47 protein-coding genes and 1 tRNA gene (1 of these 48 running past the window's edge) are annotated in these 57671 nt (G+C 69.7%); 22 read left to right on the top strand and 26 right to left on the bottom strand.

The window, feature by feature from the left end; translation table 11 throughout:
* Window positions 1-72 carry the 5' end (the start) of a thioesterase family protein gene (locus FOF48_RS22625; RefSeq protein ID WP_143904853.1) on the bottom strand. The gene continues 339 nt to the left of window position 1, outside the view, so the window shows 72 of its 411 coding nt (coding positions 1-72); the start codon lies at window positions 70-72; its stop codon lies beyond the left edge, outside the window.
* A gap of 91 nt (window positions 73-163) precedes the next feature.
* On the opposite strand from FOF48_RS22625, the gene FOF48_RS22620 reads away from it, so the two are divergent.
* Window positions 164-1783, top strand: coding sequence for an alkaline phosphatase family protein (locus FOF48_RS22620; RefSeq protein ID WP_143904852.1), 1620 nt, complete (start codon window positions 164-166; stop codon window positions 1781-1783).
* Window positions 1784-1903: 120 nt separating this feature from the next.
* Here FOF48_RS22620 and nadC read toward each other — a convergent pair whose 3' ends face one another.
* From nadC to FOF48_RS22600, 4 genes are all read right to left on the bottom strand, one after another.
* Window positions 1904-2782 carry a carboxylating nicotinate-nucleotide diphosphorylase gene (gene nadC, locus FOF48_RS22615; RefSeq protein WP_186002029.1) on the bottom strand — a complete coding sequence of 293 codons (879 nt, stop codon included), beginning with the start codon at window positions 2780-2782 and terminating at the stop codon, window positions 1904-1906.
* Between the two features lie 9 nt (window positions 2783-2791).
* Window positions 2792-6289: a valine--tRNA ligase gene (locus FOF48_RS22610; RefSeq protein ID WP_143904851.1), complete on the bottom strand. Its 3498-nt coding sequence runs from the start codon at window positions 6287-6289 to the stop codon at window positions 2792-2794.
* Window positions 6290-6342: 53 nt separating this feature from the next.
* Window positions 6343-7593: a PleD family two-component system response regulator gene (locus FOF48_RS22605; RefSeq protein WP_143904850.1), complete on the bottom strand. Its 1251-nt coding sequence runs from the start codon at window positions 7591-7593 to the stop codon at window positions 6343-6345.
* 117 nt (window positions 7594-7710) lie between these two features.
* Window positions 7711-8526, bottom strand: a complete 816-nt coding sequence (locus FOF48_RS22600) for a chemotaxis protein CheW (RefSeq protein ID WP_143904849.1) — start codon at window positions 8524-8526, stop codon at window positions 7711-7713.
* A 52-nt stretch (window positions 8527-8578) separates the two neighbouring features.
* Here FOF48_RS22600 and FOF48_RS22595 point away from each other — a divergent pair, with 52 nt between their 5' ends.
* Window positions 8579-9955, top strand: coding sequence for a diguanylate cyclase (locus FOF48_RS22595; protein ID WP_143904848.1), 1377 nt, complete (start codon window positions 8579-8581; stop codon window positions 9953-9955).
* Window positions 9956-9992: 37 nt separating this feature from the next.
* On the opposite strand, the gene FOF48_RS22590 is transcribed toward FOF48_RS22595, so the two are convergent.
* A complete protein-coding gene (locus tag FOF48_RS22590; protein WP_143904847.1) occupies window positions 9993-10382 on the bottom strand; it encodes a demethoxyubiquinone hydroxylase family protein in 390 nt (129 codons plus the stop codon).
* 167 nt (window positions 10383-10549) lie between these two features.
* On the opposite strand from FOF48_RS22590, the gene sinK reads away from it, so the two are divergent.
* Complete coding sequence (sinK, locus tag FOF48_RS22585) at window positions 10550-12067, top strand: hybrid histidine protein kinase/response regulator SinK (protein ID WP_143904846.1); 1518 nt, start codon at window positions 10550-10552, stop codon at window positions 12065-12067.
* Window positions 12068-12183: 116 nt separating this feature from the next.
* Here sinK and groL read toward each other — a convergent pair whose 3' ends face one another.
* Together groL and FOF48_RS22575 are read right to left on the bottom strand one after the other, a co-directional pair.
* Complete coding sequence (gene groL, locus FOF48_RS22580) at window positions 12184-13830, bottom strand: chaperonin GroEL (protein ID WP_143904845.1); 1647 nt, start codon at window positions 13828-13830, stop codon at window positions 12184-12186.
* A 179-nt stretch (window positions 13831-14009) separates the two neighbouring features.
* Window positions 14010-14366, bottom strand: a complete 357-nt coding sequence (locus FOF48_RS22575) for a response regulator (protein WP_143904844.1) — start codon at window positions 14364-14366, stop codon at window positions 14010-14012.
* An 88-nt stretch (window positions 14367-14454) separates the two neighbouring features.
* Here FOF48_RS22575 and FOF48_RS22570 point away from each other — a divergent pair, with 88 nt between their 5' ends.
* The 3 genes from FOF48_RS22570 to FOF48_RS36540 all read left to right on the top strand — a co-directional run bounded on the left by FOF48_RS22570 (window position 14455) and on the right by FOF48_RS36540 (window position 16235).
* Window positions 14455-15528, top strand: a complete 1074-nt coding sequence (locus tag FOF48_RS22570; RefSeq protein ID WP_143904843.1) for a metallopeptidase family protein — start codon at window positions 14455-14457, stop codon at window positions 15526-15528.
* A gap of 29 nt (window positions 15529-15557) precedes the next feature.
* Window positions 15558-15866 (top strand): hypothetical protein, encoded by a 309-nt coding sequence (locus FOF48_RS22565; RefSeq protein WP_143904842.1) that lies wholly within the window; start codon window positions 15558-15560, stop codon window positions 15864-15866.
* 270 nt (window positions 15867-16136) lie between these two features.
* A tRNA-Sec gene (locus tag FOF48_RS36540) sits at window positions 16137-16235 on the top strand.
* Window positions 16236-16344: 109 nt separating this feature from the next.
* On the opposite strand, the gene FOF48_RS22560 is transcribed toward FOF48_RS36540, so the two are convergent.
* The 5 genes from FOF48_RS22560 to FOF48_RS22540 all read right to left on the bottom strand — a co-directional run bounded on the left by FOF48_RS22560 (window position 16345) and on the right by FOF48_RS22540 (window position 21324).
* Window positions 16345-16761, bottom strand: coding sequence for a hypothetical protein (locus FOF48_RS22560; protein ID WP_143904841.1), 417 nt, complete (start codon window positions 16759-16761; stop codon window positions 16345-16347).
* 116 nt (window positions 16762-16877) lie between these two features.
* Window positions 16878-17912 (bottom strand): hypothetical protein, encoded by a 1035-nt coding sequence (locus FOF48_RS22555; RefSeq protein WP_143904840.1) that lies wholly within the window; start codon window positions 17910-17912, stop codon window positions 16878-16880.
* Window positions 17913-18136: 224 nt separating this feature from the next.
* The gene (locus tag FOF48_RS22550) at window positions 18137-18715 is read right to left on the bottom strand and encodes a superoxide dismutase (protein WP_143904839.1); all 579 of its coding nucleotides are present in this window, start codon (window positions 18713-18715) and stop codon (window positions 18137-18139) included.
* A gap of 45 nt (window positions 18716-18760) precedes the next feature.
* Window positions 18761-19261, bottom strand: a complete 501-nt coding sequence (locus FOF48_RS22545; protein WP_143904838.1) for a flavin reductase family protein — start codon at window positions 19259-19261, stop codon at window positions 18761-18763.
* A gap of 140 nt (window positions 19262-19401) precedes the next feature.
* Entirely contained in the window at window positions 19402-21324 is a 1923-nt protein-coding gene (locus tag FOF48_RS22540) for a hypothetical protein (RefSeq protein WP_143904837.1), read from the bottom strand.
* Between the two features lie 261 nt (window positions 21325-21585).
* Here FOF48_RS22540 and FOF48_RS22535 point away from each other — a divergent pair, with 261 nt between their 5' ends.
* From FOF48_RS22535 to FOF48_RS22515, 5 genes are all read left to right on the top strand, one after another.
* Window positions 21586-21966, top strand: coding sequence for a DUF1622 domain-containing protein (locus FOF48_RS22535; RefSeq protein WP_143904836.1), 381 nt, complete (start codon window positions 21586-21588; stop codon window positions 21964-21966).
* A gap of 242 nt (window positions 21967-22208) precedes the next feature.
* Entirely contained in the window at window positions 22209-24542 is a 2334-nt protein-coding gene (locus FOF48_RS22530; protein ID WP_186002028.1) for a PAS domain-containing protein, read from the top strand.
* Window positions 24543-24750: 208 nt separating this feature from the next.
* A complete protein-coding gene (locus FOF48_RS22525; RefSeq protein WP_143904834.1) occupies window positions 24751-25785 on the top strand; it encodes a hypothetical protein in 1035 nt (344 codons plus the stop codon).
* Entirely contained in the window at window positions 25782-27461 is a 1680-nt protein-coding gene (locus FOF48_RS22520) for an AMP-binding protein (protein ID WP_143904833.1), read from the top strand. Before FOF48_RS22525 ends, FOF48_RS22520 begins: the two co-directional genes overlap by 4 nt.
* A complete protein-coding gene (locus FOF48_RS22515) occupies window positions 27461-27847 on the top strand; it encodes a DUF4280 domain-containing protein (protein WP_143904832.1) in 387 nt (128 codons plus the stop codon). The genes FOF48_RS22520 and FOF48_RS22515 overlap by 1 nt, the downstream gene beginning before the upstream one ends.
* A gap of 10 nt (window positions 27848-27857) precedes the next feature.
* Here FOF48_RS22515 and FOF48_RS22510 read toward each other — a convergent pair whose 3' ends face one another.
* Genes FOF48_RS22510 through FOF48_RS36535 form a run of 5 tightly spaced genes read right to left on the bottom strand, consistent with a single transcriptional unit; the run spans window position 27858 to window position 33482 of the window.
* The gene (locus FOF48_RS22510) at window positions 27858-29525 is read right to left on the bottom strand and encodes a type VI secretion system baseplate subunit TssF (RefSeq protein ID WP_143904831.1); all 1668 of its coding nucleotides are present in this window, start codon (window positions 29523-29525) and stop codon (window positions 27858-27860) included.
* 3 nt (window positions 29526-29528) lie between these two features.
* A complete protein-coding gene (locus FOF48_RS22505) occupies window positions 29529-31163 on the bottom strand; it encodes a hypothetical protein (protein WP_143904830.1) in 1635 nt (544 codons plus the stop codon).
* Window positions 31160-31546 (bottom strand): GPW/gp25 family protein, encoded by a 387-nt coding sequence (locus tag FOF48_RS37575; protein WP_143904829.1) that lies wholly within the window; start codon window positions 31544-31546, stop codon window positions 31160-31162. Before FOF48_RS37575 ends, FOF48_RS22505 begins: the two co-directional genes overlap by 4 nt.
* A 12-nt stretch (window positions 31547-31558) precedes the next feature.
* A complete protein-coding gene (locus tag FOF48_RS22495; RefSeq protein WP_143904828.1) occupies window positions 31559-32503 on the bottom strand; it encodes a type VI secretion system baseplate subunit TssG in 945 nt (314 codons plus the stop codon).
* Between the two features lie 13 nt (window positions 32504-32516).
* A complete protein-coding gene (locus tag FOF48_RS36535; protein WP_186002027.1) occupies window positions 32517-33482 on the bottom strand; it encodes a type VI secretion system protein IglI family protein in 966 nt (321 codons plus the stop codon).
* A 54-nt stretch (window positions 33483-33536) separates the two neighbouring features.
* On the opposite strand from FOF48_RS36535, the gene FOF48_RS22485 reads away from it, so the two are divergent.
* Window positions 33537-34136 (top strand): hypothetical protein, encoded by a 600-nt coding sequence (locus tag FOF48_RS22485; RefSeq protein ID WP_143904827.1) that lies wholly within the window; start codon window positions 33537-33539, stop codon window positions 34134-34136.
* Window positions 34137-34184: 48 nt separating this feature from the next.
* On the opposite strand, the gene FOF48_RS22480 is transcribed toward FOF48_RS22485, so the two are convergent.
* The 3 genes from FOF48_RS22480 to tssB are packed head-to-tail and all read right to left on the bottom strand — an operon-like array spanning window position 34185 to window position 37003.
* The gene (locus tag FOF48_RS22480) at window positions 34185-34832 is read right to left on the bottom strand and encodes a hypothetical protein (protein ID WP_143904826.1); all 648 of its coding nucleotides are present in this window, start codon (window positions 34830-34832) and stop codon (window positions 34185-34187) included.
* Between the two features lie 32 nt (window positions 34833-34864).
* Window positions 34865-36388 (bottom strand): type VI secretion system contractile sheath large subunit, encoded by a 1524-nt coding sequence (tssC, locus tag FOF48_RS22475; RefSeq protein ID WP_143904825.1) that lies wholly within the window; start codon window positions 36386-36388, stop codon window positions 34865-34867.
* Window positions 36389-36439: 51 nt separating this feature from the next.
* A complete protein-coding gene (gene tssB / locus FOF48_RS22470; protein ID WP_143904824.1) occupies window positions 36440-37003 on the bottom strand; it encodes a type VI secretion system contractile sheath small subunit in 564 nt (187 codons plus the stop codon).
* A gap of 306 nt (window positions 37004-37309) precedes the next feature.
* Between tssB and tssK the strand changes: the two genes are divergently transcribed.
* Genes tssK through FOF48_RS22425 form a run of 9 tightly spaced genes read left to right on the top strand, consistent with a single transcriptional unit; the run spans window position 37310 to window position 52651 of the window.
* The gene (tssK, locus tag FOF48_RS22465) at window positions 37310-38563 is read left to right on the top strand and encodes a type VI secretion system baseplate subunit TssK (protein WP_143904823.1); all 1254 of its coding nucleotides are present in this window, start codon (window positions 37310-37312) and stop codon (window positions 38561-38563) included.
* A gap of 25 nt (window positions 38564-38588) precedes the next feature.
* Window positions 38589-39188, top strand: a complete 600-nt coding sequence (locus FOF48_RS22460; RefSeq protein WP_143904822.1) for a hypothetical protein — start codon at window positions 38589-38591, stop codon at window positions 39186-39188.
* Window positions 39189-39197: 9 nt separating this feature from the next.
* Window positions 39198-39836 (top strand): DotU family type IV/VI secretion system protein, encoded by a 639-nt coding sequence (locus FOF48_RS22455; RefSeq protein ID WP_143904821.1) that lies wholly within the window; start codon window positions 39198-39200, stop codon window positions 39834-39836.
* Entirely contained in the window at window positions 39833-40156 is a 324-nt protein-coding gene (locus FOF48_RS22450; protein WP_143904820.1) for a hypothetical protein, read from the top strand. The genes FOF48_RS22455 and FOF48_RS22450 overlap by 4 nt, the downstream gene beginning before the upstream one ends.
* 3 nt (window positions 40157-40159) lie before the next feature.
* Window positions 40160-43858 (top strand): type VI secretion IcmF C-terminal domain-containing protein, encoded by a 3699-nt coding sequence (locus FOF48_RS22445; RefSeq protein WP_143904819.1) that lies wholly within the window; start codon window positions 40160-40162, stop codon window positions 43856-43858.
* Window positions 43855-44373, top strand: coding sequence for a hypothetical protein (locus FOF48_RS22440; protein ID WP_143904818.1), 519 nt, complete (start codon window positions 43855-43857; stop codon window positions 44371-44373). Before FOF48_RS22445 ends, FOF48_RS22440 begins: the two co-directional genes overlap by 4 nt.
* 8 nt (window positions 44374-44381) lie before the next feature.
* Window positions 44382-49739, top strand: coding sequence for a choice-of-anchor D domain-containing protein (locus FOF48_RS22435; protein WP_143904817.1), 5358 nt, complete (start codon window positions 44382-44384; stop codon window positions 49737-49739).
* Between the two features lie 46 nt (window positions 49740-49785).
* Window positions 49786-50772, top strand: coding sequence for a hypothetical protein (locus tag FOF48_RS22430; protein ID WP_143904816.1), 987 nt, complete (start codon window positions 49786-49788; stop codon window positions 50770-50772).
* Window positions 50773-50797: 25 nt separating this feature from the next.
* The gene (locus tag FOF48_RS22425) at window positions 50798-52651 is read left to right on the top strand and encodes a hypothetical protein (protein ID WP_143904815.1); all 1854 of its coding nucleotides are present in this window, start codon (window positions 50798-50800) and stop codon (window positions 52649-52651) included.
* 23 nt (window positions 52652-52674) lie between these two features.
* Here the strand turns inward: FOF48_RS22425 and FOF48_RS22420 are convergent, their stop codons facing one another.
* The 4 genes from FOF48_RS22420 to FOF48_RS37210 all read right to left on the bottom strand — a co-directional run bounded on the left by FOF48_RS22420 (window position 52675) and on the right by FOF48_RS37210 (window position 56254).
* Window positions 52675-53337, bottom strand: a complete 663-nt coding sequence (locus FOF48_RS22420) for a pentapeptide repeat-containing protein (protein WP_186002026.1) — start codon at window positions 53335-53337, stop codon at window positions 52675-52677.
* A 303-nt stretch (window positions 53338-53640) separates the two neighbouring features.
* Complete coding sequence (locus FOF48_RS22415) at window positions 53641-55650, bottom strand: rhomboid family intramembrane serine protease (RefSeq protein ID WP_143904813.1); 2010 nt, start codon at window positions 55648-55650, stop codon at window positions 53641-53643.
* 232 nt (window positions 55651-55882) lie between these two features.
* Entirely contained in the window at window positions 55883-56101 is a 219-nt protein-coding gene (gene tnpB, locus FOF48_RS22410) for an IS66 family insertion sequence element accessory protein TnpB (RefSeq protein WP_143904812.1), read from the bottom strand.
* A gap of 3 nt (window positions 56102-56104) precedes the next feature.
* Window positions 56105-56254 (bottom strand): hypothetical protein, encoded by a 150-nt coding sequence (locus FOF48_RS37210; protein WP_255442551.1) that lies wholly within the window; start codon window positions 56252-56254, stop codon window positions 56105-56107.
* 55 nt (window positions 56255-56309) lie between these two features.
* Between FOF48_RS37210 and FOF48_RS37205 the strand changes: the two genes are divergently transcribed.
* A complete protein-coding gene (locus FOF48_RS37205; RefSeq protein WP_255442550.1) occupies window positions 56310-56828 on the top strand; it encodes a transposase in 519 nt (172 codons plus the stop codon).
* A gap of 136 nt (window positions 56829-56964) precedes the next feature.
* On the opposite strand, the gene FOF48_RS37780 is transcribed toward FOF48_RS37205, so the two are convergent.
* Entirely contained in the window at window positions 56965-57564 is a 600-nt protein-coding gene (locus FOF48_RS37780; RefSeq protein WP_143904809.1) for a transposase, read from the bottom strand.
* Between the last annotated feature and the right edge of the window lie 107 nt (window positions 57565-57671).

The following is a 57671-nucleotide window of genomic DNA, read 5'->3' as shown; positions in this document are numbered from 1 at the left end:
GTAGTTCGCGTAGTAGACGACCCCCATCTGATCCGTGTCGCCGTAGATGACGCGCAGCCGTGCCTCGACCATTGGGCCGCCCATATCAGGGCGGGGTGACGTGTCCAAGCGGTGGGCGCGCATGTTGGTTGCTTCTGACCATCCGGCCGGGGAGGCTGCCCCCATGTCGCGCATCCTCGCCGCCCTCCTGGTCCTGTTCGCCCTGCCCGCTTCCGCCCGAGCGCCGAAGCTCACGCTGTTCATCAGCGTGGACGCGATGGGCAGCGACCTGCTGCTTCGCAGCCGTCCACGCCTCACCGGGGGGCTGGGAAAGCTGCTTTCCACGGGAGCCTATTACCCCTATGCCCGGTACGCCTACGCGGAGGCACGCACCGCGCCGGGCCATGCCACGCTGGCCACCGGGGCCAACCCCTGGCGTCACGGCATCGTGGACAACGACATCTACGACCGCGCGGCCGGACAGGCGGTGCAGGTCTATACGGACCCGACGCATCCAGTGCTGTACGGGGACACGCCCCCTGGGTCCGACACGAGCCCGGAGAACCTGCTCGCGGAGACGCTGGCGGACCGGCTGCGTGTGTCCACGCAGGGCCGGGGCAAGGTGGTGGCGCTGTCGTTCAAGGCGCGGGCGGCGATCCCGCTGGCCGGGCGAACAGGGCAGGCCTGGTGGTTCGACGAGGCGACGGGCCGGATGGTGACGAGCACCTGGTACACGAAGGCGGAGCCCGCCTGGATGCAGGTGTTCAACGCGCGGAAGCTGGCGGACGCGGGGTTCAGCAAGTCCTGGGAGTTGTTGCGTCCGCGTGCGGAGTACGTGGGGGACGACGACCGCCCCATGGAGCCGGAGGCCTATGGCATGGGGCGGGTGTTCCCGCATCCGCTGAAGGGCGGGCTGGAGGCACCGGGCCCGGCGTCATACCGGGCCTTCGCGGTGTCGCCGCTGTCGCATGACCTGCTGGTGCAGGCGGCGAAGGCGGCGCTGGTGGGCGAGGGCCTGGGCAAGGACGACGTGCCGGACATCCTGGCGGTGAGCTTCAGCGGGACGGACGCGGTGTTCCACGCGTTTGGTCCGTACTCGTGGGAGATGCAGGACACGATGCTGCGGTTGGACCAGGCGATGGGCGAGCTCATCGCCGCGGCCGAGCGCGCTGCGGGGGGCCGGGAGAACCTGGTCATCGCGCTGTCGGCGGACCACGGGGGCGCGGAGATTCCGGAGGCGTGGGCCCAGGCGGGGCTGCCCGCGATGCGGCTCAACCCGGTGGAGGCGGCGAAGGGGCTGGCGCAGGAGCTGCGCGCGAAGTTCGGCGTGGACGTGACGGTGAAGCTGCTGGAGCTGGACGTGTACCTGGGCGGCAAGGCGCTGGAGTCAGGACAGGTGGACGGCGTGGCGCTGCGGCGCGCGGCGGCGGCGTGGCTGGCGAAGCAGCCGTACGCGGTGATGGCGGTGGCGAGGGACGACCTGGACACGGTGGCGGACGCGGGAGGGCTCGTGGCGCCGATGCGGCGCGGCTACTACCCGATGCGCAGCGGGGACGTGCTGTTCATGTCGAAGCCGTTCCAGGTGATGAGCGACTACCCGCGCGGCACGAACCACGGCACGCCGTATTCGTATGACACGCAGGTGCCGGTGGTGTTCGCGGGCAAGGGCGTGAAGCCGGGGCTCTACCTGGAGGAGATCAATCCCGTGGACGTCGCGCCCACGCTGTCCGCGCTCCTGGAGATGGGGATGCCCGCGTCAGCGGAGGGCAAGCCTCGCGCGGAGGCGCTTACAGGGGCTCGGTGAGAAAGCCGCCCACCGGGTCGGACCTTCGCACCGATGGATGCCCGCCAAGGACAAAGGGCAGGTCGAGTCGTCTTCACCGACCCGGCCTGCCCACGGAACTCCTTGGAATGAACCTTCGCGTCAGCCCTGCGCGGAGCGGGGCTTTCGCGCGGGCTTCTTCGTCGTCTGGATCTCCAGCGACAGGTCCATGGCCCGCGCCGAGTGCGTCAGCGCGCCCATCGACACGAAGTCCACGCCCAGCTTCGCCAGCCGAGGCAGACGGTCCAGGGTGACGCCTCCGGAGACCTCGATGGGGACCCGGCTGGCCGTCAGCTTCACGGCCTCGCGGATCTGCGCGTCGTCCATGTTGTCCAGCATGATGACGTCCGCGCCGGCCGCGATGGCCTCCTCGAGCTGCTTGAAGTTGGTGACCTCCACCTCGATCTTCACCAGCCGCGGGCCATTCAGCTTCGCGCGGCGGACCGCTTCGGTGATGTCGCCGCCCACGGCCGCGATGTGGTTGTCCTTGATGAGGATGCCGTCGAAGAGGCCGAAGCGGTGGTTGGACGCGCCGCCCATGCGCACCGCGTGCTTCGCCAGCCCTCGCATGCCCGGCGGCGTCTTGCGCGTGTCCAGCACCTTCAGCTTCGAGCCTCGCACGGAGGTCATCGCCTGCTGGGCCAGTGTCGCGATGCCCGCGGCACGCTGCACCAGATTGAGCGCGGTGCGCTCCGCGGCCAGCAGCGCGCGCAGCTTGCCGTGGACGCGCGCGGCGACCACCTTGGGCTTGATCTCCTCGCCGTCCTGCTTGAGGACCTCGACCTCCACCTCCGCGTCCACCATGTGGAAGACGCGGACGAAGGCATCCAGGCCCGCGACGATCATCTGCTCCTTCGCGACCAGCTCACCGCTGCCCTCCGCGTCGGCGGGGACCACCGCCAGCGAGGTGACGTCCCCCGCGGCACCCAGGTCCTCGTCGAGGGACAGCGCGATGAGCCGATCGAGATAATCCTGCTGCACTTCCGCCTCCTACCTGCGCGCCTTGCGTGCCGGCTTGCCCCGGGTGGTCTTCTTCGCGGCGGTCTTCTTCCCCGCCGCCTTCTTCGCGGAAGCCTTCTTGCCCGTGGCCTTCTTCGCCGCGGACTTCTTCCCTGCCGCCTTCTTCGCGGAAGCCTTCTTGGCCGGCGCCTTCTTGCCCGTGGCCCTCTTCGCCGCGGACTTCTTCCCCGCCGCCTTCTTCGCGGAGGCCTTCTTGGCCGGCGCCTTCTTGGCCGCGGCCTTCTTCGCGCCCGACTTCTTGCTCGCGGCCTTCTTCGCGGGCGCCGACTTTCCGGCGGCCTTCTTCGCCGGCGCCTTCTTGCCCGCGGCCTTCTTCACGGGCGCGGAGGTGCCCTCCGGCGCCTCGCGGGAGTCTCCCCCCTCCTTGGCCCGGTCGAACTCGCGCATCGCGTCGTCCACGAGGCCCATGCTCATGTACGCGACGCCCAGGTCGTGGTGGTCCGCGGCGGACAACCCTTCCTTGGTTCCCTCGCGCAGCTTGTTGAGCGCGTCCTCCACCACCGGGTCGGCGGCCTGGGGCGCCTGCCCAGCGGCCTCCGCCTCCATCTCGCCCTTCAACTCCTGCCCCAGGTTCACCTCTTCACCCTTCGGCGACGAAGGCTCGGCGGCCACCTTCACCTGGGCGTTCTCGGGGGCGGGGCTCTCGGACACTTCAGGGGCTTCGGACTCGGTGCTGCCCGGCAACGACGACGGCGTCTCGGACATGGGGGGCTCCGGGGCGATGCGCTGGAGGTGATCCTGCAGCTTGACCGCGCGCTCCTGGAGCTCCGCCACCCGGGCCTTGTCCTTCTCCACCACGTCCGGCGGAGCACGGGCCACGAAGTTGGGGTTGTCCAGCTTGCGCTGCAAACCGGTGAGTTCCTGCTCGGCGCGGGCGATCTCCTTCTTCAGGCGGTCGCGCTCCGCGTCCAGATCCACGAGGCCCGCCAGCGGGACGTAGATCTCCAGATTGCCACTCACGAACGCCGCCGCCTGCGGGGGCTTGGCGCCCGGCGGGCCCACCACGACCTCGGACAGGCCCGCGAGCGGCATCAGGTACGCGCGCCAGCGCTCCAGCAGCTCGCGCGTCGTCGCGTCCGGGCTCTGCACCACCGCCTTCACCTTGGCGGACGGCGGCAGGTTGCTCTCGCCGCGCAGCGTGCGCAGGCCCTCGATGGCCGCGATGACCGGCGCCATCTCCGCTTCCGCGGACGCGTCCACCCGCGCCGCCTCCGGCTCCGGGTACGCCGCGATGCAGATGCTCTCCGTGGACCGGGACATCGGCAGCTTCTGCCAGATCTCCTCGGTGATGAACGGCATGAACGGGTGCATCAGCCGCAGGATGCGGTCCAGGCAGTGCACCAGCACCGCGCGCGTGGTGTCCTTGGCCTGCGCGTCCTCGCCGTAGAGCGAGCCCTTCGCCAGCTCGATGTACCAGTCGCAGAACTCCGCCCACAGGAACTGGTACAGCGTGGACGCGGCCTCGGCGAAGCCGTACGCCTCCAGGGACGCGCGCGTCTCCAGCGTGGCCTTCTGCAACCGGGAGAGGATCCACCGGTCCGCCAGCGTCAGCGCGCGGCCCTCCAGCGGCGTCCGGTCCAGGTTGAAGTCGCCCATGTTCATCAGGGCGAAGCGGCTGGCGTTCCACAGCTTGTTGCAGAACGCCTTGTAGCCACCCAGGCGGTCCATCGACAGCTTGATGTCACGGCCCTGCTGCGTGAGCGACGCGAGCGTGAAGCGCAGCGCGTCCGCGCCGAACGCGGGCATCCCTTGCGGGAAGCGGTTGCGCAGGGACGGCTGGAGCGCGTCCGCCTTGGCGCCCAGGATGACGTCCAGGGGATCGATGACGTTCCCCTTCGTCTTGGACATCTTCTCGCCCTTCTCGTCGCGCACCATCGCGTGCAGGTACACGGTGCGGAAGGGCACGTCGTTCATGAAGTGCAGGCCCATCATCATCATCCGGGCGACCCAGAAGAAGATGATGTCGTGGCCCGTCTCCATCACGGACGTCGGGTAGAAGGTGTTCAGCTCCGGCGTCTGGCGCGGCCACCCCAGCGTGGAGAACGGCCACAGCGCGGACGAGAACCACGTGTCCAGCACGTCCGGGTCCTGCACCAGCTGCGTGCCGCCGCACTTCGGGCAGGACTCCGGCGTCGTGCGCGACACGATGACGTCCGCCGTGTCCAGCGACCGCGCCTCGCCCGCCGGGCTGCACGCCGCGCAGTACCACGCGGGAATCTGATGGCCCCACCACAGCTGGCGGCTCACGCACCAGTCGTGGATGTTGCGCATCCAGTGGAAGTACGTGTTCGTCCACGTCTCCGGGACGAACTTCGTGCGGCCCTGCTCCACCGCCTCGATGGCCGGCTTCGCCAGCGGTTCGATCTTCACGAACCACTGCGGCGACAGGCGCGGCTCCACCACCGTGGCGCAGCGCTGGCAGGTGCCCACGTTCAGCTTGTGCGGCTCCTCCTTCTCCAGCAGCCCCAGCTCCGTCAGGTCCGCCAGCACCTGCTTGCGCGCCTCGGTCCGGTCCAGGCCCGCGTACTTGCCGGTGTCCTTCGTCATCCGCGCCGCTTCGTCCAGGATGGACAGCATCGGCAGCTTGTGGCGCAGGCCCGTCTGGTAGTCGTTGAAGTCGTGCGCGGGCGTGACCTTCACCACGCCGGTGCCGAACTCCATGTTCACCAGCTCCCCGTCCGCGATGATGGGAATCTCGCGGTCGGTCAGCGGCAGCGCCACCGTCTTGCCCACCAGGTCCGCGTAGCGCGGGTCGTCCGGGTGCACCGCCACCGCGGTGTCGCCCAGGAGCGTCTCCGGACGCGTCGTCGCCACGGTGAGCGTGCGGTCGCTGCCCTTCACCGGGTAGCGGATGTGCCAGAGCGAGCCGTTCTTCTCTTCGTGCTCGACCTCCAGGTCGCTCAGCGCCGTGCGGCAGGACGGACACCAGTTGATGAGCTTCTGGGCCCGGTACATCAGGCCCTCTTCGTACAGCCGGACGAAGACCTCGCGCACCGCGGCGGAGGACTGCTCGTCCATCGTGAAGCGCTCGCGGCTCCAGTCCAGCGACGCGCCCAGGTAGCGGTGCTGCTCACCGATGCGCGCGCCGTACTTGCCCTTCCACGTCCAGACGCGCTCGAGGAACGCCTCGCGGCCCAGGTCGTGGCGGCTCTTGCCTTCCGCCTTCTTCAGCTCCTTCTCCACCACCATCTGCGTGGCGATGCCCGCGTGGTCGGTGCCCGGCAGCCAGAGCGCGTTGAAGCCGCTCATGCGCTTCCAGCGCGTGAGGATGTCCTGGATGGTCGCCGTGAGCGCGTGGCCGATGTGCAGGCTGCCCGTCACGTTGGGCGGCGGCAGCACGATGCTGAACGGCGGCTTGGAGGAAGTGGCCTCGGCGCGGAAGTAGTCGCGCTCCAGCCAGTGGTTGTACCACCGCGCCTCCACCTCGGAGGGCTCGTAGGCCTTGGACAGTTCAGTCGTGTCAGTCATTGAAGACGGCCGGCCCCCGACGGGGCCGGCGGGGAATCAGAGGGGACTGCGAATCAATGCTGGGTCTCGCGGTCCTTGATGAGCCGCTCCAGCTCCTGCCGGATGATCGTCTCCGCCAGCTGCGGGACGACCTCCCAGGCAATCTTCTCGATAACGTCGCGGGACGCCTTCGACAGCGCCTCGCGAAGCAGCGCCTCGCCACCATCCGCGGCCGGGCGGGCGCGCTGCGGAGGGGCGGCCGGCCCGGGGCCGCCGATGTCCAGGGAGATCTCCTCCGCGCCGCTGGGCTCGGGCAGCGAGTCCTCGATGCGGATGCTCTCCTGCCGGGCCTGCATGCCGGCGGGCGCGGACGGAGCCCCCAGCCCGAACGGATCCCGGGTGCGGGCCGCCGGCGGAGCCGCGGCGGGAGGAGGCGCGGCCGGCAGCGGCGCGGCGCCCGGAGGCCGAGGGAAGCCACCCGGGATGTTCGGTGCACCCGGAGCCGGAGGGCGCGCGGCCATGCCCGGGGGCGGAGCGCCCGGAGGACGCGCTCCCGGAGGCGGAACGGCGCCCGGCAGCGGACGCGCCATGCCCGGAGGCGGCGGCACGCCCGGCCCCGGGGGACGCGCGCCCGGAGGAGCGGCGCCCGGCGGCGGACGCGCACCCGGAGGCACGGCGCCCGGTGGAGGCGCACCCGGAGGACGCGCGCCCGGCGGAACAGCGCCCGGCGGAGGACGCGCCATGCCCGGAGGCGGCGGCACGCCAGGCCCCGGAGGACGCGCACCCGGAGGAGCAGCGCCCGGCGGAGGACGCGCTCCCGGAGGCACGGCGCCCGGCGGAGGCGCACCCGGGGGACGTGCTCCCGGAGGCGCGGCGGCGGGCGGCGCGGCGACGGCCGTGGGCGCGGCCGTCTGGGGCAGCACGCGCGTCGCGGCGGAGGCGGGCATCGTGTTGGACTTCTGGCCCACCAGCGCCTTCACCTTGTCGAGGAGGATCTGGCTCTCGAAGGGCTTGGTGATGTGGTCGTCCGCCCGGGAGGCCTTCGCGCGGTTCTCATCGAACGCCTCGAAGGTGCCGGCCAGCAGCAGCACCGGGATGGCCTGCGTGGACGGGTCGCTCTTGAGCGCCTCGCAGACCTCGTAACCGCTCTTGCCGGGCATCGTCACGTCGGCGAGGACCACGTCCGGACGCAGCTCGCGCGTGCGGGAGATGGCGTCCAGCCCGTTGTCCACCGCGGTCACCTGGAAGTCTTCCGTCGCGAAGATCATCCCGATCACCTTGCGGATGGTGAGCGAGTCGTCGGCGATCAGCAGATTCTTGGGCATCGGCTCCGGCCTCGGGGGGCGCATACCCCCCTGAATTCGTTTGAGATTTCGGACGAGCAAGCCTGCCTGCTGGTCCTGTGTCAATCGGAGAAGCTTAGGATTCGCGCGTCGGGCCGATCAAGAAAACATGCGCTGCAGGTCCAGTAACATCACCGGATCCGGCAGCCCCGGCGCCCGGAAGGTCCCCATCAGCTCAGCTGGCTTGAACTTCTGCAGCACGCCGAGCACCCGGGTGGCCGCCAGCCCTACGTTCCGGCCAGCCAGCTCCGTGAGCACGAACAGGTCCTCCACCTGCGCCTGGGCCCCCAGCAACGCCGGGACCGAGCAGATGGGCCAGAGCGCCTGCGCGTGCGGGAAGACCCCCGCCACCGGTCCGCTCTGGACCGGGAGCACGCTGAAGGCCTCCCCCTTCGGCACCACCTGGGAGACGCAGCCCAGCGGGACGCCGAACAGCACGCCCTGGGACTCCAGCACCAGCGCTCGCTCGGGCGGCTCGTCCGCCCAGTGCACCGGCCGGGGCTCCGGAGGCGCGGCCCGGGGGCCCGCCCGGTGGGGCAGCGCCTCCACGATGAGCTCCAGATACAGCCGGTCCTTGTGCAGCACCGCTCCCCGGCTCAGGGGCGCCAGCGAGTCCGCCAGCCCCGGGGGCAGGAGGAAGAAGGGGTCGCGCGCGACGTCCGCCACCTCCACCACCGAGCGTACGCGCACCGCGAGCGTGGGGCTGACATCCAGCACCACCACCATGCCCGGCACGTCCTCCGGCGGCCCTCCGAGCAGCGCGGAGAGGTCCTTCACCTCCAGCACGCCGCGCAGGCTCGCGCCGCGAGCGCCCGGCATGGCGACCTCGATGACGGAGGTGGCCTCCACCGCGTAGCGCGTCTCACCGGCCTCCACCAGCAGGCAGAGCCGGCGTCCGCTTTCAAAGGGCGACACGGCCGGGGACCCTAGCAGCACTCCGGGGTTGGGTGCTAAGCCGTGAACAGTCATGGCGCGACTGCTCCTCGTCGACGACGAAAAGATCGCCCGCAATCTCTACGGCGACTACCTCACGGCCGCGGGACACATCGTCACCGCCGTGCCCACCGTGGCGGACGCGAAGTCCGCCCTCGCCGCGGAGCGGTTCGACGCGGTGGTGACCGACCTCATCCTCCCCGGCGGCGACGGCATGGAGGTGCTCCGCCACGTGCGCGAGCGCTACCCCGGCGTGGAGGTGGTGGTCATCACCGGCCTGGACAAGGTGGCCCCCGCGGTGCGCGCCATCAAGAGCGGCGCGGCGGAGTACCTGGTCAAGCCGGTGGCGCCGGAGGCCCTGCAGCACGCCCTGCGCCGCGCGCTCACCACGCGCGACCTGATGCGTGAGAACGCCTCCTTGCGCCAGCACGTCGCGCTGCTGGAGGCGGGCCAGCGGATCGCCACCACGCTGGACCGGGAGCGGCTGGCCACGGCCGCCTCGGACGCGCTGGAGTCCATGGCCAACGCCTCCGCGGTGATGCTCCTGGAGCGCGACCCCGGCTCCGGCTTCCGCGCGCACGGCATGCGCGGCCTGCCGGAGGACCTGCACGACACGCTGCTTCCGCAGCTCACGGAGCGCCTGTCCGTCACCCGCACGCCCGCGGAGCTGGATGGGCTCCAGGTCCCCTGGCCGCGCACCCTCGCCTTCCCCGCCGTGGACGGCGACACGGTGCTGGGCCACGCGGTGCTCTTCCACGACACCGCGCCCGCGGAGCACCACGCGGAGACCGTGGGCTTCCTCGTGCGCAACTGGGCGCTGGCCCTGCGCAACCTGGGCCGCTTCGCCGCCGTGGAGGACCTGGCGTACGTCGACGACCTCACCCGCCTGTTCAACACGCGCTACCTGCACCTCGTGCTGGACCGCGAGGTGAACGAGGCCCGGCAGACGCAGCGGCCCTTCTCCCTGCTGTTCCTGGACCTGGACCGCTTCAAGGCCATCAACGACACGCACGGGCACCTGGTGGGCTCGCGCGTGCTGGTGGAGGCCGCGCGCGTGCTCAAGGGCTGCGTGCGCGACCCGGACGTCGTCGCGCGCTTCGGCGGCGACGAGTACGTGGTGCTCCTGCGCGGCACCGACTCCGGCGGCGCCCTCAAGGTGGCCGAACGCATCCGCCGCACCATGGAGACCCACCAGTTCCTCGGCCGTGAGGGGCTGGCCCTCAAGCTCACCACCTGCATCGGCGTCGCCAGCTTCCCGGAGCACGCCCAGGACAAGGACCACCTGCTGGACCTGTCCGACCGGGCCATGTACCGGGGCAAGCGCGGCAGCCGCAACGTCGTCTACATGGCGGCGCAGGACCTGGAAGCCACCCCGGCCGAGCGCCGCCACGGCCCGCCTCCCCAGGGCTGAACGTCCACGCCCGGGGAGAGAAGGCCCGGGGCCCGCGCTACTTGCGCAGGTTGCCCACGGTGAGCCGCTTGGGCAGCTCCACGTCCGGCGCCTCCGCGGCACCGCCCTCCCCCACCGCCTCCACCTCTTCGTGGGACGCGCCGGTGGTGATGAGCTGGTACTTCTGGGACGCCTCGCGGTCGTGCTGCGCCTGCTGCGGATCCAACCGCGCGATGAGCTGCCAGAACAGCGCGGCGTGCTCGCGCTCCTCGTCCATGACGTGGCGCAGGATGGCCTTGGCCTCCTCGTTGTCCGTGGCGTCCAGGTGCGCGGCGTAGAGGTTGATGGCGTCCAGCTCCGCCTCGATGTTGAGCCGGATGGAGCGGGCCAGTTCGGAGTCCGTCAGCTTCCGGGGCGTCAGCGAGTGGAACGGGTTCGTCTGCGGCATGCGGACCTCTGCGACAGGGAGAGCCCCCAGCGAGCGGGCGGGCACGCACGTCCCCCGTGCCCGGCTGGAAGGCGCCGCGAGCATCCGTTCGGCGGAGGATCCGGTCAACCGAATCCCGCGGGGGACGCGTTGCGCGTGAACACCCGCCTCCGCCATGCTCCCGACGCATGGAGACCCCCTCGCCGCTCGCGCAACTGCTCCAGGCCCTGGATGCAGGGGATTTGCCCGCGGCCCGACTCGCGGCGGCGGCCCTCCAGCGCGCCAACGCCCATACCCACCAGGTCGCCGCGGAGGTCCTCCACGAGCTGCGCCAGCCCCTGCTGGGCGCCAAGGCCTACGCCCAGCTGCTGGCGGAGGAAGGCGGCTCCAGCGGCCCCTTGAAGCTGCTGCTGGCGCAGGTGGAGCGGATGGAGCAGATCGTCTCCGACTTCATCCGCCTGGCCAGCGAGCGGCCCGCCCCGCAGCAGCGGCTGTCCCTGGCCGCGCCCATCTGGGCCGCGGCGAAGGTGTTCAGCGTCAATCCGGACTCGGCGCGCATCTCCCTGGAGGTGGAGGCGCCCGAGGACCTCCCCATCCAGGGCAACGCGCGGCTCATCGAACAGCTCACCCTCAACCTGCTCAACAACGCGCGCGACGCCATGTCCGGCCGGGGCCGGGTGAAGGTGACGCTCGCGCGCGAGGGCGCGTCCACGGCCCTCTACGTCTCCGACTGGGGGCCGGGCATCCCGGAGGAGCTGCGCGCGCGCATCTTCGAACCCTACGTCTCCGCCAGCAAACGCGGCACCGGCCTGGGGCTCGCGGTCTGCCGCCGCATCGCGCAGGAACACCACGCGCAGATTGCCCTCGTTCCGCCGACGACGCTGCGCGACGTGCCGCCGCCCGCCACCGTGTTCCGAGTGCTCTTCCCGCCCACGGACGCGCCCCGCCCCCCGCGCAAGCGGCTGCTGGTGGTGGATGACGAGGGCATCATCCGGATGGTCTTCAAGGACCTGATGGACAAGGAGTGCGAGGTCATCGAAGCGGCCACGGGCGAGGCCGCGCTGGAGCTCCTGCGCTCCTCGAAGGTGGACCTCATCGTCACGGACAAGAACCTGCCCGGCCTGTCGGGGCTGGAGCTGGCCCAGCATGCGCGGCGGTTGGACCCCACCTCGCGCGTCATCCTGATGACGGGCTACCCGTCGCTGGTGACGACGCAGCAGGCGCTGCAGCTGGGCGTGGTGGACTACCTGCTCAAGCCCTTCGACGACATCCGCCAGGTGCGCGCGCTGCTGCGCCAGGCGCTGTACACGCCCCCGGCACCGCCCGCTCCCGCCTCCACCACCGCGACGCGGCGGGTGGACGTGTTGGAGGACCACCCGGCCACCGCCCGGCTGATTTCCGAGGCCCTGGCCCTGCTGGGGCTGGAGGCGCGCGTCGTCCCGGGCGCGGAGGTGGCCGCGATGGAGCCCCCCGTGGGCGTGGTGGTGTCGTGGGACTTCGCGCCGGCCTACGGGAAGAAGGCGCTGGAGCTGGCCCGGGGGCTGAGCCAGGGCGCGCCCTTCGTCGTCCTGGCCGAGCACCTCACCATGGAGACGGCGCTGGCGTCGCTGCGCGCCGGAGCCGCCGCGTGCCTGCCCAAGCTGCTCTCCGACACCACGGCGCTCAGCCGTGAGCTGGGGCTCGCCTTCAAGAAGCCCCAGCCCTGAAAAGACTCCGGCCCCGGGCGCCCCGCGTCGCGCGAGGCCCACCGGGGCCGGAAACCCGACGGGTGGCGGACCCGTGAGGCCCGCCGCCCTTCAGTGACTGTCTGAGCCGGAGTGGCTCAGTAGTCCATGTCGTCGCCGCCGTACTCCGGCATCCCGCCCGCGCCACCGGCGCCGCCCTTGGCCTTCTTCTTCGGGCGCTCGGCGATCATCGCCTCGGTGGTGAGCAGCAGGGACGCCACGGACGCGGCGTTCTGCAGCGCGGTGCGCTCGACCTTGGTCGGGTCGATGACGCCCGCCTTCTCCAGGTCCTCGTAGGTCTCCGTGCGGGCGTTGAAGCCGAACGCGCCGGTGCCTTCCTTGACCTTGTTGATGACGACGGCGCCCTCGACGCCCGCGTTGCTGGCGATCTTGCGCAGGGGCTCCGTCACCGCCTTGCGGATGATCTCCACGCCGAAGTCCTGCTCGCCGCCCAGCTTCAGGGCGTCCAGGGCCTTGAGGCTGCGGATGTAGGCCACGCCGCCGCCGGGGACGATGCCCTCTTCGACGGCCGCGCGGGTCGCGTGCAGCGCGTCCTCCACGCGGGCCTTCTTCTCCTTCATCTCCACTTCGGTCGCCGCGCCGACGTTGATGACCGCCACGCCGCCCACGAGCTTCGCCATGCGCTCCTGGAGCTTCTCGCGGTCGTAGTCGCTGGTGACCGTCTCGATCTGGGTGCGGATGAGCTTGATGCGGCCCTCGATCTCCGACTTCTGGCCGGCACCGTCCACGAGGGTGGTGTTGTCCTTGTCCACCGTGATGCGCTTGGCGCGGCCCAGGTCATTGAGGGTCAGGTTCTCGTACTTGTGACCCAGCTCCTCGCTCACCACCATGCCGCCCGTCAGCGTGGCGATGTCCTTGAGCATGTCCTTGCGGCGGTCGCCGAAGCCCGGCGCCTTCACCGCGGCCACGTTGAGCACGCCGCGGATCTTGTTGACCACCAGGGTGGCCAGCGCCTCGCCCTCGATGTCGTCCGCGATGATGAGCAGCGGCTTGCCCGAGCGCGCCACCGCCTCCAGCACGGGGATCATGTCCTGCATCGACGAGACCTTCTTCTCGCTGATGAGGATGTAGGGGTCGTCCAGGACGACCTCCATGCGGTCGCGGTTGGTCACGAAGTACGGCGACACGTAGCCGCGGTCGAACTGCATGCCCTCCACCACGTCGAGCGTCGTCTCCAGGCCCTTGGCCTCCTCGACGGTGATGACGCCCTCCTTGCCCACCTTCTCCATCGCGTCCGCGATGATGTGGCCAATGGTCTCGTCGCCGTTGGCGGAGATGGTGCCCACCTGCGCGATGGCGTGCTTGTCGGTCGTGGGCTTGGAGAGCTTCTTCAGCTCCGCGACCACCACCTCCACCGCCTTGTCGATGCCGCGCTTGAGGTCCATGGGGCTGTGGCCGGCGGCCACCAGCTTCAGGCCCTCCTCATAGATGGCGCGCGCGAGCACCGTCGCCGTCGTCGTGCCGTCGCCCGCCTTGTCGGAGGTCTTCGACGCGACCTCCTTCACCATCTGCGCGCCCATGTTCTCGAAACGGTTCTCGAGATCGATCTCCTTGGCGACGGTGACGCCGTCCTTGGTGATCGTGGGCGAGCCGAAGCTCTTCTCGATGACGACATTGCGGCCCTTGGGACCGAGCGTCACCGCGACCGCATCCGCGAGGATCCGGACGCCGCGCAGGATGGAATCGCGCGCGGACTGATGGAAGAAGATTTCCTTCGCTGCCATCGCAACCTCCGATAATACTTGGGGAATTTCTACGAATGGGGATGGCCGTTAGCACTCGGCCATGTCGAGCGCCAACATAAGGGTCGCATCGACGATGTCAACGGAAAGGGGCAGGCGTGTGACCCTGAGGACGCCTTCTGGCCCGCCCGGGTGGGGGCCCCGGCGACCGGGGACGACGGCTATTCCGCGAAGCGGACGAGGTTGAGCAGCTGCCCCATGTCCAGGGGTTTCTGCAGGGTGATGGCCACCCCCTTGCGCAGGCCCCGGTCGGAGATGTTGGCGTCGGTGCTGGCCGTCATCATCAGGACGGAGATGCTCTGGAAGCGGGGGTCCGCCTTCAGCATCTCCGTGAAGTGGATGCCGTCCAGGTGGGGCATCAGGTAGTCGGTGATGACCAGCCCCACGGGGTGCCGCTCCATGATGTCCAGGGCCTGGAGCGCGTCCGACGCCGAGAACACGGTGTACCCGTGCATCTCCAGGTAGCGAGAGAGCATGGTGCACAGCTCGTAATCGTCGTCTACGACCAGGATGTTCACGGGGTTCGGGCCGAAACGGGGCGCTGGAAGGTAACAGCCACGCCGGTCGTTGACAACGCGAAGGACGGCTTCTTAGCTGCCTGCCCGAATGGCGAAGCGCACGGCGAAGCAAGGGGAGGCGCGAGGCGTGGACGCGCGACTGGACGGGGTGGCGGACGCCTTCGAGGCCCAGGACTTCGAGGCCGCGCTCGTCGGCGCCGACGCCCTCCTCCGGGACGTCCCGGAGTCACCAGAAGCCCTGCACTACCGGGCCGCGGCGCTGGTGGAGGTGGGCCGGCTGGAGGACGCGGGCCGGGCCTACGGCGCCGCGCTCAAGGCCGCGCCGGAGGACCTGGAGATCCTCTTCGGGGCGGCGGAGTTCCTCGTCTGCCGCACGGGTGAGGACCGCGAGGCGGTGGAGGAAGGGCTGGAGTGGTGCGGCCGCGGGAGGAAGCTCGCGCAGAAGGCCGACGACGTGGAGCTCGTCTACGAGTTCCTGCTGCTGGAGGGCATGGGCCTCAACCAGCTGGGCGAATGCGAGTCCGCGCTCAAGAGCCTGGACGCGGCGCTCATGCACATGCCGCGCTCGCCGGACGCGCAGCTGGAGCGGGGCATCGCGCTGTTCGAGCTGTGCCGCTTCGCCCCCGCGCAGGAGTCCTTCGAGCGGGTGCTGAAGGACGCGCCGGACGAGGCCTGGGCGCACCACTACCTGGGGCTCATCGCGGAGCGGCGCGGGGACGGGCGCGAGGCGAAGAAGCGCTTCGGGCGGGCGCAGACGCTGGCGCCCGAGGAGCTGCCGCCGCCGGTGGCGCTGGAAGAGGCGGCGTTCGACCGCGCGGTGGAGGACGCCATGGGCGCCCTGCCCTCGCAGGTGAAGCAGTACATGGACAACGTCACCCTGGCGGTGGAGGACCTGCCGTCGGACGAGGACCTCTTGGGTCAGCAGCCGCCCCTGTCCCCGTGCATCCTGGGGGTGTTCCGGGGCACGCCGGTGGGCGAGCGCAGCGTGATGGACGCGGCGGATCACTTCCCGCCGTCCATCGTGCTGTACCAGAAGAACCTGGAGCGCTTCGCGCGCACCCGCGAGGAGCTGATCGAGCAGATTGGCATCACGGTGATGCATGAAGTGGGTCACCTGATGGGTCTGGATGAAGACGACCTCTGGGAGCGGGGACTGGACTAGCCCCGCGCTCCCCTGCCCTGATGCGTGCCATGCATGCACGGATGAGGCTGGGGCTGATGGCGATGCTGGGCATGGCGGGGTGCACGGGCGGAGGGAGCGAGGTGCCGCGCGAGTGTCCACGGGTGAAGGTGTTCGCGCGCTCGGCCAGCGGCACGTGCCAGGGCTTCGAGACGCCGTGTGACGTGCCGGACGGCTATGTCGCGTGCTGTGGCGGGCTCTTCGGAGGCTGCGCGACGGATGTGTCGGGGACGCACTGCGTGGATGATCCATCCGACACGTGCACGCCCGGCTCCGGGGCGGACTGCCCCGGCATCTGCCAGGCGAGCAGCGGCGGCTGAATCGAAGACGGTGGCGGTGGGACGCCATCCATCCGGCAGCTTCGTGAGGTTCGTGTTCACGAGCGCCGGCTGCGCGTCGATGTCGCTGAACTAGACCCAGGAGTAGACGAGCTGCCAGCCTGGAACCTTGTCCTCGGTCGTGACGGCGGGCACATGCCGACGCTCCAGGACGACTTCACGCCCTTCCAGTGCGACGAGTACGCGCTGATCTCCGCGCGGAAGGCGTGACCGCGGTTGACGGACCGGGCGCAAGCGGCGGTAATCGGAGTTGGTAGGGCCTCCGGACCTGGTGGCCGGCCCGGTCTTCAAAACCGGTGAGGGGCTGCGAGAGCAGTCCCTGGCGAGTTCGATTCCCGTGCTCTACCGCCAATGCTTCCGAGGGGTTACGCCCCCATCTTGCCCGACCGGCACCCTACCCAGATGTGTTCAGGATTGTCTTCACCGCGGCCCGAAGCTCAGGCGATGCCGAACTCAGCCGTCAGTTCCGGGCGCCGTTGGCGGCGCACGTCTGCTCGACCCAACGGTGCCAGGCCGCCCGATCTCCCCCCAGGTCCCGCATCGAGTCCCGGCAGAACGCGAACGTGTAGGCCGCCAGGAGGCGCGGCCCGCTCTCGGTGAGATGCGGCGTGAACGCTCCCTGCTCGAGGTTGAAGCGCGCGCCGGGCGCGGGCATTCCAATGACTTCCAGCAGCTTTTCCTTGGGCACCTTGCGTGAGCCGAACACTTCCACGCCTTCGAACACGTAGACCGGGCTGGGCTTGACCGGCGCCGCTGCCTTGGCCCCCCGTGGAGGCTCGAACGCCTGAGTTCCGGGGACGACGGGCGACGCAGCCCGACGGACAGGCGTTGCACAGGCCATGAGGAGTGCAAGACCCGAGAGGGCAAAGCGCTGCATGTTTCACCCTCTCCGCGCGGAGTGCACAAGGGACTCGACGCGGGTTGCGCGGAATGTGGACGGCGAAGAGAATCCCGGGCCAGCGCACGTCCGGGCCACACTCGCTTCGAGCGCGCTTAATAGGGCCACTTCCCGATGGCATAGGCGTGAGTCACCTTGTGGTTGAGCCAGACGAGGAGCAGCGCCACCGTCCACCGCAGCCATCCCGCGCGTGTGGCCAGCCAGTCCCCCGCGAGGAACAGCACCGGGAAGAGCACTGCCCCAAAGCGAAAGGCATTTCCCAGATCTCCCTGGGGCAACATCACCAGAAATGACAACAGGGCGTAGAGCCCCAACGCTCGGTCGCGGCGCCACAACAGACAGGCGAACACCAGCCACGCCGCTCCAAAGATATTCCGCAGCAGCAGCCACCAGCTAAAACCCTGGTGCCAGGGGTTCCCGAACCACACCCCCCGGATCGCTCCCCATACGGAGTCGACGTGGTTCCATTCACGCTGGGCCTTCAAGAACATGAGGGGATCGCCGGACTGGCTCCACTCAAAGACAAGCAGCCCTCCAAATGCCGGCACCGCCACGCACCCCAATGAGACGAACCGCACCATCCGTTCGCGCCATGTCTGCTCGCGCAGCGCAAAGAGGAGCGCTGCGGCAATCGCCACGAAGCAACCTTGATTCCGGGTGAAGATACATAGCGCGACCAGCAGGCCTGAAGGCAGCCGTACTCCGCGCGATGCACATGCCAACGCCCCAAACGACAAGAGGAGGAACAATCCCTCCGTGTGATGCGAGTGCAGGGCGAAACTGGCGGGACTACAAAGAAAGACAAACCACCCCCAAGACGACCGGGCCGTCAGCCCTTCGCGCAGGTACCCGTGCCTGCCCCAGTGGGTATTCCAGCCGATGAAGGCGAGCAGACACGCCGTGGACAAGGCCGTCCCCACGAATTGGGGTGGCAAGGTGCTACCACACCGCAACAGCCATACGAGGCCCGGATACAGCGGCAGAAAGGCCCACAGAGGCCACGTATAGCCATCAAGAACCAGCGTGCTGTAGTGGTGCGAGTCCCATCGATCCAAGAGCAGGAGCGGCGAGATGCCGCGATGCCATGACGTCCAGGCCCAGAGACCGAAATGGTGGACCAGGACGACCACCGCGAGCCCCCAAGGGACCCACGACCGCCTGGAATGACAAAGGCCCGGGGATGAGGGAGGGAGCGCCATGAAGGGCGCGCAAAATGCTACCCCCCATATCCCATTCGCAAGCGCAACCTACACGGAGAGCCGCTTCGCCCCCTGAGCCCCCCTCCAGCGGAGAACCGCGCCGCTCCGGACCGTGCCGAGCCGGGCCGCGCGGTTCCCGTGACGTCACGCCTGGACTACTTGAGGTTCGCCGCCACGAAGTCCCAGTTCACCAGGCTCGTGAGGAACGTCTCGATGAACTTGGGACGCAGGTTGCGGTAGTCGATGTAGTAGGCGTGCTCCCAGACGTCGATGGTGAGCAGCGCCTTCTTGCCGTGCTTCATCGGCAGGTCCGCGTTGGACGTCTTCATGATGGCCAGCTTGTCGCCGTCCTTCACCAGCCATGCCCAACCGGAGCCGAACTGCGTCGCGGCGGCGGTGGAGAACTCCTCCTTGAACTTGTCGAAGGAGCCAAAGTCACGGTTGATGGCGTCCGCCAGCTCACCCGTCGGCTTGCCTCCGCCGTTCGGCTTCATGCAGTTCCAGAAGAAGGTGTGGTTCCACACCTGCGCGGCGTTGTTGAACACGCCACCGTCGCTGCTCATGATGACGTCTTCCAGCGACTTGTTCGCCTCCGGCTTGCCCTCCACCAGCTTGTTGAGGTTGTTCACATAGGCGGCGTGGTGCTTGTCGTGGTGGAACTCCAGCGTCTCCGCGCTCATGTGGGGGGCCAGCGCGTCCTTCTTGTACGGGAGCTCGGGCAGCGTGAACGGCATCGGGTTCGTCCTTTCTGGGTTCAGTGTGGTTCGTCTTCTCGTCGGCTACTTCGGGGCGGGCCCTGGCTCCGGGTGCGCCGTCAGCGCGCGATACGCCCGGTTCCAGTAGAGCAGGGGCTCCCCTTCCGCCCCCTGCTGGATGCGCTCCACGAGGCCCACCAGCAACAGGTGATCGCCGTAACGGTGCACATCCAACAGACTGCATGCCAGGCCCACCAGGCTGTCCTGGACGAAGGCACCTTCGTCGAACACCAGGCCTTCGACCTCCCCCTTCGCGCATCGGACCGACACCTCGCGTTGGGTGGTGGACAGCACGCTCACGCTGAAGTGACGGGCGGCCTCCACCCGCTGAAGCGTCCGGGAGGTCTTCTGCAGCGCCAGCACGATCAGCGGAGGCGTCAGGGAGAGCGAGCTGAAGGAGCTGATCGTCGTCGCCGCGACCCCGTCCGCGTCGCGGACCGAGACCACCGCCACACCGCTCGCCCAACGGGACATCGCCTCCCGGAAGTCCGGGGCCGACACCCCTTCAGTCCCGCTCTGAGTCATGTGCCGGTCTCTACCACCCGCGCCGCCACCAGGTCAGCACTTCCTCCAATCCATTGGCGGAATACCAATGGGGTGGCAGGGCCCCCTGCCGCCCCCTCTTCCCGGCGCGTCAACTCCCTGACATCGCCCGAAGCCCGGGCTCAATCGACCGGCCGCGCCTTGCCGAACTTCTTGCTCAGGCGGTTGTGGATGACGAAGTCCTCCGAGACCAACCCCAACAGCGCCAGCGTCAACGCGTGGGGCGACCTGAGCTCCCCGTCCACCTCCGGCGATGGGAGGATGGAGCGGAAGAACTCCGAGTGCGCGATCTTCGCGATGGCCACTTCCATGTAGACGTTGCGGACCTCCGTCGCGACGTCCTCCGCGAAGTGATCCGGGTACTGCGCCTGATGGTGGGCGATCTGCTGCGTCAGGACCGGGTGCTCCACGTTCAGGAGCACGACGCCGTTGGGGTACTCCGGGTCTCGTGGCTGCCAGACCGCGAGGAGTCCCGGACGATCCATGTCCTCCTTCTTGACGGCGCGGCAGTGCGGCAGCCCGCCCCCCACGCGGGCACTCCGCGCGGCCGAGGCGCCAGGAGTGGACCCCAGGTTCTCCGGTCCCCGCGGACTCCTTCGAGCGGAGACCGTCTCCGACCGAGGGCGCCGTGACCCGCTCGGCGTTCCGGGCAGCGTCAGCTGGGCGCCCTGCTGGACGGGCGTGACCTTCTCCGGGCCGTCCTTCCTCGCCGACAGCCGGCTCATCTTCCAGCGCGCCCCGAAGCGCTCGATCAACCGGTCCCGCCAAGCCTCATCCTCGATGCCCCGGGACTCGCCTGTCCTCGCCTCCGCGAGCGCCTTGCGGATGGGCTCAGGCATCTTGTCGGCGAACTCACTGGCCCATTCGCTCAACGGCAGGTCGTCGTTCGCGCCCGGCCCTCCGCGCAGCTTCAACGTGTTCCGGTCCGTGGTCGGGAAGGCACCGTTGCGGCCCTCGCCGTCGAACTCCGGCGGCTGGAACACGATCCAGAGCAGTTGCCGGACCTGCGAGGCGCTCACCCCCAGGGAACGGTAGACCGAATGGTGCGTCTGATAGTTGTACAGCTCGTTGCGGTAGAGCGCCGCGATGTACCCGTACCGCGCCGCATAGCCGTGGATGTTGGGGCGCGCACCGGACCAGAGGAACCAATCCACCCGCGTGCCATCCTCCAGCGTCAGGGCCCCCTTGTCGGCCAGACTGCCGCCGTCATGGCCCCGCGGGTATTCAATCCAGTGACGGGCGCCGCGAACCGTGCGCCGGAGGGTCGGCCGGAGGCCGTGGTGTTGCGCCTCCTGCGCATCACGAGGCCAGTTCTCCTTGGTGTCGCTCTGAAGGACATCCACCACGACGGTGGTGTTGCACGGAATCTCCCAGATGCGGTGATTGAGGTACCTGGGAATTCCATGCACGCCGCTTTCGTCCCGGCTGGGGTCGCCCAGCACCGTGTCGTCCGTTGGCGAGTTCCCCAGGAGGACGATGACCGTTCCGTGCGCCTTGATCCAATCCGGCTTCACGGCGCGCCAATCACAACCATGTTCTTCATCGTCGAACGGCGGCCGCTCCGTTTCGATGCTCCCCCCGCCCTCTTCCTCGTCGGAGAGGTGCCAGTACTTCAACCCATACTCGCAGGTGTCAGGGTCCTGCATGAGCCACACCATCGACGGCTCACCCTCCACCCATGACACCACCACCATCCCGTAGCGGTTCCACGGCAGGAGGGACGTCTTCGAACCCACGCCGAAGTTCTCCGTGACGCCGCCAATCGGCTTGCCGCCCCCGCCAAACGTATTGAAGAACCGAACGAGCTCATCGTGCCGCATGCCCTTGCCGTCATCCGCGATGACCCGCCGGTAGACGCCCTTGCGCGCGACGGCCTGCCATTCAATGCCGTACTCGACCTGCGTGGCCCCGGCTTCGATGGCGTTCACCAAGGTCTCGCGAGCCCATTGGAAGGCACCCCCTTCTCGATAGGTCCGCTCGATGAAGTGATGCGTACCGGTGGACTGCATCGCGTGAATCAGGCTCGACGATTTCCTGGCGGACATCGAAACTCCTCGCGCTACTGGCAGGGGAACACCGGTTGTCACGCACCCGCTCGAGCCGCCGGCTGGACCCGGTTGCGTTCAGGAGGATTCATTAGCCCACCTGGAACGTCCCGCCTCTACCTCCGACGAGGTATGCCCTTGAGGCCTCCCGGGGTCTGCGCTTGCGACAAATCCGACGGTGGACCTGCCCCACGGGGAGGATGGCATGGGGTGGTGGGGCCGGTGGGCATGCGCCATCTTCCCGGGTGGGGGAAGCGGCCCATGCGATTCATCGAATTCGTGGCCCTGGCCGCACGCCTGTTCGAAGGCGCGGGTGTAGGGGTGATGGTGGTGGGGACGCTCGTCTCCGTGCTGCTCGTGGTCCAGGGCTACCGGGGCCCCCAGCGCGCGGAGGCCTACCGCCTGCTGCGCCACCACCTGGGCCGCACCATCCTGCTGGGCCTGGAGCTGCTCGTCGCGGCGGACATCATCCGGACCATCGCCGAAGCCCCCACGCTGCGCGAGGTGATCATCCTGGGCCTCATCGTCCTCATCCGCACGTTCCTCAGCTTCACCCTGGAGGTGGAGATCGACGGGCGTTGGCCGTGGCAGCCGACTCAGCGCTTGGAGGACCGCGACGCGAAGGGCGGGCCTGGCCCCTGAGGTTCCCCGCCAACCCATGTGTTGGCCGACGACCGGACGCTCGCGAGGACGGGGGCGCCCGAGCAGCCTGGGCCTGGGCAGGTGCCAGCCAGTCAGCGGCCGCGCCCCCGGGTGGGTGCTGATTGCCCTGACACCCCGAGGATGCACACCCTCCAGATCAGGCCACTTCCATGGTGGGAAGCGGCGTCACGAGGCCCTGCCTCCAAGCTCGCCGGGAAGGGCCGGAGCCTGAGGAGGCGTGCGTGGAGAGTCCCAGCGCGAGCTTCGACCCGGTGGCCGCCGGAGCCCTCTCCGAGGCGCATTCCCGGCTGCTCCTGGAGACGCTGGTGGCCAGCACGCCCGTGGGCCTCGCCGTGGTGGACCTGGAGCTGCGCTTCATCCAGGTGAACGAAGCCCTGGCCTCCATCAACGGCGTTCCGCGCGCCGCCCACCTGGGCCGCAAGGTGCAGGAGGTCCTCCCCGAGCTGTGGCCCACGCTGCGCCCCCAGTATCAGCGCGTCATGGACGGAGGGGGACCGCAGACGCTGGAGATCAGCGGCATGACGCCCAAGGAGGTGGGCGTGGAGCGGCACTTCCTCGTCAGCTACTACCCGGTGCGCACCGCCACGGGCGTGCTGCTGGGCACGGGCGTCATCGTGGTGGAGGTCACCGAACAGCGGAAGGCCCACGACGCGCTCCGCGACAGCGAGCAGCGCTACCGCTCGCTGGTGGAGGCCATGGCGCAGCCGGTGTGGACCACCAACGCCCGGGGCGAAGTGGTGGACCCCGCTCCGCGCTGGCTGGCCTACACGGGCCAGACGCACGCGGAGCACCTGGGCCTGGGCTGGCTCGCCGCCATCCACCCCGACGACCGCAAGCGCGTGGTGCGCGGCTGGGTGGAGTCCCTGCGCACGCGCACCTCGTACCGAGGGGAGTTCCGCCTGCGCTACCACTCCGGAGGCTACCGCGACGTGGTGGGCCGGGCCGTCCCCGTCTTCGGCGACGGGGGCGCCATCCGCGAGTGGGTGTCCACGGCGGAGGACATCACCGAGCGCAAGCAGGCCGAGGCGCAGGTGGAGACCGAGCGAGCGCGGCTCCACGCCGTGCTGACGAGCGCGCCCGCGTCCATCGCCCTCCTCTCCGGAGAAGAGCAGGTGTTCATGCTGGTGAACCCGCTCTACCGCGTGCTGTCGCGAGGGGTCGACGTGACGGGCATCTCCGTGCGGGACATCGATGAGCCCCGGGCGCGGCAGTACTCGCGGATGCTGGACCTGGCCTACACCACCGGCAAGGCCCAATGGGAGACGGAGGTCCCCGTCACCTCCGACTACGGCGGCGGGGTGGATTCGACGCGGAGCTTCGACATCACCTACCAGCCGCTGCGCGACGTGCATGGCCGGGTGGACACCGTGCTGTCATTCGCCATCGACGTGACGGAGCGCGTGGAGGCCCGCAAGAAGCTGGAGGAGTGGGCCGCGTCCCTGGAGAACCAGCAGCAGTGGCTGGAGGCGGTGCTGGACAAGACACCCGTGGCCCTGCTGCTGATGGAGCCCGAGTCCGGCCGGACGCTCTTCGCGAATCAGGCGGCTCGGCAGATGGCCGGGGGCGACGTGCCGCAGGGCCTGCGCGCGGAGAGCTACACGGGCCTCCATCAATTCACGGACGAAGAGGGCCGCGAGCTGACCAGCGAGGAGATCCCTGGCGTGCGCGCGGCGCTGGGCAAGCCCGTGCACGCGGAGCCGGTCGTCTGGCACACCCCCACCGGACACTACTCCGTGCTGGTGGAGGCGGCCCCCCTGCCCGCCCAGCACGGCCACTCCGCTTCGGTGCTGCTGGCGCTCCAGGACGTGACCGAGCTTCGCAAGACGCAGGCCCAGCTCCAGCACGCGGTGTCCCTGCGGGACGAATTCCTGACGGTGGCCTCCCATGAATTGAAGACGCCGCTGACGCCCCTGCAGCTCAAGCTCCAGGCGCTGGTGCGCGAGGCCCGGACGGCCGAGTCCCTGGAGGGGCTGAGAGCGCGCGTGGTGCGCACCGCGGAGGCCGTCTCCGGGCAGGTCCGGAAGATGACCACGCTCATCAACGACCTGCTGGAAGTGACGCAGCTCACGGGTCCCTCCGCGCCGCTGCGGCTGGAGGCGGTGGACCTGGCCACCGTGGTCCATGCGGTGGCGGAGCGCTTCAAGGCCCAGGCGGCGAAGGCGGGCTGCCAGCTCGTCGTCGAAGCCCCCTCCGGAATGGTAGGCCATTGGGACCGGCACCGGCTGGAGCAGGTGACGAGCAGTCTCGTCTCCAACGCGCTGAAGTACGGCCCGGGCCGCCCGGTGACGCTCAAGGTGGAACGGATCCGGGGACGGGCGCGGCTGAGCGTGAAGGACGAAGGCATTGGCATCGCGCCAGGGAGCCTCCAGAACATCTTCGAGAAATTCACCCGGGCCGTCTCCACGCGACATTACGGCGGACTGGGATTGGGCCTCTTCATCACGCGACAGATTGTCGAAGCCCACCAGGGCACCCTGCGCGCGGAGAGCGAGCCGGGCCAGGGGGCGACCTTCATCGTCGAGCTGCCCCTGGCCCGGCTCGCTCCAGCCCCCTGAGACAAACAAGCGAAACAAGGTCGCGAAGCCCCTCCGCCGCCATAACACCAGGACCCGCTGAGTTGGCAACCCCACGCATCAGGGCCGCTTCGACCCATTCCCTGCTCATCCGATACAGCCGCGACGGCTATGTTTCGAGACGCTGTCTGGGTATCATGAGGCTCGTGGAGCGCGTCCCGCCGGAAGCGGCCGGCGCGCCATCATTCCCATGCCCAGATCCCTGCCCGCGCACGGCGCTGTCTTCGCGGTCCTGTTGAGCGCCCTGCCCGCCGGGGCACAGACCGCCCTGCCCGGCTTCGAACTGGAACACCTGGAGATCAACCCAGGACGGGGAACGGTGGTGATGCGCAACGGCGAGCTGCGGGTTCCCGGCGGCTTGAGCGTCGGGCTCGTGGGCCAGTATCAACAACTGCCGCTCGTGCTCCTCAATGGCGAGCGCCGTCTGGAGGCCGTGCGCAATCGCACGTCGGCCATCCTCGCGGGCAGCTATGGCGTGCTGCCGTGGCTGGAGGTGGGCGCGCAGGTGCCCGTCGTGCTGTGGCAGCGCGGCGACGACCCCGGTCCCCTGGGCGTCACGCCCCTGGCCTCCCAGGGGCTGGGCACCCCGGAGGTGCAGGCGCGCATGGGCCTGTTGTCCCGGCGCGACGAGCACCCCCTGGACCTGTCCCTGGATCTGGGCGTGGGCCTTCCCGTTGGCAGCACGGCGGTGCTGGGCCGCGACCGGGGCCTGCGCGTGCGGGCCCTGACCGCCATGGGCACGCAGGTGGGCTTCCTGCGGCCGACGCTGGAGGCCGGCGTGCTGCTGCGCTCGCGCAACCCGCTCTCCGCGCCGGGCGCCACCGGACAGGCCCTGGAGGTCCGCCTGGGCGCGGGGGTGACGACGGCCGGCCAGGGGCTGCGCGGCGAGCTGGCCGTGAAGGCCGCCTTCGCGGGGGACATGACCCAGCCCGCGGTGGAGATCCTGGGCGGCGGCCACTTCCCGCTCTCCGACGGCCTGGAGCTGCATGCGCTCGCGGGCCCCGGCCTGGGACGCTCGCCCGGGACCCCCATCGCCCGCGTGCTCCTGGGCGTGTCGTTCCGCCAGGAGCCTCCCCCCCGGATGGAGACGCTCCCGGAGCCCGTGCCCCAGCTGCGGCTGGAGGAGTTCCAGACGCGGCCGGAGCGCACGCCGGATTCGCGCGTGGAGCCGGTGCCCACCCGCGAGCTGCTTCCCCCCGAGCCCGCGCCCACGTCTCCGCCATGACCTTCGAGCCGCGCACCGTCCTCGCCGCGTTCGACGGCACCACGCCGCCTCCGGACACCGTGCCCGGCTGGCTCGCGCGGAGCTGGGAGGACCCAGACGGGTTCGCCGCCGCGCTCGCCCCCCTCCACGTCGGCCGGAGCCCTCCCTTCAAGAGCCGCGCGGGCCAGCACCACGACTTCTTCCACGACCTGGTGGGACGCCACGCCACCACGGACCGCGTCGCGCTGCGGACATACTCGCGCGTGCAGGGCTGGCGCACGCTGAGCTACCGCCAGCTCCACGAACAGGCCACGCGGCGGGCCACCGCCTGGGCGGGCCTGGGCGTGAAGCCAGGCGCGAAGCTGTGCCTGCTGCTGCACCCCGGCCCGGAGCTGATGGTGTCGCTCTGCGCCGCGCTGGGCCTGGGCGCATGCGTGAGCCTGCTGCCGCCCGGCGCACGCGCCTTCATCGCCCGCAGGCTGGAGACGCTGGAGCCGCAGCACGTCGCCGCGGAGCCGCATCAGGCGCCGCTCCTGGGCAAGTACGCGGCGCAGCTGCTGCCGCTCCAGACCCAGGTGCCGCCCGCGCTGCTGTCGTACACGTACAAGCCCGCGGAGCCGGTGGGCCTGCTGTTCTCCCCGCTGGCGGACCCTGGCGACGTGCCCGTGCCGCTCACCGCCGGGGACGCGTGGCGCGGGGCGCTGGTGGACGGCCTGCTCACCTTCGGCCTGTCCCCCGGCGAGCACCTGGCCGCGCCGGGCTTCCACCCGCTCCAGCACCTGCCCGCGCTGTACTTCACCACGCTCCTCAGGGGCGCGACGTACCTGCACGTGGAGCCCGCGGACCTGGAGGTCTCCCCCGCGCTCCTCACCGAACACCCGGTGCGCGCGCTGGGCCTCACGCCCGCCGTGCGCGACCTGGTGGCCCGCGCCCGCCTGCCGCTCAAGAACGTGGGTCTGTGGTTCCGCGATCCGCAGGCCCCGTTCGACTTCCTGGCGTGGCGCGACGGACTCAAGGCCTGCGGCCTGTCGGGCGTGCCCGGCGGCAACGTGTCCGTGGACGCGACCTGGGGCGGCGCGGTGCTGTGCTCGCACCGGCGCGTGGGCGACGTGCACACGGACGCCGCGCCCGCGCCCGGACGGCCCTGGGCGCTGCGCGACTTCACCGGCAGCGGCCAGGACGCCGCGGGCGACGCGGGCCTCTTCACGCCCCTGCCGGACGACGGACGTCCGCCCGCGCACGTCGTCCTCGCCCGCGTCCGGGGCCAGTACCACTACGCCGGCGCGCGAGAGCCCCGGCGGGAGGGCCGGATCTTCCCCTTCGCGGAGGTCGCCCAGGTGCTGCGCGAGGGGCCGGGCCCCCGGCTGGACGCGGTGGGGCTCGCCCTGCCGATGAGCGGCATGGCCGGCGCGTACCGGGGCGTGCTGCTGGTGTTCACGGGCGACCTGCCGCCGGGCATGGAGGTGGGCGACGCGGACGTGCGCCGCCGCATCGAACAGGCCCTGGGCCCGGACGCCCTGCCCGACCGCATCGAGCGCTTCCCGCTCCACGCGCGGCGCGTCGAGGGCCCGCGGGACGGGCCGGTGGACGAGGACTGGTGCCGCACGCAGTACCTCACGGGCGCCCTGCGGCTGAAGTCGAGGGACCCCTTGTTCCTGGCGCTCACCACGCTGCGCGCCCGGGTGGAGACACGCTGATGGGAACCCAGGTCGCGTCCGGAGCAGCCCTCCAATGCAGCTTCGGCGCCGCGCCGTCGGCGCTGTCGGTGCTGCCCGTCAACATGGTCAACGCCACCGCGTCCGCGGGCACGGTGATGGACAACGTCCCCGCCATGAACGTGCCGCCCTTCGGCATGTGTCAGTCGCCGAGCAACCCCACCGTGGCGCTCGCGACCGCCGCGGCGATGGGCGTGCTCACGCCCATGCCGTGCCTGCCCGTCATCGTGTCCCCCTGGCTCCCCGGCTCGCCCGTGGTGTTCATCAAGGGCAAGCCCGCGCTCACCGACAAGTCCATCTGCAACTGCGCCTGGGGCGGCGTCATCAAGATCAACGTGCCCGGCCAGATGAAGGCCCAGGTGAAGTGACGCGCCAGCCTCAAGCGCGCGGCGTGTAGCGCAGCGGCGCCTCGCGCTGGGGCAGCCGCACCTCCAGCTCCACCACGTCCTCCGCGCTCCAGCACGCGAGCAGCTCCACCAGCCGGCCGCACAGCAGATCCACCAGCGGCAGCAGCGACGCGTCCATGGGCCCGAAGCCCATCTGGTACACGTACTTGAAGCCCGCGGCGCTCCGGGCGAAGGGCTTGGGCTTCACGCTCACTTCCGTCAGGGACGGCAGCAGCTCCCGGAAGTAGCGCTGCGTGCGCACGCCCAGCACCTCCAGGACGAACAGCAGGTCGTCCCGCCCCATGAACCGCTGCGTACGCAGCGCCAGCAGCTGCAACAGCGACTGCTGGCCGTGCTCCACCGGGTTGTCGCCGCCGGGGGCCACCGTGCCCACCAGGCTCCACGGCACCCCCTCCAGGAAGCGGTCCGCCAGCACGGGCCGGTAGCCCCGGGCGTCGAAGCGCGGCGGCAGCGGCTGATGCCACAGCCCGTCCACGCCCAGCCGCACCGGCCGCACGAAGGCGTCCGGCATCTCCACCGCCAGCCACGCGGTGCGCGCCAGCCCCTGGCCTTCGTGCTCCAGCTCGTAGGTGTCCGCGCCCCCGGAGATGGCCCCGGGCCGCAGCGGCACCATGCCCTTCGCGCCCATCTGGTACACGCCCACCGCCGTGTTCAGCCGGTAGCCTCCCGATGGATCCGGGTGCTGCACCGCGTGGCGCTCCTTCGTGCCGTCATGCTCCACCGGCGTCGCCATGGCGCGCTGGAGGTTCACCACCGGCACCGCGTGCGCCACGAACGAGTCCGGGCCCAGCACCAGCTCCGACGGCCAGCGCCCCGTCAGGCGCAGGCACAGGGTGAAGCCCTGCCAGTTGCGCGGCGCGGGCGGGATGCGGGCCTCCAGGAACAGCTCCTGCTGGGGGAAGTGCAGCAGCTGCCGCAGCCGCTGGAGCGGGTGCTCGGAGGGCTCGCCCTCCGCGGGCACGGGCGGGGGCGCGCCAAAGCGCACCGGCCCCTCGTGCGCGTCGAAGGGCTTCACCTCGTGCTCCACCGCCCCGTCGTCGAAGCACACCGTCGCCGACCGGACGGAGGTCTTCAACTGGAAGAACACCGCCAGCGCGGCCCGGAAGTCGTTGAGGTGGTTGATGTGCAGGCGCACCACGCCGGGCGAGTCGTTGCGCGGAAAGCCGCCCTCGAAGACGAGCCGCAGCAGCGCGCCGTCATCCCCCTGGCGCTCCAGCCGCGCCTGCGTGAGCCGGACCGGCAACAGCCGCAGCGGCGTGAGCGTGCGCAGCGTGAGCGGCCCGGTGGGCCCGCCGCCCTCCCCCGGGTTGAGCAGGAAGGGCGTGCCCCGGGGCAGCTCCGCGGCGTCCACGAAGCGCGCATCCGGCTCCGCGCGCACCATGGCCATCGCGGGCACCGGATTCAGCAGGTAGGCGAAGTGCTGCTGGAACAGCCGCAGCGTGCTCTTCTCCAGCGCCCGCTGGCCCGCGCGGCGCGTGCGCGCGGTGAACAGCGCCATCGCCTCGGTGAGCCGCCGCACGTCCGCGTCCTCGCCGTCCAGCGGCGCGGTGGGGTGCAGAGCCGTGTAGCCCAGCCGGAACTTCTCCAGCGCCTGAAGCTCCTCCAGGAACGACGCATAGAGCGCTTCGTCCATCCGCATGGGCTATTCCTTCTCCTGGACGCGCAGGAACATCCGGCCCTCGGCCACTTCGATGAGCTGGGTGTCCTTCTCCTGCGTGCGCTGGATGCGCAGCAGCGGCTTGGAGTCCTGGTACAGGTGCTGGACGGACGTCTCGCTCTTGTCCGTCTTGCCCAGGAGCAGGTGGTTGCCCTGGGACTCCTTGGGGAGCCTCGCGCCCGGGCGCCACTCCAGGAAGCGATCCAGGCGCGCGTCCTGGAAGTTCAGCGCCACCAGCATCCGCGTCGTCTTGTCCGCGGGGAAGTAGAAGTGCCCGGGCTGCTGGTGCGGCTCATAGGGGACGCGCACCTCCGCGTCCCACAGCGGCAGCTTCACCCGGTACGACTCCAGCGACGTCTCCTCGTCCTGGCGCACCTGGTAGGTGCGCTCCTCCTCCTTGCCCTCCTCGCTGACCACCCGCCCCTCCGCGAAGAAGGGCCAGCGCGGCACGCGGAAGCGGGGGCGCCGGAAGGTCGGGTCCGCCGCCTCCTCCAGCGCCCCGGTGAGCGACATCCGGTAGACGTTGAACACGCCGTCCGGCGCCGCCTCCGCCTCCGCCTCCACCGCGCGCGCCTCCAGCGAGAGCGTGTGGAGGCGGTACTGCTTGCCGTGCGTCGCGAAGCCCTTGCTCCAGTCCGGCCCCAGTGTGTAGAGCCCGTTGAGCACCAGCGCCACGCGCGGGTAGCGCGCGAAGGTGAGCCGCACCTCCGGCCCTTCCGGACGCACGCGCTTCGTCTCCAGCGACACCTGGTCCGTGAGCGTGCCCTCCAGCGTGGAGGTCAACAGGCGCTCGGTGAGGACGCCGGAGATCGCGTCCGCGTTCTCCACCGCCTTGCGCGGCGTGCCGGCGTCCACGTAGCTGTTGAGCACCGACAGCGCGTCGCGACGGGGCTCCGGGTAGCGCAGGTCCACCTGCTTCACCTCGTCGCGCGCCAGCGCCAGCGCCTCGCCGCCCTCGGGCTTCGCGTCCGCGAGCGTGTACTTGCCCGTCGCCGGGTCCAGGAAGAGGCCCGCGTCGCGCCGCGCCTGCACCCAGTGCAGGAAGTCGAGGAAGCTGGCCCCGCCGTCCTCGTCCGCGCCCAGCCCCAACGCGTGCAAGGGATGCTTCGTCTTCGCCGACTCCCACTCGCAGGCCACGTCCAGCCCCTTGGGCGTGTTCGCCTGGATGACCTCCTGGAGCGACTTGTCCACCCACACGCCGCTGGGGAAGTGGCGGCGCCACAGCATCGCCGCGGGGTCCACCAGCCGGATGCGGTAGCGCCGCTGCATCACGGGGGCGTCCTTCACGTTCGCCAGGGTGCGCTCGCGCACGTGGCGCGCCTCCACCCGCCCCACGAACTTCAGGGGCTTCGCCTCCGGCCCGTCGCGCCCCTCCGCCTTCGCCCCGTAGCGGCGCTCGATGCTCAGCGTCGCCGTCAGGGGCTTGGAGTCGGTGAAGGGGGTGAACAGCGTGTCCTCGTCCGCGCTCTCACGGCTCCGCACCCACCACTCCACCCGCGCCTCGAAGCCGTGCGACCACGCCTTCACCGACAGGCGCTTGAGGCTGCCCGCGGGGATGGAGAAGTCCTTGTCCCCCGCCTTGAGCTCCAGCGACACCTTCAGCGGCTCCGTGAACTTCATGCCTCGTCCTCCCGTGGCGCCGCGTCAGCAGGCCGCTCGCGCAGCCGGCGCGACGCGGGATCCAGCAGCAGGTCCACCGGCTCCCCGGTGTCCCGCAGCACCAGGTGCACCACCAGCCCGGGCGCGCCCTCGGTCTGCGCCGGGTCCTCGTCGATCTCCAGCACCTCCACGCGCGGCTCGTAGCGCGACAGCGTCTCCCGGATCTCCGCGCCCAGGCCCGCCAGCCGCTCCGCGTCCGAGCGGAAGCCCGTCTCCGTGAGGCCGAAGCCGGGCAGCACGGACGCCGCGCCCAGCTTGGCCTGGAGCAGGTGGCCCAGGTTGCGCAGCACCGCCTCGCGCGGCGTCTCCGTCACCCCCAGGAACTTCCGGTGCAGAAAGCCCATGGTCCGTCCCCCTTAACGTCTCGCGGCCTTCGGCGTGCCCATGGCCATGCCCTGGCGCTCGCCTTCCGGACGCGCGGGCGCCGCCACCGGCACGGCCGTGTCGCCCAGGTAGATGAGCTGCCGCAGCGGCTGGCCTTCCGCGCCCGGCAGCCGCTCGTAGCCCAGCGAACCCGTGGGCCCCAGCCGCGCCGCCCGCCCGTGGGCGCGCACCGTCAAGAGGACCTCCAGTTGCATGCGCGCGGGCACGAGCAGCGGCAGCACGTGCCGGTGGAAGCGGTGGCGCACCAGCGGGGGCCAGTTGCGGCCGCGCAGGTCCGCCTCCTCGTCCGCGAAGAGCTCCACCTGGAAGCCGCCCACGTCCGTCGCATAGGCGTTGCCCAGGATGCCGGTGCCGTCCAGTGGCGTGGGCCCGAAGGTGGGGCGCATGCCGGAGAAGCGCGTGCGGAAGGCACGGCGCACGCACGTCACGCGCAGCTCCGGGAACACCTGCTGGAACAGCCATTGGAGCGTCGCCGGCGAGTCCACGCCCACCATGCGCAGGTAGAACCCCTTCGTGCGCTCCCAGTCCCCCACGAGCCCCACGTCCCGCTCCGGGTGCAGCGCGTCCACCAGCGCCGTCAGCAGCCGGTGGTCGAAGAAGCGGATGAAGTCGAGGAACGGCTCCGGCTCCGGCAGCTGCTCGGCCACCTGGAGGAAGTAGCTGGGCAACAGGCCCGGCGTGCCCAGCAGGCCCAGGTTGAGCGTCACCACCACGCGCCGCAACGGGGAGGTGTGGAACGTCACCTCCTCCACCAGCGACGCCGACGCCACCGGCTCCGGGTTGCTCTCGAAGAGGATCCGCTCGCGCCCGTAGCCCTCCGACTCCAGCAGCCGCAGCAGCGGCCCCAGGTCGAAGTCCTTCGCCCGAGCGCGGATGCGCCGCTCCAGCGCGGACAGCAGCGGCGTCGCGCCGCTCATGACCGGGACCGCCTCATTCGCCAGGCCCCACGAACGCGGCCAGGTCCACCTGGTAGAACTGCGACAGCGTGCGCCACTCCATCGAGTCCTTGCGCTCCCAGTGCTCCTGGATGTCCGACACGTGCCGGTTGAGCAGGCCCCCGAAGGTGGAGAACAGCTCCGGCAGATAGCGCCGGGGATCGAAGTCCTCCAGCGTCCGGAGCACGTCGTCGCTCACCAGCGCCGCCTTCTGGAAGTCGCCCCGCGCCACCAGGACCTCGAAGGCCTTGAGCTTGTCGCACAGCTCCAGCAGGTGCGCCGACCCGCGCAGCTGCAGCGGCCCCACCGTGCGCGGGAACGGCGCGGGGGCGGGCGCGGCGGCCTTCGCGGCCCGGCCCTTCGCGGGAGCCGCGGGGCGCGCGGGCTCCGCCGGAGGCGCGGGCGCGGCGGCGCGCTCCTGCGTCTCCTTCAGCCACTGCCCCAGGCCCGCGAGCCCCTGGGCTCCACCGCGGTAGCCCGGAGCCTCCAGCTGCGCCTGCAGCGCCTGGATGCCGCGCAGGGTGTCGCGGCGCCGGCCGTCCGTGAAGCCCTTCGTCCACGCCTCCCAGCCCGCGTCCTTCTTTCCGTGGTGGTAGCGAAGCGCGCTCAGCAGCGTCTGGAACAGCCACGTCAGCGCCTTGTCGAACAACACCACTGGCTTGGTGGCCTTGGCTCCGGCCGACTCCGGGGGCGCCACCGCCCGCGACAACTCCAGCAGCGTCTCCAGCACCTCTGGCAGCCGCGACAGCCCCTCTTCGCGGAGCGCCGCGAAGAGGTAGTAGGCCGCGAGCCGCACCTCATGAAGCCCCTCGCGGTCCAGGGCCTCGATGGCGTCCGCGGCCTCCGCGTAGGACTCCTGCTGCACCAGGTCCGCCACCGCCAGGAAGCGCGAGTCGTGCGCCTCCAGGCGCTCCATCGGGCCGCCCTGGAGCGGGCGCAGGCACAGGCTCAGGTCTCTCATGGTCTGTCTTTCCACTTCATGTTACATGTCTTTCATTACCAAGGACAGACAGCCATGACCCTCGAGAAGCCCGACCTGCTGGAGATCCAATGCAACTGGCGCACCGGCTTCCAGTACCGGCCCGGCTTTCGTGGCTCGCTGGGCTATCTGCTGGAATGGAACGGCTGCGGGGGGCTCAACCTCCAGAAGGACCTGGCGCTGTCCTCGCCCAAGGTGGGGGACTTCGGGCCCACGGTGAAATGCATTGGCCTCATTGAGAAGCTGACCATGGACGGCCCTTCCGGCCCCCTGGACTTCCGGGTGTACGTAGGCCGGACCACGGCGGCCAACGTGCTCAACCACTTCTCGAATCCGCTGGAGAACCTGCGCCTGAAGCTGGCGTGGGCCATCGTCTCCTTCGACGAGGACGGCGACCAGTGGTTCGAAGCCGCCCACCTGAAGAGCCCGCGGACGGCCGAGGCCCTCATCGACACGGTGAATGGCGCACCCCGGGTGTTCCTGGACAATCAGCCCGTCACGCTGTCGGGCGGCGTGGACGTGCGCTTCTACCGCTTCGAATTCAAGGTGGTCCCCGCGCCGAAGAAGAGCACCACGCTGGAGTTCGCCACCAACTCCCAGGAGCGCCGCGTCACCCGGTGGGGCACCGCCGGGTGACGCGGTGGAAACGGGGAGCGGCGCACGCCCTCCCCGCCCCGGCACCGACTATGAGCTGCCTTCGCGGTAGCCCCAGCTGTACACGTCCTTGGCTTCCACGTTGTGGCCGTAGTGGAAGTTGCACAGGTGCTTCTTGTCCGGGATGACCTGGAACGTGAGGTGGCAGAACTTGATGTCGGTGACGCCCACCGACTCCGGCTCACCCACGGTGAACATCACCTCGCTGCCCTTCTGGTTGATCTTCCCGGCCAGCGCGTTCGCGGGCCCGCCGGACTCGTCGCCCAGCGGGTAGCACTTCTCGTACCACTTGCCCGCGGCGCTGTCCCACTCGCAGATCCAGAACGCGAGCCGCTTCAGCTCCGTGTTGGTGACCCCGGTGAAGTCCGGCTTGTTCTCCGGGGAGATCAGCACCGTGAAGTCGATGGGGTCCAGCTTTCCGCCGTCCCAGCTGAGCCGGGTGATGAGGCCCACGCAGCGCACGGCCTTCTTGGCGCCCACGGCCTCCACCTTGACCTCGCTGTACGCGGGCTCACCGTCGAACGGCGTATAGAAGAGGCTGGTGCCCTTGGGGAACGAGCCGTCATCCCTGCCCAGTCCCTTGATGTCCAGCAGGTAGCCCACCGGGTTGTTCTTCTGGGGGCGCTGCTGGATGGTGTCCTGCCAGTCACACGAAATGCCAAGCGGTCCATCACCCATGGTTCATGTCCTCCTGTTTGATGCGGGGTTTGTCAGCCGAGCCGCGCATCCACGCGGAGATCCACGTTCATGCCTTCGAACTGGATGTGCGGGAGGACGGAGAGGTTGCAGTGGAACCAGCCCACCTTGCCGGGCACTTCCGCCACGGTCAGGTTGTAGGCCTTGAACGGGTAGTAGCGCAGCGTGAGGTCGTCCGGATTCACCAGCGTGGTGACGTAGCGGGAGATCCAGCGCTCGATCTGCTGCTGCATGTACTGCGCACCCGCGGTGCTGCCGATGTTCTCGCGCATGATGGCCTTCACGTAGTGCGCGATGCGGCTGATGGAATACGTGTAGGCCAGGTTGGTGACCAGCTGCGAGTTCTCCGAGTCCTTCGGGTCCTCGAACACCTGGGCACGCTTGAGGGACTGGACGCTGAAGAAGACGGCCTCCGCGGAGCCCTTCTTGTGGATGAGCGGGATGAAGCCGCCATTGGCCAGCTCCAGCTCGCGGAAGTCCGGGATGGACATCTCCACGGGCAGCTTCATCTCCTCCTCGCCGCGCAGGTGCGTCAGGTGCACGGGCAGGCCCGCCACCAGGCCGCCGCCGCGGGGGCCCCGGATGTGCTGGCACCAGCCGGACGTCTCGAACGAGCGCACCAGGTTGCGGGCGAACAGCATGGCCGCGTTGCCCCAGAGGTATTCCTCCTCCTTGTCCCCCTTCACGGCCTCCGTGAAGGTCATGCCCGGGGCGGGATAGGTCTCCGGGTTGTAGGGGGGCCGGACGATGTAGCGCGGCAGCGTGAGCCCCACGTAGGAGGCCTCGTCCGTTTCGCGCAGCGCGTTCCAGGCGGAGTACTTGGGCGAGTCCAGCAGGCTGGCCACGTCCCGCAGCTGGGCCACCTCCCGCATGCTGTCGCAGCCGAAGAAGCGCGGGGACACGGAGGCCACGAACGGCGCGTGGCTGGCCGCGGCGATCTTCCCCATCGTCTTGAGCCACAGCATGTCCTGCGGCGTGTTGGCGAACTCGAAGAGGCCCACCAGCGCGCCGTACGGGGCACCGCCGTACTGGTCGTACTCAGCGACGTAGAGCTTCTTGAAGAACTCCGAACCGGCGACGTCCGCCGCGTTCGTCTCCAGGTCCGAGTACGCCTCCTCCTTGGAGACGTCCAGCAGGCTCAGCTCGATGTTGGCCTTGAAGTTGGTGTTGCGCACCAGGTCCGCGAGCGCCGTCCACTGCGCCTCCACCTCCTGGAACTCCGGCGCGTGCAGCACGGCGTTCAGCTGATCCGCGACCAGCGTGTCGATGGTGCCCACCAGCTCCTGCACCGTCTGCTTGTCGAAGCGGCCCTCGTCGGTGTCCATGTTGTAGACCATGGCCGCCAGACTGGAGACGAAGCGCTCCTCGGGGGTGGCGTCGTCGGGGACCAGCATCAGGTCCGTCTGGGTGGCGGGGTCGCGCGCGGGCGGCGCGGCGCCCAGCCGCACGCTGGAGAGGAACAACGGGATGTCCAGGGGCGGGTCGGCCACGGCGGTCGTCGTGGCGGTGGTGGACGACGGGGTGTTGGCGGTGGGCATGGCGGATGGCTCTCGTTCAGGAAGGTCGTGGGGAAGGGCTTGTGCCCGGCATCACGTCGTCGGAGGCGTGGGGTTCGTCGCGGCCAGCTTCTTGGGCAGGCCCAGCGACTGGAACGCGGCCAGCTCCGTCTTCAGCTTCGCCACGGCCTGCGGGTTCTGGGCCAGCTGGCGCACCAGCTGGCGGAACTCCTTGCGGTTGTCCAGGTTGCCCTGGAGCTCCAGCAACAGCTTGCGCAGCGTGAGCAGCGCGTTGATCTTCGGCACCTGGCGAGCCACCTCCACCGGGCTGAAGGACTTCATCGAGTCCAGCTTGATGTTGACCTCCAGCGGCGCGGGCGCCGAGCCGTCCACGGGGTCCTTCTTGTCCACGCGGTTGGGCACGCTGAAGTTCAGCGTCATCCCCATGTTCTGGATGACCTGGTTCAGGTTCTTGCCGTCCAGGTTGCGGATCTCCCGCTGATCCAGGTCCTTCTTGCGGTCAGCGGAGGTGCCCCGGGAGAAGTCCCCCATCACCAGCAGCCGGAACGGAAGCGCCTTGTCCGCCCGGGTGCCATTCACCTGGGTGCGGTAGGTCAGCGTGATGCGTGATCTGGGAATTTCGTCGGTGATGGCCATGGGTGCCCCCGGAACGGAACCGCCGTTTGTACAGGAATTGATAAACCATACGAATACATAAAATCAATACACCCTGGACATATGACCTGACACGCTGGGCTCCGTTTCACCCGGGAGACAAGAAAGACCCAACCCATGATGTCTCCCTCCCCAAAGGGCATGAAACCAGACACGGTGGATTCCCGGGGGTGGCTTGACGCCGCGGGCTTTGAGCCTGTAGCTTTTTTAAATATTTTTCATCCGGGCTGATTTTGTATCGCTCCCTCCGGATGCCCGCTCGGCGCGCAAGCCGTTTCCTTCCCTGCCATGAACCCAGACACCCTCGCGCGAGTCCTGTGGCAGGAAGGGCAGACCCTGCTGCCGGAGCACTTCCGCGCCCAGGAAGAATCCCTGTCGACAGAGGCCCGGCGTTACGCGGGGCTCGCGGGGCTGCCGGTGGTGGGCGTGGGGGCGCTGCGATTCAACGACGTGCTCCTGGACAAGGGCACCGTGGCGCTGGAGGAGCTGAGCGCCGTCCTCCCGGGTGGACACCTGGTGGAGGTGCCGGGCAACGCGGAGGTGACGCCGCTGTCGCTGGAGGAGTCGGGCCGCACGAAGCTGACGGTGTATCTGCACCTGCTGGCCGTCGTGGAGCCCCGGGAGGAAACGCCTGGGCCGGGCGAGGAGGCGCCCCCGGTGGTGCGCGCGGTGCGGCGGCTGTGTCTGTCCCTGGAGTCGGTGGTGGACGACGCCGTGAGCAGCCTGGCGCTGGCGGTCTTCACGCGGAACGCGGAGGGGCCATGGGTCCTGTCGGGCACGCACCTGCCCCCGCTGCTACGGGTAGGGCCCCATCCCTTCCTCACGCCGCTGTTCGAGCAGCTGGACGGGCTGCTCCAGCAGGCCCAGGGACAGCTGCGGACCTCCCTGCGGGAAGGCCTGGTGCGCGGGGATCGGCTGGCCAGCGCGCGGCGGGCGCTCTGCGAGGTGCGGGGGCTCCAGGTGCTGCGCCAGGACATGCGCCACGGCGTGCAGCCGCCGCCCTACCACCTGATGCAGGCGCTGCGGCGGCTGTATTTCGAGACCTGCTGCTACCTGGAGGCGGAGCCGGACGACGCGCTGCCCGCGTATGAACATGACGCACCGGGCCCTGGGCTCGCGCGGTGGATGGAATTGCTCACGCGAGGCTTCCGTCCGCAGGCAAGCCCCCTGTCCTACCGCGCCTTTGAATTCCAGGATGGCCACTTCCGGCTGACGCCGCTGCCCCGGGAGACACCGCCGCCGGATGACTTCTACCTGCTGGTGCGCCGCCAGGAGCGCGACCGGCCCCGGTCCATGGAGGGCGTGAAGATCGCCAGCCCGCTGCGCCTGCCGGCGGTGCGCCGCCAGGCCCTCAAGGGCGTGCCGTACCGGCACGTGGCCTACCCCTCCTTTCCCCATTCCTTCGACGCGGACATCGACTGGTATCAGCTGACACACCAGAGCGAGGAATGGCAGTCCGCGCAGCGGGAAGACGGCCTCACCTTCTTCGCCACCCCTGCGCTGGAGGGCGCCCAGGTGCTCCTCTACTGGCGTCGGGCCTGAGCGTTTTCCAAGGGGGACGGCGCACATGGGCAAGCTCATCTGCACCATCGAGATGGACAAGGAGAAGGGCCTCATCCTCACCACCGAGGACAAGGACGGGAAGATCCTCCAGACGGTGACGATGGATGGCGAGGCCATCACCCTGGAGGTGAAGGGCAATGACGCGACGAGCACCGTCGTGCAGAAGCAGGACAGCGTCACCGTGACGTGCAAGTCGTTCGTGCTGAAGGCGGAGACCATCGAGGTCACCTCCTCGAAGGCGTCTTCGTGGAAGAGCGACGACACGTTCGCGCTGGAGAGCAAGAAGGCCTTCACGCTCACCACCGAGGACAAGCTGACGCAGAAGGCGGCGGCGGACGCGTCGCTCAGCTCCGACAAGGCGGTGTCGCTCAAGGCCGCGAAGGCGTTCAGCGTGGAGGGCTCCGAGGTCAAGGTGGAGGGCAAGACCGGCGCGGTCTCGCTGAAGGCGCCCACCGTCAAGATGGACGGCACCAAGGACGTGGTGGTGGCGGCTCCCCAGGTGAAGGTGGCCGCGGAGGTGCAGCTGGCGCTCAAGTCGGACGCGATGGCGGAGCTGAAGGGCGGCATGACGACCGTGGGCGGCTCCATGGTGAACGTGGGTTGAGGGGGCGCGATGAAGCTGGAGCACTGGCAGGTCGTCTTCACGCAGTACCGGCAGGCCCAGGCCGTGCTGGAGACGTGGCTGCCCTCCGTGGTGCCCGGCTCGGGCGCGGCCTCGGGGCTGGTGGGCCGCGAGGGGCTGCGGACGCTCCAGGAGCAGCTCCTGGAAGTGGTGGAGCGGCTGCGCGCGGGCCTGGGTGCGCACGCACGGGAGGAGGAAGTGCAGGACGCGCTCAAGCCCTTCACGTACCTGGTGGACGAGCGGGTCCTCCTGCGGCTCGCGGACGCGGAGCAGCCCCTGTGGCCGCTGCTGCAGTACCGCCTCTTCGGCGAGGACGGCGGCGGCGAGGCCTTCTACGCGCTCGCGGATCAGCGGCTGGACGAGCCGGGTTCCCCCGCGCTCCTCTTCGAGATGCTGCACTTCTGCATCACCGCGGGCTTCGGCGGCCGCTACCTGGGCCACACCGCGAAGCTGCGCGAGTACCAGGAGCGGCTGGCGGCGCGCATCGTGACGCCCCCGCCCCTGCCCGCGCCCTCGGCGCCCGGAGACGGCTCCGGGCCGCTGCTCTACGCGTTTCCCGCCCGCTACTACGCCATCAGCGCCGCCAGCGTGCTGGGGCTGCAGGCCGTGCTGTGGTGGGTGACCCGGTGACGACCGCGCCCCCACGCCCCGCTCCGGGCGCCCCCGCCGCGCCGGGCCTCGAGTCCGCGCCGGCCGTGCTCCAGGAGCTGTGCCGCCTCATCGACGCGCGCTTCGGGCCCGGACGCCGCGGCATGGGACCCCTGCTGGAAGAGCTTGGCCAGGGACTGGCCGCGCTCCTGCCGGGCCCCGCGGATCCGCGGCTGGCGCCAGAAGCACAGCAGCAGGCCTGCGCGGCGTTCGCCGGCACGTTGGACACGCTGGAAGACATCCTGGAGGCACTGCACCGCGCGGGCCGGGCCAAGGACGTCACGGGTTGGGGGGAGCGCTGAGCCATGGAGGTCATCAAGAAGCTGACGGCGTTCATCCCCCCCGCGTGGAAGCCCTGGGTGCTGCTGGCCCTGGCGCTCCTGGCGCTGGGCGTTCCGCTGTTCCTCGCCTGGCGTGCCAAGCGCAAGGCCGCGGCCTCGGCCGCGCCCGCCGCCCCCCTGCCCCTGGCGCGCAACCGCCTGCGTCAGGTCCGCCAGAAGTTCCTCGCCGGGCTGCCGTTGCGGCACCGGGTGGCGGTGACGGACCTGCCGGGCGTGGTGGTGCTGGGGCCCGCGGGCGCGGGCAAGTCGCGGCTCATCGAGCTGGACCTGGACTGGAAGCGGCAGGCGCGGCAGTTCCTGCCCAGCCTCCTCACGGACTCGCTGCTCCAGGTGTACCTGGGCGCGGACGTCGTGGCGCAGGAGGTGTCCGCGCAGTTGCTGGAGGACGAGACGCCCGAGGCTCGCGAGGCCCTCCGCCGGCTGTGGAAGGACACCTTCGGCCACGGCCAGCAAGCGCTGGCGGTGCTGGTGTTGGACGCGCGCTGGCTGGCGGAGACGCCGCCGGACGAGGTGCGCCGGGCGGCCCAGCTGCTGCGCGGCAAGCTCAACCTCCTGTCGGAGGTGCGCGAGGGCGCGCTGGAGACGCGCGTGTGCCTCACCCACCTGGATGAGCGGGAGGGCTACGGGGACTTCGCGCGGCTGCTGCGCGCGCACCACGTGCCGCTGCGCTTCACGCTGCCCCCGGTCGGTGAGGAGGGCAAGCTGTCCACGCTGCTCAAGACGCACGAGCAGTACCTGGCGCTGGGCCTGACGGCGCTGCCGGTGGAGTCCTTCGAGCGGCTGGAGCGCTTCTACTCGGAGGGGCACGCGCCCTTCGAAGCGCTGGCGCGCTTCGTGACGGCGCTGATGGAGGGCCAGACGCTGGCGTACGCCCCCAAGCTCTCCACCGTGTCGCTGTCCTCCGCGGACGCGCAGACGCGCGACCCGGACGTGCTGTCCGTGTCCGCCGAGGCCAGCACGGCGCGCGCCGTGCGCGAGCGCTACCTGCACACGCACCTGCGCCGCGCGGTGCTGCTGGGGCTGGCGTGCGCGCTGCCCCTGGGGATCGCCTACGGGCACTTCGCGTGGCGGCTGGGGCAGGCGAGCACGCGCGTGCAGCGCTTCGAGGAGACGGTGCAGCGCATGCGCGACCAGGGCCAGGAGGTGTCCGGGGCCGTGGCGCAGGATCAGGTGCTCGCGGCGGGCCAGTCGCTGGACACGCTGTGGCGGGCCATGAGCACCTGGCCGCTCCTGCGCTACAGCTTCACGGGCGCGCGCGAGGATCTTCGCCAGCGTCTGGCGCGGGGCATCCGCGAGGCGCACATCCGGCCCGCGCTGGAGAAGTGCCACCGCCAGCCGGACACGTGCCGGCCGGAGCAGGTCGTCTACCTGCTGGCCACGCTGCACGGCTCACGGGACGAGGCGCTGGGGCAGCTCGTGCTGGCGAGCCTGCGCACCCGCCCCACCTGGAGCTTCATCCCGGAGGCCAGTGGACCGGCGCCCGCGGCGGATGGCGCGACCCTGGACGCGGCGCGCTCCTGGGTGTCGGCGGTGGGCCTGAGCGAGCCGCTGGTGGCCGACTACGTCCTCATGAGCGATCCGCCCTGGAAGGCGCCGGACACGCCCGAGGCGGACTGGGCCCGCTGGCCGTTCCCGGAGCCGCTCACCCTGGAGGCCCAGCTGGCCCCGTGGCAGTCGCACCTGCGGCGGCTGCAGGACCTGCTGCAGAACCGCTCCGTGGAGCCGCACGACCTGGAGCGTCTGGACGCGGACCTGGAGGCCATCCAGGACGAGCGCCGGCGGCTCCAGTCACTGCTGGACGACAGCGCGCGCTTCAGCAGCCTGCCGCGCGCGCTGGAGCTCCTGGCCGCCTCCGAGGCGCGGGTGGACACCAGCCGCTTCCGGGGCATCCCCTCCACGCTCAAGACGGTGGCGTGGATGAACGACCACCGCGAGGTGCTCTCCAACGTGCTGCGCATGGAGGAGGAGGCCTACCTGGGCGTGAAGGCGGTGCAGAAGATGAGCGTGGCGGAGCTGCTGGTCCGCGACGGCCTGTGGCTGCCGGGCAACGGGCCGGCGGTGCTCCAGGTGCCCGTGCTCCAGAGCACCTTCGAGTTCCGTCCCAAGGACGGCTCGCGGCTGCTGCACCAGGCGCTGCTGCGCTACCACGAGAAGACGGGGCGCCTGCCCTTCGGCGCGGTGGCGGCGGGCGAGGACGGGGGCGCGGCGCGTGGAGGCGCGGGGCTCGCGGCGGACCGGCTGGAGTTCGATACGCGGCTGCGCCCGATGGTGGATGAGTTCACCCAGCGCATCAAGGGCTCGGGGCTGCCGGTGGAGGAGGTGTCGCAGCGCCAGGAGCACGTGCGCCGCAAGGTGAACCAGTTCGCGTTCCAGTACCGCAACCGCCTGTTCCAGCGCGTGTCCACCTACCGCTTCCAGGCGCTGGTGCCCGCGCTCCTGGCGGAGGAGCTGGCGCGCCTCACCCAGCCCTCCTCGGAGCTGGTGGACATGCTGCGCGACGTGGCCCAGGGCGTGGCGCTGGAGCCCCTGGAGGGCCCCTTCTACGAATCGCTGCGCAACGCGGTGGCGCCGTTCAAGCCCATCGCCACGGTGATGAAGCCGGACGAGAGCGGCAACTACGCGGCGCTCAATCCCTACCGCGCGCTGGTGGCCCAGATGTCGGACGAGCTGAACGCGGTGCCGCGTCCGGGCGCGGTGCCCCCGGGGGCGACCGCGTCGCTCACCGGCGGCCCGGCCACCCCTCCAGCGCCCAACACCGGCGCCGCGCGCCTGCCGGAGCTCCTGACGCCGCTGGGGCGTCTGGCGTTCGCGATGATGCTGGAGGACGAGGCGTCCTACCTGCACAAGGTGGACGCGTGGCTGGATCAACAGGGGCTCATCGGTGAGCTGCGCCAGCCCTTCCGCCAGCCGTTCCTCGCGGTGCGCGAGCTGGGGCAGCGGGAGATCGAACGGACCCTGGAGCGCCAGTGGGAGGACGCCTCCGGGCGCTTCCTGCGCCCGCTCCTGGGGCGCTACCCGTTCACGGCGGACGCGACCCAGGAGGTGGACCCAGGCGACCTGGAGGTCCTGCGCCGGCAGGACGGCGCCTTCTGGGAGTTCGTCACGCGGGTGCTGGCGCCGGTGTGCGAGGAGCGCGGCTCGGAGTGGGTGCCGCGCGGCGCGCTCCAGTCGCGGCTCGCGCTGCCCGCGGGCGTGTTGCCCACGCTGGGACGGCTGTCCCGGCTGGCCCGCGTGTTGTGGGACACGGAAGGACGGCCACGGCCGCTGCTGCTGCAGGTGATGCCGCTGCCGCTGCCCAAGGCGCCCACGCCGGGCAGCTTCGTGACGCTGGGCTCGCTCAAGTGCGGCAAGACGACCTTCCTGGCCTACAACCAGAGCCCGTCGTGGCAGGAGTTCCCCCTGGCCTGGTGGGATCAGCAGACGGCGTCGCTGATGGTGGAGGTGCGCGCGCCCGCGGACCAGTCAGTGCAGTACGCGTCGCTGGAGAAGTCGCGCTCGGCGTGGAGCTGCTTCCGGTTGCTGGAGTCTTCACAGGCCACGGAGGACCAGCACCGTCAGTGGTCGCTGCGCGCGCGCGGGAGCGCGGCCACGGACGGGGCGATGGACCTCCGCTTCGGGCTCAAGGGTGAGCCCTGGATCCCCTTCCGCGAGGTGCCGCGATGAAACCCTGGGCGAGCTGTCTTCTGGCGGCGCTGTGTCTGCTGTCCGCGTGCCAGCCGAGCACGCTCCATCTGAGCGTGAAGGCCCCCTCGGGAACCAACCAGGGGCGGCCGCTCTACATGCTGGTGCGCAAGGTGGATCCCAAGCAGTTCGCCATCGAGTCCTATGGCGAAGTGTCCGCGCGCGTCTTCCAGCCGGACGCGGACGTGCTGCTGTCGGCGCTCATCTATCCGGGCACGATCCAGCGCATGAAGGTGCCGCTGCCGGACAACGCGCCGGTGGCGGTGTCGTTCCTGTTCACCGCGCCAGACGGGACGTGGCAGCAGTTCGTCAACGCGCCCGCGCCCGGCTCGCTGGACATCGAGTTGCTCGAAGGGCGCATCCGCACCGGAACCCAGCCAGCGGAGCCGCGCCAACCTGACGGCGACGGTGCACCGAAGCCGCCTGAAGCCCCCACCGCCCCCAAGGCGCCCCCTGCCTCCGGCGCCAAGGCACCGGCGCTCACCGCCAAGAACTGAGGTCGCCCATGAAACGGCTCCTGCTCCTCCTCACGGCCTCGCTGTGCGTGCTCTCCGCCTGTGGCCGCGAGAGCGAAGACGAACCGCGTATCGCCTTCGGGCGTTACAACCTGGACCCTGAAGACGGGGGCGACGCCGGGCCCGCCGACGGAGGCGACGCCGGCTCCACCGACGCGGGACTCGGCGACGCGGGCCTCGGTGACGCGGGACTCGGCGACGCGGGCCTCGGTGACGCGGGACTCGGCGACGCGGGACTCGGTGACGCGGGACTCGGCGACGCGGGACTCGGCGACGCAGGTCCTGAGGTGCAGGAGTTCCCGCTGACCCTGTCGGACTCCTCCATCAACTTCGGCCCGCAGGCCTCGTGCAATTCGGGTTCGAGCGCGGTCTCGCTGCGCAACCCCTCCACGAAGACGCGCAAGATCCTCCACGCGACGATCAGCGGGGGCTTCACCTTCCTGGGGCTGTACACCACATCGAACACCCTGTGCGCCCTGCCCTGCACCGTGCCTGCCATGCCCCAGGGCAGCACGAACCGGCTGGACGTGCGGGTGAGCTTCGTTCCCCCTCAGCCCGGGGCCTTCCACGGGACGCTGACGCTCTACACGGATGATCCGGAGCGTCAGTCGCTCCCGATAACGCTCGACGGTCAGGGCACCGGGCCGCTGCTCGTGCTCGGGCAGTCGTCCGTGGCGTTCGGGCCTCAGTTGGTGAACACGCCGACGACGCGCCAGGTGACGGTGATCAACCTGGGCAACGAGTCGTTCTCCGAGGTTCCCTCCGCCACCGCGCCCTTCAGCGTGCCCAACGCGCCGCTGACCATCGCCGCGGGAGCGTCGAAGCCGCTGACCGTGACCTTCACGCCCGCCAGCCGGGGCACCTTCACGGGTGCGCTCACCCTGGCGTCCAGCTCCATGTGCCCCACCCCACCCTTCGCCTGGCTCAGCGGCGAGGGCCAGCTGCCGGCGAAGCTCATCCTCAGCCGCGACACGTTGTCCTTCCCCCAGACCGCGGTGGGCACCGACAGCGCCACGCAGGAGGTCACGGTCCGCAACAGCGGCGACACGATGCTCCAGGTCTCCGCGCTGACCATGTCCCCGGGCGCACCCTTCCGCGTGGACCCCTCGGCCGCCTTCAACCTCGCCGCCGGGGAGACCCAGCGCCTGACGTTGACGTTCCGTCCGACCCAGGCGGGCAACGCCTCCGGAACCCTCTCCTTCACCAGCAATGATGCGACCCTCCCCGCGCCGCAGCTGGCCCTCACGGGCACGACGACGCCGGGGACGGCCTGCATGGACGTGTCCCCGAGGTCGTTCGACTTCGCCGAACAGGAGTCCGGTGACGCGACCAGCGAGCTGCGCCGGGTGACGGTCACCAACTCAGGCAACGTCGCGCTGACGGTGACGCCCGCGCTGACTGGCAGCAATGCCTTCTCGCTGAACCCCGCCACGGCGTTCACGCTGGCACCGAACTCGGCGGGACGGGAGATCCTGATCACCTTCAATCCCGGCATCGGTGAGAGCGGCGCACTGCAGGGTCTGCTCACCTTTGGCACATCCCCGTCCACGGCTTGCCCGTCTGACGTCGCGCTGAGTGGAACGGCGCGCAAGACGTCCCTGACGGTCAGCCCGGCGTCGCTGCCCTTCGGCGACGCCATCGTGGGCGAGGCGGCCCCCACACGGCAGGTCACGCTCACCAACTCCACCAACTGGCCCGTGAAGGTGTTCCCGGTCCCACCGGAGTCGCTGGCGCCCTACACGCTCGCGGGCATTCCCGCCTCGGGGCTGACCATCGCGGCGCGCAGCAGCGCCCTGCTGACGGTGACGTTCGCTGCGAGCGCCTGGGGCGAGTCCTTCCCCCGCACGCTCCAGTTCCAGACGGACGCCACCGTCGCCGTGGCCTCGGTGGCCATCACCGGCCGGGCGCTCGCGCCCGAGCTGACGCTGCTGGTGGACCCCCTGGTGTTCCCGAACGTGGCCCCTGGCGGCGAGCAGACGTCCGACCTGACGTTGCGCAACACCGGCAACCAGGCCCTCTTCCTGTCGAAGATCACCCCGGACAGCGACGCGCACTTCCAGGTGGTCGACTTCCTGCCCCAGACGGTGCAGCCGAACCAGACCGCCACCGTGAAGATCCGCTTCCGTCCCACGGACGTGGGAGCGCTGGAGACGCGGCTGCGCTTCTTCACCACCGACGACAAGGTCCTGCCGCGCACGCTCATCGTCAAGGGCACCTCCGCGGGTCCCATCGCCATCTTCGGCGTGGACGCCATCAGCTTCGGGGCCCGGCAGGTCGACCAGGCGCACGTCAATGGCCAGCTCACCCTGCGCAACCTGATCCAGGCCTCGGAGGGCCTCAAGGTCACGGCGGCGCGCGTCCTGCCCGCCGGCTCGGCCTTCTCCGTGGATCCCATCACGGGCTCCGAGCCAATCATCGGTCGCGGTGAGGAGCGCCCCCAGCCCTTCAACATCACCTTCCGGCCGACGGTGGTGGGCAAGCAGCACGAGGACACGCTGGAGATCGTCTACCAGGGCGTCACGACGGGCGTCACGACCACGCGCAGCTTCGTGCTGACGGGCCGGGGCGCGGACGCACAGATGTCCGCGCCGACCGACGCCGTCGACTTCCCCGCCACGCTGCCAGGCGCGACGAGCCTGCGCTCGCTCGTCATCACCAACTCCGGTCAGGTGCCCATCGATCTGCTGAGCGTGAGCACCGTGCCGGACACCTACTTCCGCGCGACCGTGGACCAGTGGCCGGACACCATCATCCCGGTGGGAGCCACGCGCCGCATCGACCTCACCTTCAACCCGACGGCCACCGGGTCCTTCTCCTCGCAGCTGGAGATCCGGCTGAAGAAGTCACCTGGAGCGCTCGCGCTCTCCCGGCAGCTCTCCGGCGTGGGCGCCTTCGCGAAGCTGGACCTGAGCAACAACCAGCTCGTCTTCGGCGAGGTGCCCCGGCTGGGCACGAGCACCCGGTCCATCGTGCTGCGCAACACGGGCTCCGCGCAGCTCACCGTGAACAACGTCACGGGCAGCGGCCCCTTCACGGCGAAGCTGAACAACGGCCAGTTCCCCATCAACCTCGCGCGGGACGCCACCACCCAGCTCGACGTCACCTTCCGGCCGGAGACGGCGCAGGACGTGAGCGCCACCCTGCACGTCCTGAGCAACTCCGACCAGACCACCGACCTGCCCATCGTCGTCTCGGGCCGGGGCACGGTGCCGCTGCTGGTGCTGCCAGGCGGCACGAGTCCCCGCTTCGCCCCCCAGGCCCTGGGCATCGAGGGGCCGCGCCAGCCCCTGGTGGTGAAGAACGACGGCAAGGCGCCGCTGGTCGTCTACTCCGTGACGGTCCCCGGCGACTTCTGCCTGCGTCCGGATGATGGGACGCAGACCGACGGCTGCCCGTCCGCCCTCTCCGGCTTCACGGTGCTGCCCGGTGACGCGCATACGTTCCTCGTGTCGGCGAAGCCCTCCGCGCGGGGCAACATCACCAGCGTGCTCACGATCGTGAGCAACGCGGAGACGACCCCCAACACCGTGCAGTTGGCGGTCGAGGGCGTGGGCAGCGTGTCACTGCCGACCAGCTCGGTGAACTTCGGGCCGGTGAACTTCGGCTCGTACTCGGATCAATCGGTGACGGTGACCAACACCGGCATCACCTCCGCGCAGGTGTCGGTGGACTTCGCGGCGGGGAGCTCGGAGTTCTCCGCGCAGAACCTCCCGCTGGTGGTGCCCGCCGGTGGCAGCACCCCGCTCACGCTGCGCTTCCGGCCCCAGGGGTCGACGGGAGGTCCCCGGACGCTGCTGGCCACGCTGCGCGTGGGCGGCACGGCCTCGCAGGACCCCATCACCCTCACCCTCCAGGGCACCGCCACGTCGGCGCAGTTGGATGTGACCCGCCGGGACGCGGTGGCCTTCGATGGGTCGCTCGACTTCGGCGGCACGCGGGTGAACACCACCTCCGAGTTCATCGGCCTGCGGCTGACCCACGTGGCGCCGCTCGGGGGGGCGGACGCGGGCACGGAGGCGGGCATGCTCACCGTGCAGGACATCATCCTGGATGGAGAGGACGCCAGGGCGTTCGTCCTGCAGAAGCCGCCCATGCCGGTTCGGCTGGTGCCAGGCGGAAGCATGGACCTGTCGCTCCAGTTCCATCCGGACGCGCAGCGGCGCTTCAACGCGGTCCTGCGCATCACCTCCGACGACAGCCACGCCAGCACCCTGCTCGTGACGCTGGGCGGCCGGGGCCGGACGAACCAGCTCAGCCTCTCCACGCCCACGCTGGAGTTCGGAGCGCGGGTGGCCGAGTCCTCCGCGTCGGCGGTGCGTTCGGTGCGGCTCACCAACGAATCACTCCAGCCGTTGAAGGTGCAGGGCCTGGAGATCATCGGGGTGTCGGAGAACTCGGAGCCGTCGCACTTCAGCGTGGAGTCCGCGCCCACGTTGCCCTTCACGCTGGCGGCGCAGGAGGCGAAGGACCTGTTCATCAAGTTCGTGCCTCGGCCGGACGTCACGTCCAAGGCCGCGCTGACCGTGGTGACGAGCGACCTGGAGTCGCCCGTGGCGCAGGTGGCGCTGTCGGGCCGCGGGCTCTCCACGGTGTTCCGTTCGCTCAGCCGCACGCTGGACTTCGGCACCGTCAAGCAGGCGGAGCCGGTGACAACGAAGGTGGCGCTCACCAACGACAGCACGCAGGAGCTGATCCTGCTGCCGCCCAAGCTGGAAGGGCCGCAGGCCACGCACTTCGTGGTGGTGTCTCCCACGCTGGGCGCGGACGGGCGCGTGTTGGCGCAAGGCGACTCGTTGACGCTGGAGCTCAAGTACGACACGTCACAGATTGGCGCGGCGAAGGCGACGCTGGTCCTGGGCACGAAGGACCAGGAGCGCGCGGCGCTGGTCGCCTTGTCCGGGGTGACGGTCGCCAGCTTCCTGACCATCGAGCCAATGGAGCTGGACATGGGCTGGGTGGACATCGGGGGCACCAGCGCGCCGCGCAGCGTGACGCTCACCAACCAGTCCGCGTCGCCCGCGCGGCTGAGCGTGGTGGAGAACACCAACCCCTCGTTCGAGATCGACGCCAGCGCGCTGGACGCGGAGCTGGCGCCGGGAGCCCAGGCGACGGTGGGCATCACCTTCCGCGGCCAGGTGGGCGGCCCCGCGGAGGGCACGCTGCGGCTGCGCCTCCGGGGAGAGACGACCGCGGAGGCCGCGCTCACGCTGAAGGGGCAGGCCCGGACCCTGGGAGGCACTGGCGGTGGCTGCGCCTGTGGAACCAGCGGAGATGGAGCCGCGGCGCTGGCGCTGTTGCTGCTGCTGGGGCTGGGGCTCGGCCGGCAAGCGAGGCGCGCGCGGAGCTGACCGTTTCAATTCCTGACGCCTGTCGCATCACTCCGAAGGGAGGACCATGGACTTCACAGAACTCAATATCGCCGGAGGTACCGGCGACTTCCATGTGAACCAGTTCCGGATTCACTTCAGCATCCCCGGGCTGGAGGGGGACGGCCGGAACGCGGTGCCCCTGCTCGTGGCGGACTTCATCAAGGACTTCCCCCGGTACTTCAACGGCGTCGAAAAGGGATTGACCGAGAACAAGGCCACGGTGGCCTGGTCCACCAAGAAGTTCGAGCTGAACAAGACGCTCCGGTTCGTGCTCGACTTCAGGTCGGAGAGGTTGGGCATCAACCTGCCCGACATTCACAGCGACTGGGTCCACGTCCTCTGGCAGAACGCGAACAAGGGCTTCGCGGCGCAGACGCTCAAGCGCAACTTCGCGGAGCGCGCGGACTACCTGACGTCCACGATGTCGCCCCTCCTGGGAGAGGTCTTCAACCGGCTCAACCAGTATCACTTCCTCGCGGGGCGCCGCTCCTGGGTGTTCGGGCTCGTCGAACCCGGCATGCCCGGCTGGACGCCTGGGGTCCTCATCGGCAAGAACGAGGGCGGAAAGTTCAAGGCCTACAGCGGGGCACCCCCACCGCTCTTCTACCTGGAGTCCGCCGCGGTCGAACGCTATTCGATGCTCCTGTATGAGCTGATGGAGGAAGGGGGGGACCTCCTCATCGACATCCGGAAAGCGATTGTCTCCATCTGGAGCATCCTCCTGGCCAACTACGTCCAGGCCAGGGGCTTCCGGCTGAACGTCGGGCATCCCAAGAGCTACACGACGGATGACGGGAGCAGCCTCTGGGACAGCCAGGCCACCTGGCGCGGCGTCTACCGCCGACAGGCGGAGCTCGAGAAGCCCGGAGACCTCTACGCCAAGAAGTGGGTCCAGAACCTGCTGACGCTGCACCCGGCGTTGAAGAGCCAGGTGCTCACGAACGGCGAGGGCAAGGGAGTCAGCGGCGGTGGTGGCAGGTCTGGCGGGGCGGGCTCCAGCGGCAGTTGGTGATCCGTACCGACCCGAGGGACCACGCATGCGAGACATCCCCAATATCATCGTGCTGGTGAGCGGGACGACGGACCCGACCAACACCGACACCCGCTCCCACTCCGCCAGCTATCAGAACACCAAGCCCATCACGGATCCGGACTGGTACTGGGGAGAGAACCCCGGACTTCGCAAGGACATCGAGGCCCTGCGCCAGCGATACACCAACGTCCACATCTTCACGGCGCATGGCTGGTCTGGAGACAACGGCAAGTCGAATCGGCGCGTCGCCGGAACCTATCTGGCCAATCGCCTCTGTGGGGCCGAGGGACAAGTCGCCTACTACAAGAAGTTCCTCAAGCAGGAGGTCGCGTTCCATTTCATCGGCCACTCGCATGGCGGGAACGTCATCAACGAGCTGACGCGACAGGCAGCCAAGGTCTGGCCGCGCACCTGGAAGATTCGCAGCGTCACCTATCTCTCGACACCCTTCTTCCAGCGACAGCATCTGGTGGACACGGCCGTGTTCCACGAAGAATGCAAGATCGTCAACGTCCACAATCAATACGACCTGACCCAACGGGTTGTCGCTGACTTCTCGCTGCTGCCATTCCACGACGCGCTGGAGAAGGCAGGGTTCGAGCAGGTCACCCAGCTGTTGGCCGACATCCACTTCGACGGCCAGCTGCTCAAGGACGCCATCAAGTCCACGCGCCCCAGGGACGCGGATGATTCATGGCGGATCAATCTGAAGCTCCTGATGTCCTCCGACAAGGCCGGGAAGCTCTACGACCACTGCATCCAGCTCTTGGAGAAGATCAACGGCATCTTCGCCAAGCTCCGCGAAATCATCCGCACGCTCAGCAAGCCCTTTGAGTTCCCAGTCGCGATCGAGCTCCAAGGCAAGGCGGCCACGAAGCGCGCCATCCTGCCCGAGCTCCTGGCCGGCCGCTTCATCAGTGAACTGGACAAGCTCGAAAAGAGCCTGTCGCCCCTGATGAAGGCGCTCAAGGACCGCAAGAAGAGTGGGAAATACCCTCTCGACGGCCTCTTCGACGACCTGCATGTCTCCACGTTCTTGAAGGCCCTTGCCCAATTCTTGCGGGTGGACGTCAAGACCCTGAGCGGCCCCCTGTGTGACTTGATCGCCGGCATCCTGAAACATCAGATTGAAGCCTTCGACAACACGGGCACCTCTCCCCGGGCCCAGCTCAAGGCGACGCCGTTCAGCGCCAGCCTCACGGATGTCGACATCACCGCGGCGGATCCCTACAGCCAGTTTCAACTCGAAGCGACCTACAAGCGTTTTGTCGGTCGACTGGAGACCAGTGAGGTCCGGTACGACAAGTACTCGACGCAGACCGATCTGATGGATCTGATCTTCACCCTCGTGGCCAACGTGGGCCTGGTCCAGAACCTGGTGTCCGACTGGGGGAAGACCGTGCACAACCTCCGGGTCATCCTGGAGTGGGTGACGATCAGCCTGAAGGTGGAGCGGTTCCTTCCGGACACGCATGTCCTCAGTCCTCTCTCGCCCATCAACCTGTTACGCGAGGCGAGTCACCTGGCGAGCATCCCCGTGGTCGCGTCACTCGCCGAGCTGTGCGGAGCGGTTGAATCCTTTGTGACCGTCCTCCAGGAGCGCAGCGTTGGAAAGCTGGAGGTCACGCCCCTCTTCTCGCCGTTGCAGCCGTTTTCTCTCAACCAGACGCGCCTGCCAGTCCCCAACAAGACCCTCGAGCCATTCCCCCGTGCCCCCGCGAAGCTGGAGCTCAAGCCAGCCGTGACCTACGGGACGATGGACTACTTCATGCGGGTCTCGCACTCCGTCAGCAGGCAAGAGCTCTATCCCAAGGTCCGGTCCGTGATTGAGGGACAGATCACGAGCAAGAAGCGCTGAGCGGCTCGCGGCAGGCACCCCGCTCAAGGCTTGAGGGGAACACACCGGCCGACGGAGCCGGGGCCGCAGCGGGTGCCATCCACCCAGGTCGCATGCTCCAACTGGACGCCTCGAAGGTCGGCTTCGAGGAGTTCGGCACCGCGCAGATCCGCGCCTTCCAGTGAGGCGTCGCGCAGGTGGGCTCCCTGGAAGCGGGCGCCTTGCAAGTTGCAGTAGGAGAGGACTGCCTCGCTCAAGTCGGCCGAGCGGAGGTCCGCGCGCTGCAGGTTCGAACCACCGCTGGGCACGGAATAGGCGTGGGTCCGCTCCGTGCGCTGATAGGGGCCCGCGGGGCCAAAGAACTTGCTCCCGGCGAGCTGGGCACCCCGAAGGTTGGCGCCTTGGAAGTCCGCCCCGTCCAGGGCGTATGCGGAGCGAAGATCCGCGCCTTCCAGGTTGGCATCCTGGAGCTGGGCGCCCGTCAAGTAGGCGCCATCAAAGCGTGCGCCTTGGAGGTCGGCCCGCCGAAGGTCGGTGGAGGTCAGGGACGCGCCGGTCAGGTCCGCGCCACGGAGGTTCGCTTGAGCGAGCCGCGCCTCTCTGAGCATGGCTTGCCGGAGTTGGGCCCCAGGCAACGCCGCCCCTTCCAGCCGCGCGCCCGCGAGCTGACAGCCGTTACAGGCCCGGGTCGCGAGGAGCGTGCGCACGACCTTCTCCTGCTCGTTCTCGCACCCCGCGAGCATGCCCCCTGAAAGGGTCAGGAGCATCACGAGCCGGGAGACGGAAGACCGCCAGTGGGGAGTCGAAGCCGACGTCATCACAACCCCTTCGCGCCGGAGGCAGCGCTCGTCTCGGTGGCGACCGGAGCTGGCGCCAGCACCGGCACGCCAGGAACCCCCGGAGATACCATGTGGAGGACGGTGCTGAACAGAAGCGGGGGCCGCGCGGGCCGCGCAGTTCGCCCGTGAGCAGGTGTTGCCGAGAGAGGTCCGCGAAGGACCGTCGGCCGGCTACGCGTCCGCAGGCCCCTGGCCGTAATAGTGATGCGTGAGTCGGCCTTCGCTGTCGAAGCGCGGATAGCGACCTTCGGCCAGCGCCGGCGCGTCGGGCATGGCGCTGGCGTTTGTGTGCTCCAGCAGCTCCGACAGGAACCGCGAGTAGGCCTCGCGAGGAGCGACACCGGGATACCGCTCCGGAAGCCCGAGCCCGGCGGCCGGGACGCGCAGCACGGTCGGGCCATGGGTCGTGTCACCCCACGACACCACGAGGTCGGTGAGCACTGTCTGCCGGGGAGCGGCGCCCTCGGGGACGGCTGCCGGCAACATGCCCACGGCCACGGCCAGGATCTCGGTGACGGACAGCGACCTGCGCTGACCGCCGCGGGCCTCCACCATCAGTGCCTTGTCGGACAGGCTGAGGATGCGACAGGGGATGATGCGAGGAGGCATCGTCGAGCCTCCGGGCATCACGGGCGCTTGGGCCGCGATGGCGCGTGCTCTCGGTGTGGCAGCCTCCGTGTCCAGAGTGATGCCACGGTCCCTCAGCCGCGCCTCCATCCGAGTGACTTCCGACTCGAGCTGCCCCACGCGCTCCGCCAATGCCGAAGCATCGCCGGTCGCCAGCGCCTTCGCCCGCGACAGATATTCGAGTGCCCGCGCCGGCTCCTCACGGCCCGCAAGACGCAACTCCGCCGCGCGAATCAAGGCCCGTACCGCCATGATGCCGCTGCCCTTGCCAGCCACGGCATACAGGGGTTCGGCCATGCGGAGGGCGGAGAAGGATGCGCCCTCCACTTCCAGCACCTGCGCGACCCGCCATGCGACTCCGGGGCGCAGGCAATCCAAGGGAAGCAGCGGGCCGAGCAACTCCACGGCCTGCCAGATGGGCTCGGGTGTCTCGCGAGCCACGAGCAACTGGAGCGCCTTCTCCACCTTCGCGGCACCGGACGCATCCTTGCCGTCCTCCAGCTCCATCCGCCCCAGCGTGAGCAATGCCTCGGTGTTGTCGGGCTGGCCCCCCAGCACGCGGAGGATGCCCGCGCGCGCCTTCTCGCGGTCGCCGTTCTCGAGCGAGCTCTGGGCCTCCACCAGGCGGGGATCCGCGACCCAGCCCCCCTCGCGCGCGGCGATGGCGGGTGCGACGAAGCGCTCCTCCAGATGGGTGATGCGCAGCGCACTGGCCGCGCAGAAGCCAAAGACAAACCCGCCGATGTGGGCCATCACCGCGACGCCCGTGTTGTTCCCCCAGAGGACGAAATCGAGCACTTCATTGCCGAACCACAGGCCCGCCCAGGCCCAGCCCGGGACACCGAAGGTGCCGCGCCAGATGCGCAGCAGCCAGATGAGGTAGCCCACGCGGACCTTGCGCGTGGCGAAGCGCAGACAGAAGGCCCCCATGCAGGCCGCCACCGCACCGGAGGCGCCGACCATCAACGTCTCCGAGCGGGGATCGAGCGTGAAGTGGGCCATCGCCGCCACCAATCCGCCCACGACGTAGAAGCCTGCGAACAGCGGCCTCCCCCAGACGTCCTCGAGAAGCAACCCCACGAAATAGAAGAACAGCATGTTCCCCAGCAGGTGCATCCAGCCGAGGTGCAGGAACATGTACGTCAGCCAGCCCCATTGAAACACGCCCCGCGCGGGCACCAGCCCCAGGCGATGGAGCAGGTGCGAATCCTTGCGCTCCAGGACCTGCTGACAGTGGGCGTCGAGCCGCGCCTGGAGCGCCGCGACGTCCACGCGCGGGCTCGGAGCCTTCGCCCGGGAGCGCAGCTGGGTGATCAGCTCCTTGCCCTGCTCACTGAGCAGGGCGTTGCAGCCCGGGGCCAGCTCCAGTTGGGGGTGTTCGGCTGTTTCCCGAATCAGGGCAACGAGCTCACGCTCGCTCACGCCCGTCGGGTTCGCTGGAACCACCCAGGTCACGAAGAAGGCGACGACACAGATCGCCGCGATGGTGACGGACACCCAGGGGCGACGATCCAACGTCGCGCCATCCACGCCCAGTGGAAGGAAGAACATCATGAAGGAAACTCACCCCAACGGGCGGGACCCCCACCCATGACGCATCCTGACAGGGAACCATTCCCCTCGCGACCTGCCGCCCCCTCATACGAATCGGTCGCGTCCCCTGGGCACCGCGGACCTCAAAAAAGAAGTCCTCTTCGACGAAACACCGCTGCTGGACGACCACCATCAGGCGCCGTTGAAACCCGTCGCCAGACAGCAGTCGCCCCTCAGCCCCCAACCGGAAGAGTCAATCCAGCCGCTTGTAGAGAAGCACGAAGCCGCCCCGGCTCCACGTCAGCACCTTGATGCGGTCGCCTTTGCGCGAGACGAAGGCGAAGAGGCGCCCCGAGTAGACGTCCTCGCCCCAGGCCGTGCGCACCAGCGCCATCAGCCCGTCAAGCGACTTGCGCATGTCCACCGGCTCCGCCGCCAGCACCACGCGCACCGACGCAGGCAGGGCGAACACGGCCTACCGCCCCAGCGCCGCGACGAGCCGGGCCACGTACGCCACGTCGGTGCCCACGGCGAATCGCACCCGCGCTCCGCTCGCGGCCACCACCTCCAGCAGGCACTCCGTCGCATCAGGGGACGTCCCCACTTGCACCGGCAAGAGTCTCACGGCTTCCGCTCGCGACGCCCCGCTCCGCCGACGCCGGTACACCCACGACTGCAACGTGCTCAGCCGCACGCCTCGCTGCGCTGAGAATGCCTTCTGCGTCAGCCCGCTCGCCTCGAACGCTTCCGCAACGCGCGCCCACTCCGGCTTCTCCATTGGCTTCGACATGCACGCCAGGGTCCACCGCCCCGACGCCTCACTCAACGCCTCTCAGCACGTCGTTGGCCGGACGGATACGGCAATCCCTCACGGCACGTCGTTGGCCGGACGGATACCAATGACCGAAGAACTTCTGGTGCACGCCGAGGGCGCAGCTTTCATCGCGGATACCGGCTATGACGCCGACCGCATTCGCACCAACGTTCGAAAGCTCAGGATGAAGCCTGTCATCCATTCGAACCCGAGCCGCAAGTGGGCGTTGCCGTTGGACCGCACCCTGTACCGGCTACGCTACCGGGTGGAGTGCTTCTTCCACGACCTCAAGCGCTTTCGTGCTGTCGCCACCCGCTATGACAAGACGGCGATCAGCTACCTCGCCGTCCTGCACGTCGCATCCATGCTTCTTTGGCTGCGCTAATCAGGGACAGCCCCTAGTACCACCTGATCAGATTCGTGATGGGCCGCGCGGTAGGTTCGAGTCGTCGACGAGCCTGCGGCAGAGGGGGCAGACGCCTATCCAGCGCAACAGCACCTGTTGAAGACGGCGGCGGACTTCAGGCAGCGTCCATTTCACCCGGCCCCGGGGGGGAAAGCGCTCGTCGGAGCGCGAGAAAGCCATGGGCCATGGCGCAGAGGGTGGCGTGGTGGTGGAAGCCCCGCCAGGTGCGGCCCTCGAAGTGGTCCAGGCCGAGTTCCTGTTTCATCTCCTGGTAGTCGCGCTCGATGCGCCAACGCAGCTTGGCCAGGCGCACCAGGGTGCGTATGGACGTGTCAGCCGGGAGGGAGGAGAGCCAGAATTTCGTGGGGGCCTGCGCTCCCTGGGGCCATTGGCACAACAACCACTGCTCATCTCCAGGCGGCACTCCATTCATATGCCGGTGCGCCGTGCGGATGCGGACGGCTGCGAAGCGAGAGGACTGCCAGCCACGGCTTCCCTCGCGCCAACTGACGGCGCGGTACTTCAACTCCTTGGCCAGCACGCCCACCAGCACCGGCGGATGCTTGTCGTCGTAGTGCCGAGAAGAAGGCCGGCCGCGACTGCCCGGCGGCTTCTTGCGAATGGTTGGGGTGCTGCCTGGTGGCCAAACAGACGTCTCGCCCTTGATGCCAACCACATTGTCATGGGCCGGGGTAATGGATCGCAGCGGGGTCACCCAAGCTGTTCGTAGCAGGGTCGGCCAAGTGGATCGCCCCGGGGTCGGCCAGGCGGATCGCGTTGCGTAGCAGGAGGGCGGCGCCCCCGCCGCACTGAAGGAATCCG

This window comes from Corallococcus sp. Z5C101001, from assembly GCF_007352635.1.
GTDB lineage: Bacteria > Myxococcota > Myxococcia > Myxococcales > Myxococcaceae > Corallococcus > Corallococcus silvisoli.
The sequence above is the reverse complement of the archived record's forward strand: the minus strand, read 5'-3'. Positions and strand labels throughout refer to the sequence as shown.

Bases quoted from the DNA above. Each gene is read 5' to 3' on its own strand.
- FOF48_RS22455 (WP_143904821.1), top strand. From the start codon at position 39,198: ATGAAGCTGGAGCACTGGCAGGTCGTCTTCACGCAGTACCGGCAGGCC.
- FOF48_RS22505 (WP_143904830.1), bottom strand. From the start codon at position 31,163: ATGAAGTTCACGGAGCCGCTGAAGGTGTCGCTGGAGCTCAAGGCGGGG.
- FOF48_RS22545 (WP_143904838.1), bottom strand. From the start codon at position 19,261: ATGACTCAGAGCGGGACTGAAGGGGTGTCGGCCCCGGACTTCCGGGAG.
- tssK (WP_143904823.1), top strand. From the start codon at position 37,310: ATGAACCCAGACACCCTCGCGCGAGTCCTGTGGCAGGAAGGGCAGACC.
- FOF48_RS22515 (WP_143904832.1), top strand. From the start codon at position 27,461: ATGGGAACCCAGGTCGCGTCCGGAGCAGCCCTCCAATGCAGCTTCGGC.
- FOF48_RS22520 (WP_143904833.1), top strand. From the start codon at position 25,782: ATGACCTTCGAGCCGCGCACCGTCCTCGCCGCGTTCGACGGCACCACG.
- FOF48_RS22595 (WP_143904848.1), top strand. From the start codon at position 8,579: ATGGCGCGACTGCTCCTCGTCGACGACGAAAAGATCGCCCGCAATCTC.
- FOF48_RS22525 (WP_143904834.1), top strand. From the start codon at position 24,751: ATGCCCAGATCCCTGCCCGCGCACGGCGCTGTCTTCGCGGTCCTGTTG.
- FOF48_RS22590 (WP_143904847.1), bottom strand. From the start codon at position 10,382: ATGCCGCAGACGAACCCGTTCCACTCGCTGACGCCCCGGAAGCTGACG.
- sinK (WP_143904846.1), top strand. From the start codon at position 10,550: ATGGAGACCCCCTCGCCGCTCGCGCAACTGCTCCAGGCCCTGGATGCA.
- FOF48_RS22535 (WP_143904836.1), top strand. From the start codon at position 21,586: ATGCGATTCATCGAATTCGTGGCCCTGGCCGCACGCCTGTTCGAAGGC.
- FOF48_RS22460 (WP_143904822.1), top strand. From the start codon at position 38,589: ATGGGCAAGCTCATCTGCACCATCGAGATGGACAAGGAGAAGGGCCTC.
- FOF48_RS22435 (WP_143904817.1), top strand. From the start codon at position 44,382: ATGAAACGGCTCCTGCTCCTCCTCACGGCCTCGCTGTGCGTGCTCTCC.
- FOF48_RS22620 (WP_143904852.1), top strand. From the start codon at position 164: ATGTCGCGCATCCTCGCCGCCCTCCTGGTCCTGTTCGCCCTGCCCGCT.
- FOF48_RS37575 (WP_143904829.1), bottom strand. From the start codon at position 31,546: ATGGGCTTTCTGCACCGGAAGTTCCTGGGGGTGACGGAGACGCCGCGC.
- groL (WP_143904845.1), bottom strand. From the start codon at position 13,830: ATGGCAGCGAAGGAAATCTTCTTCCATCAGTCCGCGCGCGATTCCATC.
- tssC (WP_143904825.1), bottom strand. From the start codon at position 36,388: ATGCCCACCGCCAACACCCCGTCGTCCACCACCGCCACGACGACCGCC.
- FOF48_RS22510 (WP_143904831.1), bottom strand. From the start codon at position 29,525: ATGCGGATGGACGAAGCGCTCTATGCGTCGTTCCTGGAGGAGCTTCAG.
- FOF48_RS22445 (WP_143904819.1), top strand. From the start codon at position 40,160: ATGGAGGTCATCAAGAAGCTGACGGCGTTCATCCCCCCCGCGTGGAAG.
- FOF48_RS22560 (WP_143904841.1), bottom strand. From the start codon at position 16,761: ATGCAGCGCTTTGCCCTCTCGGGTCTTGCACTCCTCATGGCCTGTGCA.
- FOF48_RS36535 (WP_186002027.1), bottom strand. From the start codon at position 33,482: ATGAGAGACCTGAGCCTGTGCCTGCGCCCGCTCCAGGGCGGCCCGATG.
- FOF48_RS22440 (WP_143904818.1), top strand. From the start codon at position 43,855: ATGAAACCCTGGGCGAGCTGTCTTCTGGCGGCGCTGTGTCTGCTGTCC.
- FOF48_RS22480 (WP_143904826.1), bottom strand. From the start codon at position 34,832: ATGGGTGATGGACCGCTTGGCATTTCGTGTGACTGGCAGGACACCATC.
- FOF48_RS22425 (WP_143904815.1), top strand. From the start codon at position 50,798: ATGCGAGACATCCCCAATATCATCGTGCTGGTGAGCGGGACGACGGAC.
- FOF48_RS22415 (WP_143904813.1), bottom strand. From the start codon at position 55,650: ATGATGTTCTTCCTTCCACTGGGCGTGGATGGCGCGACGTTGGATCGT.
- FOF48_RS22565 (WP_143904842.1), top strand. From the start codon at position 15,558: ATGCATGCACGGATGAGGCTGGGGCTGATGGCGATGCTGGGCATGGCG.
- FOF48_RS22540 (WP_143904837.1), bottom strand. From the start codon at position 21,324: ATGTCCGCCAGGAAATCGTCGAGCCTGATTCACGCGATGCAGTCCACC.
- FOF48_RS22610 (WP_143904851.1), bottom strand. From the start codon at position 6,289: ATGACTGACACGACTGAACTGTCCAAGGCCTACGAGCCCTCCGAGGTG.
- FOF48_RS22430 (WP_143904816.1), top strand. From the start codon at position 49,786: ATGGACTTCACAGAACTCAATATCGCCGGAGGTACCGGCGACTTCCAT.
- tssB (WP_143904824.1), bottom strand. From the start codon at position 37,003: ATGGCCATCACCGACGAAATTCCCAGATCACGCATCACGCTGACCTAC.
- FOF48_RS22570 (WP_143904843.1), top strand. From the start codon at position 14,455: ATGGCGAAGCGCACGGCGAAGCAAGGGGAGGCGCGAGGCGTGGACGCG.
- FOF48_RS22550 (WP_143904839.1), bottom strand. From the start codon at position 18,715: ATGCCGTTCACGCTGCCCGAGCTCCCGTACAAGAAGGACGCGCTGGCC.
- FOF48_RS22605 (WP_143904850.1), bottom strand. From the start codon at position 7,593: ATGCCCAAGAATCTGCTGATCGCCGACGACTCGCTCACCATCCGCAAG.
- FOF48_RS22495 (WP_143904828.1), bottom strand. From the start codon at position 32,503: ATGAGCGGCGCGACGCCGCTGCTGTCCGCGCTGGAGCGGCGCATCCGC.
- FOF48_RS22485 (WP_143904827.1), top strand. From the start codon at position 33,537: ATGACCCTCGAGAAGCCCGACCTGCTGGAGATCCAATGCAACTGGCGC.